This is a genomic window from Pseudomonas sp. MSSRFD41 (assembly GCF_014230245.1).
Classification (GTDB): Bacteria; Pseudomonadota; Gammaproteobacteria; order Pseudomonadales; family Pseudomonadaceae; genus Aquipseudomonas; species Aquipseudomonas piscis.
Genome location: NZ_JACKZK010000012.1, coordinates 115,343 through 170,373 on the forward strand (window position 1 = coordinate 115,343; position 55,031 = coordinate 170,373).

At 63.0% G+C, this 55,031-nt stretch carries 55 protein-coding genes and 2 pseudogenes (1 of these 57 cut by a window edge); 36 read left to right on the plus strand and 21 right to left on the minus strand.

Going from position 1 to position 55,031, the window contains the following annotated elements; all coding sequences use genetic code 11:
* Positions 1 to 386 precede the first annotated feature (386 nt).
* The 4 genes from H7A76_RS32400 to H7A76_RS18830 all read left to right on the plus strand — a co-directional run bounded on the left by H7A76_RS32400 (position 387) and on the right by H7A76_RS18830 (position 3,213).
* Positions 387 to 509 (plus strand): hypothetical protein, encoded by a 123-nt coding sequence (locus tag H7A76_RS32400; protein ID WP_260498016.1) that lies wholly within the window; start codon positions 387 to 389, stop codon positions 507 to 509.
* A 127-nt stretch (positions 510 to 636) separates the two neighbouring features.
* A complete protein-coding gene (locus tag H7A76_RS18820; protein ID WP_260498017.1) occupies positions 637 to 1,680 on the plus strand; it encodes a GNAT family N-acetyltransferase in 1,044 nt (347 codons plus the stop codon).
* Between the two features lie 117 nt (positions 1,681 to 1,797).
* The gene (locus tag H7A76_RS18825) at positions 1,798 to 2,712 is read left to right on the plus strand and encodes a fatty acid desaturase (protein ID WP_260498023.1); all 915 of its coding nucleotides are present in this window, start codon (positions 1,798 to 1,800) and stop codon (positions 2,710 to 2,712) included.
* Positions 2,713 to 2,766: 54 nt separating this feature from the next.
* Entirely contained in the window at positions 2,767 to 3,213 is a 447-nt protein-coding gene (locus H7A76_RS18830; RefSeq protein ID WP_185699878.1) for a GNAT family N-acetyltransferase, read from the plus strand.
* A gap of 43 nt (positions 3,214 to 3,256) precedes the next feature.
* Here the strand turns inward: H7A76_RS18830 and H7A76_RS18835 are convergent, their stop codons facing one another.
* From H7A76_RS18835 to H7A76_RS18865, 7 genes are all read right to left on the minus strand, one after another.
* A complete protein-coding gene (locus H7A76_RS18835; RefSeq protein WP_185699879.1) occupies positions 3,257 to 3,715 on the minus strand; it encodes a MaoC/PaaZ C-terminal domain-containing protein in 459 nt (152 codons plus the stop codon).
* An 8-nt stretch (positions 3,716 to 3,723) separates the two neighbouring features.
* A complete protein-coding gene (locus tag H7A76_RS18840) occupies positions 3,724 to 4,554 on the minus strand; it encodes a class I SAM-dependent methyltransferase (RefSeq protein WP_185699880.1) in 831 nt (276 codons plus the stop codon).
* A gap of 95 nt (positions 4,555 to 4,649) precedes the next feature.
* Positions 4,650 to 6,362 (minus strand): chloramphenicol-biosynthetic FADH2-dependent halogenase CmlS, encoded by a 1,713-nt coding sequence (gene cmlS / locus H7A76_RS18845; protein WP_185699881.1) that lies wholly within the window; start codon positions 6,360 to 6,362, stop codon positions 4,650 to 4,652.
* A 22-nt stretch (positions 6,363 to 6,384) separates the two neighbouring features.
* Entirely contained in the window at positions 6,385 to 7,740 is a 1,356-nt protein-coding gene (locus tag H7A76_RS18850; protein WP_185699882.1) for a fatty acid--CoA ligase family protein, read from the minus strand.
* Complete coding sequence (locus H7A76_RS18855; protein WP_185699883.1) at positions 7,737 to 8,432, minus strand: SDR family NAD(P)-dependent oxidoreductase; 696 nt, start codon at positions 8,430 to 8,432, stop codon at positions 7,737 to 7,739. The genes H7A76_RS18850 and H7A76_RS18855 overlap by 4 nt, the downstream gene beginning before the upstream one ends.
* Before the next feature lie 9 nt (positions 8,433 to 8,441).
* Positions 8,442 to 8,720 carry a hypothetical protein gene (locus H7A76_RS18860; RefSeq protein ID WP_185699884.1) on the minus strand — a complete coding sequence of 93 codons (279 nt, stop codon included), beginning with the start codon at positions 8,718 to 8,720 and terminating at the stop codon, positions 8,442 to 8,444.
* 140 nt (positions 8,721 to 8,860) lie between these two features.
* On the minus strand, positions 8,861 to 9,346 hold the full coding sequence (locus tag H7A76_RS18865) for a MaoC family dehydratase (protein ID WP_185699885.1): 486 nt from the start codon (positions 9,344 to 9,346) through the stop codon (positions 8,861 to 8,863).
* Positions 9,347 to 10,025: 679 nt separating this feature from the next.
* On the opposite strand from H7A76_RS18865, the gene H7A76_RS18870 reads away from it, so the two are divergent.
* Positions 10,026 to 10,496, plus strand: coding sequence for a GNAT family N-acetyltransferase (locus tag H7A76_RS18870; protein ID WP_312026263.1), 471 nt, complete (start codon positions 10,026 to 10,028; stop codon positions 10,494 to 10,496).
* On the opposite strand, the gene H7A76_RS18875 is transcribed toward H7A76_RS18870, so the two are convergent.
* Together H7A76_RS18875 and H7A76_RS18880 are read right to left on the minus strand one after the other, a co-directional pair.
* Complete coding sequence (locus H7A76_RS18875) at positions 10,488 to 11,324, minus strand: alpha/beta fold hydrolase (RefSeq protein WP_185699887.1); 837 nt, start codon at positions 11,322 to 11,324, stop codon at positions 10,488 to 10,490. The two genes, H7A76_RS18870 and H7A76_RS18875, sit on opposite strands and share 9 nt — an antisense overlap.
* Positions 11,321 to 11,545 (minus strand): DUF1272 domain-containing protein, encoded by a 225-nt coding sequence (locus tag H7A76_RS18880; RefSeq protein WP_185699888.1) that lies wholly within the window; start codon positions 11,543 to 11,545, stop codon positions 11,321 to 11,323. Before H7A76_RS18880 ends, H7A76_RS18875 begins: the two co-directional genes overlap by 4 nt.
* Positions 11,546 to 11,643: 98 nt before the next feature.
* On the opposite strand from H7A76_RS18880, the gene H7A76_RS18885 reads away from it, so the two are divergent.
* The 7 genes from H7A76_RS18885 to H7A76_RS18915 all read left to right on the plus strand — a co-directional run bounded on the left by H7A76_RS18885 (position 11,644) and on the right by H7A76_RS18915 (position 16,647).
* On the plus strand, positions 11,644 to 12,249 hold the full coding sequence (locus H7A76_RS18885; protein WP_185699889.1) for a TetR/AcrR family transcriptional regulator: 606 nt from the start codon (positions 11,644 to 11,646) through the stop codon (positions 12,247 to 12,249).
* Between the two features lie 93 nt (positions 12,250 to 12,342).
* On the plus strand, positions 12,343 to 13,152 hold the full coding sequence (locus H7A76_RS18890) for an AraC family transcriptional regulator (protein WP_185699968.1): 810 nt from the start codon (positions 12,343 to 12,345) through the stop codon (positions 13,150 to 13,152).
* An 80-nt stretch (positions 13,153 to 13,232) separates the two neighbouring features.
* The gene (locus H7A76_RS18895) at positions 13,233 to 13,889 is read left to right on the plus strand and encodes a LysE family translocator (RefSeq protein WP_185699890.1); all 657 of its coding nucleotides are present in this window, start codon (positions 13,233 to 13,235) and stop codon (positions 13,887 to 13,889) included.
* A gap of 130 nt (positions 13,890 to 14,019) precedes the next feature.
* Positions 14,020 to 14,436 carry an NUDIX domain-containing protein gene (locus tag H7A76_RS18900; RefSeq protein WP_185699891.1) on the plus strand — a complete coding sequence of 139 codons (417 nt, stop codon included), beginning with the start codon at positions 14,020 to 14,022 and terminating at the stop codon, positions 14,434 to 14,436.
* Positions 14,433 to 15,386, plus strand: coding sequence for an alpha/beta hydrolase (locus H7A76_RS18905; protein WP_185699892.1), 954 nt, complete (start codon positions 14,433 to 14,435; stop codon positions 15,384 to 15,386). Before H7A76_RS18900 ends, H7A76_RS18905 begins: the two co-directional genes overlap by 4 nt.
* A gap of 131 nt (positions 15,387 to 15,517) precedes the next feature.
* Positions 15,518 to 16,123 (plus strand): SCO family protein, encoded by a 606-nt coding sequence (locus H7A76_RS18910; protein WP_185699893.1) that lies wholly within the window; start codon positions 15,518 to 15,520, stop codon positions 16,121 to 16,123.
* Positions 16,123 to 16,647, plus strand: coding sequence for a copper chaperone PCu(A)C (locus H7A76_RS18915; RefSeq protein WP_185699894.1), 525 nt, complete (start codon positions 16,123 to 16,125; stop codon positions 16,645 to 16,647). The genes H7A76_RS18910 and H7A76_RS18915 overlap by 1 nt, the downstream gene beginning before the upstream one ends.
* A 304-nt stretch (positions 16,648 to 16,951) precedes the next feature.
* On the opposite strand, the gene H7A76_RS18920 is transcribed toward H7A76_RS18915, so the two are convergent.
* Positions 16,952 to 17,572 carry a trans-aconitate 2-methyltransferase gene (locus H7A76_RS18920; RefSeq protein WP_185699895.1) on the minus strand — a complete coding sequence of 207 codons (621 nt, stop codon included), beginning with the start codon at positions 17,570 to 17,572 and terminating at the stop codon, positions 16,952 to 16,954.
* A gap of 78 nt (positions 17,573 to 17,650) precedes the next feature.
* On the minus strand, positions 17,651 to 19,060 hold the full coding sequence (locus tag H7A76_RS18925) for an MFS transporter (protein WP_185699896.1): 1,410 nt from the start codon (positions 19,058 to 19,060) through the stop codon (positions 17,651 to 17,653).
* 217 nt (positions 19,061 to 19,277) lie between these two features.
* On the opposite strand from H7A76_RS18925, the gene H7A76_RS18930 reads away from it, so the two are divergent.
* Together H7A76_RS18930 and H7A76_RS18935 are read left to right on the plus strand one after the other, a co-directional pair.
* A complete protein-coding gene (locus H7A76_RS18930; RefSeq protein WP_409302397.1) occupies positions 19,278 to 19,949 on the plus strand; it encodes a helix-turn-helix transcriptional regulator in 672 nt (223 codons plus the stop codon).
* Positions 19,946 to 21,391, plus strand: a complete 1,446-nt coding sequence (locus H7A76_RS18935) for an alpha/beta hydrolase (RefSeq protein ID WP_185699897.1) — start codon at positions 19,946 to 19,948, stop codon at positions 21,389 to 21,391. The genes H7A76_RS18930 and H7A76_RS18935 overlap by 4 nt, the downstream gene beginning before the upstream one ends.
* A gap of 67 nt (positions 21,392 to 21,458) precedes the next feature.
* On the opposite strand, the gene H7A76_RS18940 is transcribed toward H7A76_RS18935, so the two are convergent.
* Both H7A76_RS18940 and H7A76_RS18945 read right to left on the minus strand, forming a co-directional pair.
* Positions 21,459 to 21,929, minus strand: coding sequence for a hypothetical protein (locus H7A76_RS18940; protein WP_185699898.1), 471 nt, complete (start codon positions 21,927 to 21,929; stop codon positions 21,459 to 21,461).
* Positions 21,923 to 22,378, minus strand: coding sequence for a glucosaminidase domain-containing protein (locus tag H7A76_RS18945; protein WP_185699899.1), 456 nt, complete (start codon positions 22,376 to 22,378; stop codon positions 21,923 to 21,925). Before H7A76_RS18945 ends, H7A76_RS18940 begins: the two co-directional genes overlap by 7 nt.
* 312 nt (positions 22,379 to 22,690) lie before the next feature.
* Between H7A76_RS18945 and H7A76_RS18950 the strand changes: the two genes are divergently transcribed.
* From H7A76_RS18950 to H7A76_RS18965, 4 genes are all read left to right on the plus strand, one after another.
* Positions 22,691 to 23,704, plus strand: a complete 1,014-nt coding sequence (locus tag H7A76_RS18950; protein WP_185699900.1) for an iron ABC transporter substrate-binding protein — start codon at positions 22,691 to 22,693, stop codon at positions 23,702 to 23,704.
* Between the two features lie 3 nt (positions 23,705 to 23,707).
* Positions 23,708 to 25,318: an ABC transporter permease gene (locus tag H7A76_RS18955; RefSeq protein WP_185699901.1), complete on the plus strand. Its 1,611-nt coding sequence runs from the start codon at positions 23,708 to 23,710 to the stop codon at positions 25,316 to 25,318.
* Positions 25,315 to 26,385 (plus strand): ABC transporter ATP-binding protein, encoded by a 1,071-nt coding sequence (locus H7A76_RS18960; RefSeq protein WP_185699902.1) that lies wholly within the window; start codon positions 25,315 to 25,317, stop codon positions 26,383 to 26,385. Before H7A76_RS18955 ends, H7A76_RS18960 begins: the two co-directional genes overlap by 4 nt.
* Before the next feature lie 96 nt (positions 26,386 to 26,481).
* On the plus strand, positions 26,482 to 26,694 hold the full coding sequence (locus H7A76_RS18965; protein ID WP_185699903.1) for a DUF4880 domain-containing protein: 213 nt from the start codon (positions 26,482 to 26,484) through the stop codon (positions 26,692 to 26,694).
* A gap of 10 nt (positions 26,695 to 26,704) precedes the next feature.
* Here the strand turns inward: H7A76_RS18965 and xerC are convergent.
* Positions 26,705 to 27,421: pseudogene (gene xerC / locus H7A76_RS18970) on the minus strand (tyrosine recombinase XerC).
* A gap of 455 nt (positions 27,422 to 27,876) precedes the next feature.
* On the opposite strand from xerC, the gene arnB reads away from it, so the two are divergent.
* The 11 genes and pseudogenes from arnB (at position 27,877) to H7A76_RS19025 (ending at position 39,808) form a co-directional block, all read left to right on the plus strand.
* Positions 27,877 to 29,016, plus strand: a complete 1,140-nt coding sequence (gene arnB / locus H7A76_RS18975) for a UDP-4-amino-4-deoxy-L-arabinose aminotransferase (RefSeq protein WP_185699904.1) — start codon at positions 27,877 to 27,879, stop codon at positions 29,014 to 29,016.
* 5 nt (positions 29,017 to 29,021) lie between these two features.
* Complete coding sequence (gene arnC, locus H7A76_RS18980) at positions 29,022 to 30,041, plus strand: undecaprenyl-phosphate 4-deoxy-4-formamido-L-arabinose transferase (protein WP_185699905.1); 1,020 nt, start codon at positions 29,022 to 29,024, stop codon at positions 30,039 to 30,041.
* Positions 30,038 to 32,044, plus strand: a complete 2,007-nt coding sequence (arnA, locus tag H7A76_RS18985) for a bifunctional UDP-4-amino-4-deoxy-L-arabinose formyltransferase/UDP-glucuronic acid oxidase ArnA (protein ID WP_185699906.1) — start codon at positions 30,038 to 30,040, stop codon at positions 32,042 to 32,044. Before arnC ends, arnA begins: the two co-directional genes overlap by 4 nt.
* On the plus strand, positions 32,044 to 32,928 hold the full coding sequence (gene arnD / locus H7A76_RS18990; RefSeq protein WP_185699907.1) for a 4-deoxy-4-formamido-L-arabinose-phosphoundecaprenol deformylase: 885 nt from the start codon (positions 32,044 to 32,046) through the stop codon (positions 32,926 to 32,928). The genes arnA and arnD overlap by 1 nt, the downstream gene beginning before the upstream one ends.
* A complete protein-coding gene (gene arnT, locus H7A76_RS18995) occupies positions 32,925 to 34,574 on the plus strand; it encodes a lipid IV(A) 4-amino-4-deoxy-L-arabinosyltransferase (RefSeq protein ID WP_185699908.1) in 1,650 nt (549 codons plus the stop codon). Before arnD ends, arnT begins: the two co-directional genes overlap by 4 nt.
* Entirely contained in the window at positions 34,571 to 34,915 is a 345-nt protein-coding gene (arnE, locus tag H7A76_RS19000) for a 4-amino-4-deoxy-L-arabinose-phosphoundecaprenol flippase subunit ArnE (protein ID WP_185699909.1), read from the plus strand. The genes arnT and arnE overlap by 4 nt, the downstream gene beginning before the upstream one ends.
* A complete protein-coding gene (arnF, locus tag H7A76_RS19005; protein ID WP_185699910.1) occupies positions 34,912 to 35,325 on the plus strand; it encodes a 4-amino-4-deoxy-L-arabinose-phosphoundecaprenol flippase subunit ArnF in 414 nt (137 codons plus the stop codon). The genes arnE and arnF overlap by 4 nt, the downstream gene beginning before the upstream one ends.
* On the plus strand, positions 35,322 to 36,686 hold the full coding sequence (locus H7A76_RS19010; protein WP_185699911.1) for a UDP-glucose/GDP-mannose dehydrogenase family protein: 1,365 nt from the start codon (positions 35,322 to 35,324) through the stop codon (positions 36,684 to 36,686). The genes arnF and H7A76_RS19010 overlap by 4 nt, the downstream gene beginning before the upstream one ends.
* Entirely contained in the window at positions 36,687 to 38,315 is a 1,629-nt protein-coding gene (locus H7A76_RS19015) for a glycosyltransferase family 39 protein (protein ID WP_185699912.1), read from the plus strand. It begins immediately after the preceding gene.
* 33 nt (positions 38,316 to 38,348) lie between these two features.
* Positions 38,349 to 38,873, plus strand: a pseudogene (locus H7A76_RS19020) (GNAT family N-acetyltransferase); the annotation flags it as partial.
* 218 nt (positions 38,874 to 39,091) lie between these two features.
* The gene (locus H7A76_RS19025; RefSeq protein ID WP_185699914.1) at positions 39,092 to 39,808 is read left to right on the plus strand and encodes an HPP family protein; all 717 of its coding nucleotides are present in this window, start codon (positions 39,092 to 39,094) and stop codon (positions 39,806 to 39,808) included.
* Positions 39,809 to 39,844: 36 nt separating this feature from the next.
* Here the strand turns inward: H7A76_RS19025 and H7A76_RS19030 are convergent, their stop codons facing one another.
* Entirely contained in the window at positions 39,845 to 40,708 is an 864-nt protein-coding gene (locus tag H7A76_RS19030) for a LysR family transcriptional regulator (RefSeq protein WP_185699915.1), read from the minus strand.
* A 389-nt stretch (positions 40,709 to 41,097) separates the two neighbouring features.
* Here H7A76_RS19030 and H7A76_RS19035 point away from each other — a divergent pair, with 389 nt between their 5' ends.
* The 6 genes from H7A76_RS19035 (at position 41,098) to H7A76_RS19060 (ending at position 47,343) form a co-directional block, all read left to right on the plus strand.
* A complete protein-coding gene (locus H7A76_RS19035; protein WP_185699916.1) occupies positions 41,098 to 41,448 on the plus strand; it encodes a GtrA family protein in 351 nt (116 codons plus the stop codon).
* The gene (locus H7A76_RS19040) at positions 41,435 to 42,427 is read left to right on the plus strand and encodes a glycosyltransferase family 2 protein (RefSeq protein WP_185699917.1); all 993 of its coding nucleotides are present in this window, start codon (positions 41,435 to 41,437) and stop codon (positions 42,425 to 42,427) included. Before H7A76_RS19035 ends, H7A76_RS19040 begins: the two co-directional genes overlap by 14 nt.
* Positions 42,424 to 43,875 (plus strand): ArnT family glycosyltransferase, encoded by a 1,452-nt coding sequence (locus H7A76_RS19045; RefSeq protein WP_185699918.1) that lies wholly within the window; start codon positions 42,424 to 42,426, stop codon positions 43,873 to 43,875. Before H7A76_RS19040 ends, H7A76_RS19045 begins: the two co-directional genes overlap by 4 nt.
* A 211-nt stretch (positions 43,876 to 44,086) precedes the next feature.
* On the plus strand, positions 44,087 to 45,193 hold the full coding sequence (locus tag H7A76_RS19050) for an enoyl-CoA hydratase/isomerase family protein (protein ID WP_185699919.1): 1,107 nt from the start codon (positions 44,087 to 44,089) through the stop codon (positions 45,191 to 45,193).
* Between the two features lie 4 nt (positions 45,194 to 45,197).
* Positions 45,198 to 46,349, plus strand: a complete 1,152-nt coding sequence (locus H7A76_RS19055) for an acyl-CoA dehydrogenase family protein (RefSeq protein WP_185699920.1) — start codon at positions 45,198 to 45,200, stop codon at positions 46,347 to 46,349.
* 229 nt (positions 46,350 to 46,578) lie between these two features.
* Complete coding sequence (locus H7A76_RS19060) at positions 46,579 to 47,343, plus strand: SDR family oxidoreductase (protein WP_185699921.1); 765 nt, start codon at positions 46,579 to 46,581, stop codon at positions 47,341 to 47,343.
* Positions 47,344 to 47,404: 61 nt separating this feature from the next.
* Here H7A76_RS19060 and H7A76_RS19065 read toward each other — a convergent pair whose 3' ends face one another.
* The 6 genes from H7A76_RS19065 to H7A76_RS19090 all read right to left on the minus strand — a co-directional run bounded on the left by H7A76_RS19065 (position 47,405) and on the right by H7A76_RS19090 (position 54,262).
* Entirely contained in the window at positions 47,405 to 48,178 is a 774-nt protein-coding gene (locus H7A76_RS19065; protein WP_185699922.1) for an enoyl-CoA hydratase, read from the minus strand.
* 20 nt (positions 48,179 to 48,198) lie between these two features.
* Complete coding sequence (locus tag H7A76_RS19070) at positions 48,199 to 49,326, minus strand: acyl-CoA dehydrogenase (RefSeq protein ID WP_185699923.1); 1,128 nt, start codon at positions 49,324 to 49,326, stop codon at positions 48,199 to 48,201.
* A gap of 12 nt (positions 49,327 to 49,338) precedes the next feature.
* Positions 49,339 to 50,529, minus strand: a complete 1,191-nt coding sequence (locus H7A76_RS19075; protein ID WP_185699924.1) for an acetyl-CoA C-acyltransferase — start codon at positions 50,527 to 50,529, stop codon at positions 49,339 to 49,341.
* A gap of 12 nt (positions 50,530 to 50,541) precedes the next feature.
* Positions 50,542 to 51,303 (minus strand): SDR family NAD(P)-dependent oxidoreductase, encoded by a 762-nt coding sequence (locus tag H7A76_RS19080; RefSeq protein ID WP_185699925.1) that lies wholly within the window; start codon positions 51,301 to 51,303, stop codon positions 50,542 to 50,544.
* 14 nt (positions 51,304 to 51,317) lie between these two features.
* A complete protein-coding gene (locus H7A76_RS19085; RefSeq protein WP_185699926.1) occupies positions 51,318 to 52,982 on the minus strand; it encodes an AMP-binding protein in 1,665 nt (554 codons plus the stop codon).
* 266 nt (positions 52,983 to 53,248) lie between these two features.
* Positions 53,249 to 54,262: an AraC family transcriptional regulator gene (locus tag H7A76_RS19090; RefSeq protein WP_185699927.1), complete on the minus strand. Its 1,014-nt coding sequence runs from the start codon at positions 54,260 to 54,262 to the stop codon at positions 53,249 to 53,251.
* A 250-nt stretch (positions 54,263 to 54,512) separates the two neighbouring features.
* Here H7A76_RS19090 and H7A76_RS19095 point away from each other — a divergent pair, with 250 nt between their 5' ends.
* A protein-coding gene (locus H7A76_RS19095; RefSeq protein ID WP_185699970.1) for a carbohydrate kinase family protein crosses the window boundary here: on the plus strand, positions 54,513 to 55,031 show its 5' portion. It continues 420 nt past the right edge of the window; 519 of the gene's 939 nt are visible here — the first part of the coding sequence; the start codon lies at positions 54,513 to 54,515; its stop codon lies off the right edge, out of view.

The window sequence follows — 55,031 nt, forward strand, 5'->3', positions numbered from 1 at the left end:
ATCAATCTAACCATTCCTGAACTTTCTTCTCTCATCCTTCTTGTATTTCACGGCTCAGCCAACTGACCAGGCGTGCCCTACCCGCGCCAACTGCCTTTAGTCCATTGCTGTCCCAGTAATGCGCGCCGCAGGTTCCTAGCCTGGCAATGTCCCTTACCAAGGGGCATTTTCCTACCCTTCCCTAAGCTCCAACACCTTGATTCACCTACGGTTTCTCTCATGCTGCCGCGAAGCGGCTAAAAATGACCAAAAAGACGGGGATTATCGGGACAACGACCGACCGGTCACATATGCCGATGCCTGTCGGCAACCTATAGTGCAGCCGCGGCAAATTGGAAGGAGTCCAGTTGCCGGCACAGCTATCGAATCATGGACAGGAGCTCCAGATGTACCCGATCAAGGATGACGCCCATTGCCAGTACAGCGGGGTTGATACGCAACCCAGCCAGCTGTCGCTGACCGCCCTCACCTCTTGCCTGCGTCTTTCACGACGCGATGGCGGCCGTTAGCCCAACACTTCAAGCGTCTATCCACGAGCCGTGACATGCCCGAGGCAGTCACCGCCTTCACGTGCCTCGAACAAAGCCAACCTGGTGTGCAATGACCACGACAAGCTATCTGGAAACGCCTGTTTCCATGCCCTTGAACATCGACTCCAAAGCCGATGCATTTGAATTTCGCCCCGGCACCCTCGCAGACATCGACGACCTTGCCGAGCTGTTCCAGTCCATCTATGGGCACACGACCCATCCGTGCCAGAGCCCGGTGTATATCCGCAACGCGATGAGCTCCGATCAGCAACGTTGGTTCGTCGTTCAGAACCAGTCCGCGCTGCTGGGCTGCGTCTGTATCACCCGGCGCCCCTGGAACCAGTCCTGGGAGGTTGGCCATGGCGTGATCCATCCGGATGCGCGCCGCGGCGGTGCGATCTCGAACCTGATCAGGCTCTGCCTGGAAGATCATCGACCCGACGCCATGGAGCTGGGCTACTACACCCCTCGCAATGTCGCCATCCATTCAGTGATGGGCAAGATCAAGCCGGCAGTGCTGGTTGGCCATGACGGTGGCCCGAACAAGGTCGACGGCATCCGCGAATATCACCTGACCGCCATCCACCCGCCGGCCCGGGACGGTTTCGTCCATATTGCCCCGTGGTATGCCAGATCCTCGGGTAACGATTTCATCAGCCAATACCTGTATGGCCAGTTGCAACTGGATCCGCTGCTGGGCGCCTATCCGAACACCTACCTCAGTGGCGCGCCGGGGACCGAGCGCCACGGCCAACTGCTCTACACCCAGGATCATGAGGCCAATGCGCTGATGGTGTCCGGGCAATTGGGCGGTTATCCCTCCGAGCGCGAGGTGCTGCAGCAGCTCGAGACACTTGTGCAAGCACACAAGGATGTCGAGTACGTGAGCGTTCATGTGCTGGCCGACAAGCTGGAGCTGCTCGGCGGCCTGATGCGGCTGGGTTATGCGATGACCGCCTACTTGCCGGCCTGGCACCTGCAAGGGGGGGCCCGCTACGACTGCATCCACCTGGTATGGCACAAGTTCGAACAGGCTCCGCGCAGCCACGGCTTCGATGAAGAGGTCGCCTTCTTCGACCAGGCCTACGCCAGGCTGGGCGACAACCTGTGCAGCATCCGCCCCGGCCACGCTCCGCGTATCGACAGCTAATCCATCGAGACCCGCATCCCATCGGATGATTATTGGAGAGTCAAGCAAGTGACAAAAGAACAATGGCTTAACGTCCGTAAACAGATTCCCGACGGGGCCAAGGAGCCCTGGACCGTGATGCTGTGGGTTGCCGACATGCTGGTCCTGGTACTGGCCTGGAACCTCTGGCTCAGTTCATCCACCGGGCTGCAGTTGCTCGGCCTGGTGCTGGCCGGCGTCGCCACCCTGCAGATCTACTTGATCCTGCATGAGGCCCTGCATGGCGCAATTTCGGAAAACCGCCGAGTCAACAACTTCATCGGGCACTGCAACGGCTGGCTGATCGCCTTGCCCTTCCTGGTCCGCCGCCGCTTCCACACGGCCCACCACACCTGGACTTCCCACCCGCTCAACGACCCGGAAAACCGCGGCATGATCGAGAAGTTCTCGGTCATGACCAAGAAACAGGAACGAACCCTGGAGTTCATGTGGAAGCACTGGATCCCGATGATCGCGGCCAACCATTTCCTGCTGAACTGGCGGGCACCGTTCATCGCCCGCGCCAAGGGCGACAACTCGCCGCGGATTCTCAAGGAAATCCGCTTCGCCCGCCTGTACCTGGTGGCTTACCTGGCCATGGCCGGGGTCGCACTGTACTTCGGGCACCTGGCTGACCTGGTGATGTTCTACCTCATCATCTGGCTGTTCCTGTTCTTCATGGTGGAGTTGTTGAACCTGCCGCACCACGCCGAGGCACCCTTGCAAACCAAGGACGCCGACCGCCTGCAGTACTGGGAACAGGATGTCGTGTCCCACGACTGCAAGAGCCTGCCGCTCTGGTCGCGATTCATCATCCTCAACTTCAACCTGCACATCGTGCACCACGCCTTCCCCTCGGTGCCCTGGTACCGGCTGGCCGAAGCCCACAAACTGCTGCACGAACATGAGCATCATCCAGGGGATTCGCAGGTCAGCGAGTGGGATTTCGCCTGGACCAACCGACGCCGGCCGCTGTTGAAGCTGATGGGGCACTTCTTCGACCACCGCACTTGACCGCACCGGCGAAAGATCCCGAATATCCGGGATCTTTCGCCGAGCATGAACGCCATGACCTTCCTACGTCCCTTCGCCAGCCATGACCTGGACGCCTGCCTGCAACTATTCGACAGCAATACCCCGGCCTTCTTCGATCCCCTGGAGCGCCCGGACTTCCTGCATTTCCTCGAACGCTCGACAGCCAACCTGCTGGTCATCGAACGCGATGGGCGGATCGTCGCCTGTGGTGGCCATGCCCTGCACCCCGAAACCGGCATCGCCAGCCTGTGCTGGGGCATGGTCGACCAGGCGCTGCACGGCCAGGGCATAGGACGCTTGCTGACCGAGGCGCGGCTACGAGCCATTCGCGAGCAGGGCCAGGCCCGCGCGGTGCGCATCAGCACCAGCCAGCACAGCCAGGGTTTCTATGCCAGCCTGGGTTTCGTGCTGCTGGAAGTGACGCCAGACGGGCATGGGCCAGGCCTGGATTGCTGGGATATGGAGCTGGCCCTGATGTAAACCAGCCCCCTCGCCTGCCCTGTTACCTGGCTCGACCCAACCGCTAGGACTCTCGTCCCTTCAATACAATCGTGGCCAGGTAAGACAAGACACGCTCCTGTGCCTGATTGATGATCTCGAACGAAAACTGCGCCAGGCCCCGATTACCGGGCAAGGGGATATTGCGCACGTCACGAACCGTTACCGCCCCGCTGATGAGATCGTCCGGACGCACCGCTTTTAGCCAGCGCACATCATTCAAGCTCGCGCCGCCCACGCTACAGGCCCTGAGCAACCCCAAGTCGATGAAGAGCCGAAAACTCAGGGCAAGCGTATGAAAACCGCTGGCGACCAGCCCTCCCATCGGTGAGTCGAGCGCCGCGACAGGGTCGACATGGAATGCCTGTGGATCGAATTCACGACCAAAATCGATGATGCCTGTTTGCGTCACCTGCGCACTGCCCAGCGTGAAGACCTGCCCTTTGACGAAGTCTTCGAAATACAAGTCTCCATGATCAGTCATGGCCGGCCTCATTCGCCAAGTTTGCAGACAAGTTCAACGGGGCTGAGCACCCGGCTCTTGATCAGCGTTGAAATATTGACCATCTGCCGCATGGCAGTGGCGCCAAATGAAATATGCAGTCCAAGTGGCGATACCCCCTGCTTCAGGTTCCGGCTTCTCAAATCATCGAAATACGCCACGCCGAACTCCCAGCGATCCGTTTCACTGACCACCGTGAACCCCGCCTGCTTCAGATGCGTGAGGTATTCAGCCAGAGGCGCGACAAAGTCCGTACTGGGATTCGATGCCCAGGGAACCGGATAGAGAACCTGGCCCTCCCCGACCCGCATCACGTCGTAAATCCCGAGCTTGCCGCCAGGTTTCAGTACTCGGCGGACTTCCTCGAACAACCGCGGCTTGTCAGCGATGTTCATCCCCACGTGCAGCATGGTCACCACATCGCAGAAATCATCGGGAAAGGGCAGCGCCAGGGCGCTGGCTTGCTGATAACTGACCTTCAGCCCTCCATCTATACGGGCAGCCAATGTAGAGGCCGCATTGATGTAGTCGGGCGCCAGGTCTATGCCATGGACTTCACAACCGAAGGTGCTGGCAAAGTAGCGGGTCGCCCCACCCAGCCCGCAGCCGACATCAAGGACCTTCATATCCTCGTGCAGCCCCAGCTTGTCGGCCAGGTCGGCAGTGGCTTGACGCCCGCCGATGTGGATTTCATCCACCGGCGCCAGGTCTTCGAAATCCAGCCTTTGCGGATCTTTCCCGCTGGCGCGCAATGCAGAGAAGATCTTCTGTTCCAGGTCGGGCCTGGAATAGTGTTTCTCAAACTCTTGATCGATTTTCATCTGGATCTCCGGGATATTGAAAATGTCCGAAACAGATCACTCGTGATCGCCCATGGGCACTGCGCTCGGGAAAGCATGACGAGCGGCCGCTTGATTCAAACTTCGTACTCGATACCTACACCATCGAATCGCAGGCGGTCTTGTATATGCACTTTTTCCCCCCTCAGGTTCTTGCCCGACAACAGGCCCGCCTCGAAAAGGCGTATGACCATCTGCAAGGCATGTTCGGAGTAACCAGCAGCATTCAATCGACCGATCAAGGTCTTGTAGTCGAATTTCTCCTTGATCAAGTCGGAGAATATTTCCCTGACCTTGGAGTTGGCGGCATATTTGGTCATGCGTTTTTCGCCGTTTGATAGCACTTCCTTGGGTTCAAGCTTGAAATCCAGAGGATTGACCTTGTAGTAGTCCTGCAAGGTGACCGCCCCGCCGTTCCAGCTGAACTCGGATATGCTGGACAATTGCTTCAGCAACTTGCCAATCCAGCCGACCCTCATTGGCGTCAGCTCCGCATCGGAAAACTCGTCGGAGAGTTCACTACGCTGATGTCGACCAAGGGCAATCATCGTGGATGCCCGGTCCTTGAAGTCCGAGATCGCCCACTCCGCCCCGCCTGCCTTGTCGCAGAGTTGATCGAACCATTGACGGCGATTGAAACGATCATCCTCGCTCTCCACTATCCTGCGCTTGCTCCAGAACTCGGAATCGGGCTCGGTGAAAGAGGCGTAGGTGTAAAAAGAGGCGAGGAATTCGTGGTACTGCTCATAGGTTTCGCCATAAGTGCTCTTGTACCACTCATGGACTTGGGGACTTTCGCTTGGATGCCGGGACAGGTAATCGATCGCCGAAGCCGCGCAAACTGCGGATTGTGAGGCGAGATGCACGCCCTGCGAAAACAGCGGATCGGTGAAGCAGGCCGCGTCGCCGCAAAGGAAGAAACGCCCGCTGGAAAAGGTGCTGGTGTCGTATGACCAGTCGCGAACGACCCTGACCTGATCGATCTGCTGCGAATCGCCCAGTAACTCTTTGGCACGAACGCACTTGGCCAGCGTGCGCTTATAGAACTCATCCGGCCCGACTTCCTTTATCTCGCCCACCTTGCTGATATCGACGATCACACCGACGCTGTAGATATCGCCCTCAAGCGGAATCATCCACACCCAGCCATCTTCGAAAGTTATCGAGAAGGTCGTGCCGCGCAAGTCTCCTTGAAACGGATCGGGGCAAGAGAAATAAGACCACACAGCAAGATTGCGATAGAACTCGTCATAACGACGAATTTTCAGTTGCCGGGCGAGAACGCTGTTGGCACCTGACGCATCGATCAGGTAGTCGCCAGATACCGTCGAGGATGAATCGCCCTGGCGCACTTCCAGAGTGACCCTCTCAGGATCGCTTAAATCGACATGGGTTACCGCCGCCCCCTCATGGACCGTCCCGCCTCGGGCCATGACCTCCTTCAAGAGCAAATGGTCGAACACTTCTCGCTTGACCTGGATGGCATGATCGAAAACCCATTCAGCCGTGCTCTTCGGGGTTGAAAAGGAAAAGGTCCATGGCGGCTGGTTTTGTCCCCAGAGAAAGGTCGCGGAAGGCTTCTTGACGAACTGGGCTTCGTCGATGAGTGGCTGCAAGCCCAACCTGTTGAATATCGACATGGTCCCAGGAAGAAACGACTCGCCAATCCTGTACCGGGGAAAAGTCTCTTTTTCATAGATCGTGACCGTGTGTCCCAACTTAAGCAGAGTCAGCGCCGCCACCGACCCGGCCGGCCCACCACCAATGATGACTACATTGCCTGGTAACATTCCTGTTCTCCTTCAAGTCCAATTAACGCTCGACGTTGCGTTTCTTCTTCGCTCTCTCCGAAACAGCAATTTCATCAACCATCCTGACTCTCACGGGCATCTTGAATCGCTCCAGCTTGCCTGCGAGAAAATCCAGGGTTGCCTTTCTCAAACCCTCGGCACTGATCGGGTACGCCGGTTTTACATTCACCCCTACCGCCTGGCCGGTAATAGCGTTGTTGATCCCGTATACGAGGCAGTCCTGGACCAATGGGCATCCAAGAAGCAAGGACTCGACCTCAATCGGCAGGACCTTCTCTCCACCGACGTTGATCACCTCGTTCATCCGCCCCAGGATCTGTATTTCTCCGTCACTGCCCGACTCGGCCAGGTCCCCGGTGCGGAACCAACCATCTTCTGTCAGCGAAGTGTTTTCGACATTGAGATAGCCGAGGAACTGGCTCGGTGACTTCAACTGGAGTTCGCCATCGACAATGCGATATTCAAAACTCTCGTCGACGATCTTGAAGCGCGTGCTTTGCGAAGAAGCGCTCTGTGTCCCGGCTATTCCTGTTTCAGAAGTGCCGAAAGTCTGGAGCAGCCGCACCCGGGGAAATATTTCTCGCAAATAGACCAGAAGCTGCGCTGGCATGGCTTCCGTGCCGTAAGTAATGAGCCTTAATGCCGACAAGTCGTAGCGGTGGTGGAAATCCCCAAGGCGCAACAGGTTCAAGAATGTCGGGTTGGCAGGCAAGACCTGCACCTGGTGCATCTCCAGCTCCCGGCACACGGCATCCGGCGTTCTCTCCCTCACGACGACCGCACAATTACCGGAAAACAATATGTTGATTAATGTATTCACGCCGCCGATGTGGTCGAACATCAGAAACAGGATGACCACAAGTTGCCGCCCCCTGGATTCTTTGTCTTTTTCAGCGATCAGTTTGTCCAGGTCATGCAGAATCGCCTTCGGTCTTCCGGTACTGCCGCTGGAAAGCAGGATCAATCCAGCGGCCCCACGGGTCTTGAGAGAGCAATACAAAGGGTGCCGGGACTGGCCGGGACAAGGCTCGACGGCTACATCATCCAAGGCCCTGACCATGAAACTTGCATCGCAGGACACCTTCAGAGTTTCCTCGACCGAGGACGTCAGGTTCGTGACCGGCGCAACGATGGCCTTGATGGCAGCCAAGGCCAGCAAGGCCAGGACCCCATTGGCCGAATAATTCCCATGCAGCACCACCACGTGCCCCGGCGCGATGCCGGACTGCATGAAATGCGTGGCCAGATCCCTGACCTTCTGCGCTACCTGCATGTACGAAAGCACGATGTCCCCATCCACCAGTGCTCGACGAACGCCCCTAGCTTCCAGGCCGCGCAGCCAACCTGAATTGATCATCTGACCCCTCCTAGATAGAGCGTCTCACCGGATACGAAACCCGACGCCTCGGAAATAAGGAACTCCACCGGCCCGACCACATCCTGGAACTCACAGGGCCGCTTGATGGCCTGGCGGGCAATGAGTGCGTCGATCTTGTCCTTGCCCAGGGTCCTGGTAAGCGCTGTTCGCAGCGGGGGCAATCCCAGGGTATTCACGCGGATATTCAAGGGGGCGATTTCCCGGCTTAGAGAACGAGTGAACTGCTCTATGGCCGCCTTGCTGGTTGCATAGGCAAGTTGCCCCTCCAGGGAGAACAAAGCCGCCACCGAAGAGATATTCAATATTGCCCCCGAACCACTGCTGTTCTTGAGCAACTTCACCGCCTCACGGCAGCACTGCATGACTGAGAATACATTCAGGTCGTAGAGCTTTTTGGTGTTGTCCAAGTCGCTCAGCAGAAATGGCTCCATGACGGATGCACCCGCGTTATTGATCAACGCATCGATAAATCCATAGCGTTTCCTTATTGCATGGAACATTGCTGAAACAGATCTGGAGTCAGTCAGGTCAACATTGAAATGCATGTAGCCGGGAGGCATCTTGGCTGCATCCCTGCGACTACAACCAATGACCGTATGCCCTTTCCCGATCAGATGCTTGACCAACATTCGACCTAGTCCGGTACGCGTTCCCGTAACAAGGATCAGCATAAAAGCTGCCTAGCTGGCTTCTAGAGCGGGTATCTCTTCCATGATGAATTCGACCAGCGTCGATGGGTTTTGAAATGGACTTACTTTCCGCGAAATAGCACGATCGGACGTCAGTGATACAGACAAGTCGTACTTGTCGGCGATCAACTCTTCAATTCGCATCATCAATGTCACCAACTGCAGGGAGTCGAACAGGCCATCCACTCCATATATGGTTATCTTGCTCATGTCTTCAACCGACAGGCCATTGCTCTGGCTGGCAATGCTCTCGGCCAGTGACTGGTTCACGACACTATCGATATCTGCTCTGGTTGGCATGTTCTCACCTCGCCATAGTGCGTTAGTTGAAATGCTCAGGTTAGTAATGTCGAGTCAGCGACAAGAAATCACGCCGCTTGCGCCCAATAACAGGATCTGAAATAGAAGTTCTATTGAGCGACAGGGTCGCGCAGTGCCAGGAAGTTCATCGGCTTCACGCTCGCCACGACTTCATCGTCTTGATTGATGCCTTCGAGCAGGGAGACGACCATGCCCCGATCGGGCTTGGAACGAGAGCGCCTGGTTTCCAGGATCGAAACCCGCAACCGCAGTCGATCACCAGGACGAACAGGCTTGAACCACCGTATCTCATCGACCCCAGGTGAGGCACGACTTGCCACGGAAGACAGATAGTTATCAACGAACAGGCGCATCATCAGGCCCAGCGTATGCCATCCGCTGGCAATCAATCCTTGAAAAGGACCACTTGCCGCAGCCTGCGGATCGAGGTGCATCATTTGCGGGTCGAATTGCTTGGCGAACGCTATGATCTCGGATTCACCGACCCTCAATGGACCATACTCGAATACCGAGCCTTCGATATAATCTTCGAAATAACGCTCATTAATAGAAGTGGAAAACGTCGACAGCTTCATCTTGATATTTCCTTTATCCATTAATAACCAACCCTTCGGGCAGGTTGCATGCAGTCCCTTGGTGAAACTTTAACTATATGGTTAATTGCCCTCTACGTACTCAGCGAAGCTAAAGCTTGAGATTTACAAAAAGAGTCGGGACCAGACCTCTTGCTGATACCTTCCGCTTGGAATTGCAGGCATGTCAAGAAAAAATTTCACCAAATAAGATGTATCGTTTCAGTACTAATCACGGGTGTTGAATGCCCATCTTTGTTTAGATCAAACCAATGGGCAATGACTGTTTTTTTCTTATGGACGCATGATTATTCGATGAACGGTATGCTGGCTCAAGCATGGCAAACTCAGGGGAAAGACTTGCCGATCGCGGAAGAATAGTTATGTCAAAGGATACTAATCATCCGTATTGTCAGCTCGACTGTTGACGCTCTAGCCCGCACTTCTCATCGCCACTCGTTGCATTGCGTCGATTCAAGGCGAGGAATGATTCGGATACTGGTTTCCAGGCTTGCCCACTCATTATGGGAGAATGTTGATAATCACGATGGGCGAGCGTAGGCGAGATCGAGCAGAAATCATCAAGCTGGAAAAATACCCTGGAAGACCCGTCAGGTCGTGGATGCGGCAGAACTCACCCTTTGTTATGTTGCGCCCCCTGCCAGCCCAAGAGAAATTCAAGGTGTCCAAGGTAAAGCTCACTGCTGTCGATCAAACCAACTACGAACGAATCTGCGACCTGGAAGTGTTCGAGGAACAGGAAGCCTACGTCGCCTCCAACCTCTGGTCGCTGGTGCAGGCCAGCTACAACCCGACTTGCACTGCCCGCGCCATCTACTACCAGGACGCCCCCGTCGGCCTGTTCCTGTGGAGCGCCGAGAGTCCGGGAAAAGTCTCCATATGGCGCTTCATGGTGGACAAACAGCATCAGCATCGCGGCATCGGCCGCCAGGCCCTGGGCTTGTTGCTCGAGGAGCTGCGACACATCCAGGGCCTGGCGCAGATAGAGATCTGCTACCACCCCGAGAACCCGGTAGCCGGTAACTTCTACTCCAGTTTCGGTTTCGTCGAGACCGGCATGGACAAGGACGGTGACGACATGCTGGCGGTGATCGATGTGCCGCAACCCGCCAACCGGCCATGCCTAACCTGAGAAACTCCGCAGTTGTTGCAGCAGTTCGCCCTGCAGGGCCGTACTGCGGAAGAAACCGAAGTGCCCCACCGGGCCGGCACTGCGTGGCGTGCGCTTGACCTGCAATGCGGCCGCAGAATAGGCGTCATGCATCCGCTGCGCGGCGACCCAGGGCACATAGTGGTCGTCGTCGAACACCCAGCTGACCAGCGGAATCGCCAGGTTGGCGTAACCGCCCCGCCGGGCCAGGCCAAAGCGTTCGGCCAGCAGGTAGTCGGGCTCCCGTACCCAGCGTGACCACTCCAGCATCAGCCGGCTCGGCAGGTTCTGGTTGCCCAGGCCCAGCAGCCGCGCCGGAAACGTCGCGCCGAACCTGGCAACCAGCGGAATCAGCAGGCCGAACAGCAAGCCCATGCGCAGCCGTTCGAGCCCTGTCCAACGCTTCCAATAGGGAAATGATCCGCAGATAAAGGCCGCTGCCCGCAACTGCCCCGCTGCGTGGGATAACCCGAGCAACTGGGCGCCGATACTGTGACCGACGAAGTACAGCGGCATGGCCGGACGCTCGGCGCGACAGAATTCGATGGCGGCGCTGATATCCTGCACTCCCCAGTCGGCCAGCGAACATCGGGCTTCCGAGGGCGGTTCATCCTGTGTTCCGCGATAGCTGTACAGCAGCACATCGAAACCCTCCTCGGCGGCCAGGGTCGCAAAAGCCCGGTAGAAGCCGCGCCGCACGCCCAACGCGCCGGACACCAGGATCACTCCCTGCGCCGGCCCCTGGGCATCATGGTAATCACCCGGCAGCACGACGCCGTCGGCGCATTGAATCTCCACCTCGCGGCTCATGTTCGCCCTCCCCGCTTGAACAGGCGATCGACCAGCACCCGGGCGGGTTGGCGAGTGCGCCAGGGCCGTTGCACCAGGTTGCCGGCGCAGTTCGGGCAGCGATAGGCCAACCGTACGGCACAAGGCTCACAGAACGTGCATTCATAAGAGCAGATGTACGCCCCGCCACTATCGCTCAAGGCGCTGGCGCAGGCCTGACAACGGGTTTTCATCTTCAGCATGGATACCTCTGCATTCCTGGACGAACCTGAATGAAGCAGCGTCCTGTACTTGCGAGCGCCGCGTGCTAGCATTACATACCGACAGTATGTAAAAAGGCATGAGTATGAATGTCAAGAGCCGGCAACAGGAAAACTCCGAACTGACCCGCGATGCCCTGCTGGACAGCGCCCGCGAGCAGTTCATCGCCCATGGTTACAACGCAGTCTCCATCGACAGCATCGCCAGCCAGGCGCGGGTGACCAAGGGGGCGTTCTACCACCACTTCGCCAACAAGAAGGAGTTGCTCGCCCAGTGCTATGAACGACAGATGCAGATGATCGCCCAGGCCCTGGACCAGGTGCCGGTGACGGAGGACCCCTGGCTACGTGCCCAGCTACTGGCCACGGCGTTCATCGATACAGTGATGCGTCACCGCAAGCAGCTGTTGTCGTTGCAGGAAGTGATCAGTGTGCTGGGCTGGGAGGACTGGAAAGCCATCGACTCCCGCTACACCCTGCACCACATCGCCAAGCTGATGCATGAGCTGCACGCCGCCGGGCGGGTCAAGCCCTACGACCCGAACAACCTGACCAACCTGGTCTACGGCTTCCTCACCCAGGCGGCCATCAGCATCAAGGATGCCCAGGACAAGCTCCAGGCCGCGGGCGAAATGAAACTGATCGTCCACGACTTCTTCGCTAGCCTGAAGCCCAATGGCCACTGACCTCGGCCTCGGAAACCTCGACGAGCGAGCTTCTGCCGGGCACCGATCAGCGTTAGTCTTGATCGCCCAGCCCCTGCCCAGGCCCTGCCGATGATGTCTTGCACCGCCCAGTTCTGGCGCGATCCACAGTTGCCCTACGTCGAGAGTCGCCGGGCCTGTGACAGCCGCGCCAACTACAAGGCCCATAGCCACCCCACGCTCTCCATTGGCGCGGTGGACCGTGGCGAAAGCATCTTCACGGGAGCCCCAGCGGGGCCGACGCTGATCCGTGCCGGCAGTGTGGTGTGGGTTCCGGCCAATTGCGTGCACGCCTGCAATCCTCGCTCGGGCACGGCCTGGAGCTACCAGATGCTGCACCTGGATGCCGCCTGGGTGGAGGCCCTGCGCCAGGAGCAGCTCGACGACCCAGCCATATCCAGGCGCCAGATCCTGCTCAGCGACACCCCGCGGCTCTATCAAGGCTTCTGTCGGCTCAACGATCTGTTGTTTTCCGCCGCCAACTGGCAGGACAAGGAAGCAGCGCTGATCGAGTTCATCGGTGATTTTTCGACCCGGGAGCAACCGACGCTCGCCCTGGCCGCGGACCTTGCCCAGGCCAGCGCCGGAGTCCGCCGGGTCGTGGCCTTCCTGCGCCAGGCCCCGCAAGCGGCAAGCCCGTTGGCAGAATTGGCGCAACTGGCCGGCATCAGCCGCTACCAGTTGATCCGGGCCTTTCGCAGCGCCACCGGAATGACACCCCACGCCTTCCAGCTGAACCAGCGGATCATCCAGGCTCGATCCTCACTGCAGGCCGGCGAGGCCCCGGCGGCCCTGGCGCAACGCCTGGGTTTCGCCGACCAGGCGCACTTCCAGCGGGTGTTCAAGGCCCATGTCGGCGTCACCCCAGGGCTGTACAAGGCCTGAGGCCGCGCAATTTTCTTCAATACCCGGCCCGTGGCCCCAAGCAGACTTCCTGCCCCTCTTGCTCTGTGGAAGTCTTGTCCATGTTCGAACAGTTCCTGCTGGTGGCCGCCGCGCACTTTCTCGCATTGCTCTCCCCCGGCCCCGATTTCTTCCTGGTGGCGCGCATGTCCATGGCCGCCGGTTGGCGATCGGCCACCGGGGCCTGCCTGGGAATCGCCCTGGCCAACGGCGTATTCATCGTCCTGGCATTTGCCGGCGTCTCGGTATTGCGCCCGGACGGCCTGCTGTTCCTGGTAATCCAAGTGGCCGGCTGTGCCTATTTGCTGTACGTGGGTGGGCTGTTCATCCGCCATGCCGGCGGTCGTTCGCTGACCACGGTGACGTCCCATGGCCAGGACCGGGCCGGCTGGTGGCGCGGACTGGGCATGGGGTTCCTCTCAGGCATCCTCAACCCCAAGAACGCACTGTTCTACGCCAGCCTGGCATCGCTGGTCGGTGCCGGGATCGGCAATGGCTGGAAGCTGGCCTACGGTCTGTGGATGTTCAGCGCGGTACTGGCTTGGGATGTACTGGTGGCCGTGGCCATCGGCAATGCCCGGGTCCGCCAACGCTTTTCCCGGGCCCTGCCGTGGTTCGAGCGCTGCACCGGGGCGCTGCTCATCCTCCTGGCCCTGGGGGTACTGGGCGCGATGCTGGTACGCACTTGCTGGTTGTGGGGAATCGGGCTGCGCTGCTGACTCGTCGTGGAATGGCCGCGCCCGATTACAAATGAACAACAAAGCCCAGCAGGGTTGTCATACCCCTAACCGATATTGTCGTCCTGGGCCGTCGGTGCCCGCCCCGTCCAACCCTCCGAGGAGAACCGCCATGCCACAAGAACCCCGCCTGGGATGCGGCGCCGCCATCGTGCGCGACGGTCGACTGCTGCTGGTCAAGCGCCTGCGAGAGCCCGAGGCCGGACACTGGGGCCTGCCGGGAGGCAAGGTCGACTGGCTCGAGCCGGTGGAACAGGCCATGCGCCGAGAGATTCTCGAAGAACTGGGGCTGACGCTGCAGGGTGTCAGCTTGCTATGCGTGGTCGACCAGATCGACCCGCAGCGCGGCGAACACTGGGTGGCGCCGGTGTACCTGGCTTCGGCGCCCGCCATGGCGCCTTGCAACCTCGAACCGCACAAGCACAGCGAGATCGCCTGGTTCGAACTCGATCGCCTGCCGCAACCGCTGACCCAGGCCACCCGCACCGCGGTACGGGCGCTGGTGCAGATCGCGGCGGTGGAGTCTTGATCGGCACAGGTCGCTGGATCCTCGTCGTGCTGCTGGGCCTTGGCGGGCTGGCCAGGGCCGGGGAACCAGCGCCACAGCACCTGCTTCGGCCCGATGGCTCGTCAATCAGCTATTACCTGCAGCAACGCCAGCCATCCGGGCCGTCAAGCTCGCTGCTGGTGATCCTCCAGGGTTCGGATTGCAACAGCGTGAGCCACATAACGAGCATCCCCCTCCTGGCCCAGGCGATGCCCGAGGCCGATGTACTGACCGTGGAAAAGTACGGGCTCGAGGCGACCCTGCCCTACAGCCAGGACGCCGAACGCGCGAATTGCCCGCAGGCCTACCTGGAGCACGACAGTCCGACGCAGCGCACGGACGACCTGCAAGCGGTGATCCAGCACCTGCGCCAACAACGCCATTACGCCTCGGTAATTGCCCTCGGCGGCAGCGAAGGCGCGGTGATCGCCCATGCCCTGGCCGCACGCCCAGGTGTCGTCGATGCCACCGTGGCCTTCAATGGCGGTGGCCAGTGGTTTGCCGACGACCTGTTGCACAGCGTCGATAGCAGCGATCTGCCGGTGGCGGAAAAAGCCGAAGCGCGCCAGGGTTTGCAGGCTTTCATCCAACAGGTGCAAGGGCAGCCACCGGCCGACCTGCGAGCCAGTGGCCACGGTGCCCGCTGGTGGCAAGAGGTACTGCGACTTGATCAACTGGCCCTGCTGCAAGATAGCCATAGCCCCGCGCTGGTCATCCAGGCCATGGCCGACCAGTCGGTATCGGTGCCGGCGGTCATGGCGATGATCGAGCAACTGCGCAGGGACGCCCGCCCGGGAGTGGATTTTCGGTCTTATCCCGGGCTGGGCCATCGCTTCGACGATCACCACGGACAAAGCCACATGCCCACCGTGGTAGAGGACATCGCCCTCTGGCTGCGCCAGTTGCCATCCCCTGGCGACAAGTGCGGGTGAGTGCCCGGCACGGGCCATGGACTGCGACCGATGGCCGCAGGCCTTGGTCTAATTAGCCCGCCGTGTTCGCCGTCCGTTTGTTACCATGCGCGGGTTTTTTGCCTGTCTGGCTGTTCAAAGGGCGTTATTTCATGAGTGTTCTACTGACTCGCCGCACGCTGCTCACCAGCGCCGGAGTACTCGGCCTGGGCCTGCTGGCCGGTTGTGACAACAGTCCCCGGCTGTCTTTCAAATACGGCAAGGACCTGAGCAATCAGATTCTCGGTCGTACCTTCAAGCTCACCGATTCCCAGGGCGAAACCAAATCGCTGTCCAGCTACCGTGGCCTGATGCCGATGATCTTCTTCGGTTTCACCCAGTGCCCGGCCGTCTGCCCCACGACACTGGCCCGCGCGGCGCAGGCCAAGAAGCTGATGGGTCGTGACGGCGATCGCCTCAAGGTGGTGTTCATCACCCTGGATCCCGAGCGCGACACTCCCGCAGTGCTGGATGCCTACGTCAAGGCCTTCGATCCGAGCTTCGAGGCGCTGTACGGCAGCCTGGAAGAAACCGCGGCCACGGCCAAGGAATTCGGGGTGTTCTATGAAAAGATCCCCAGCGGCGACACCTATACCCTTTCGCACACCGCTACCAGTTTCGTCTACGACTCCCGCGGCACCTTGCGCCTGGGCCTGTCCCAGTCCCTGAACGCCCAGGAGTGCGCGGAAGATCTGCTCACCGTCATGGAGGTCTGTTAATGACTCTGCAACCCCGTTCATTGCGTTTCAAATCCGCCCTGCTGCTGGCTTCCCTGCTGGGCCTGGCCAACGCCGCCAGCGCTGCGACCCAGGTCGACAACGCCTGGGTCCGCGCCACCGTCGCCGGCCAGCATGCCAGCGGTGCCTTCATGGACATCACGGCCAGCAGCGATAGCAAGCTGGTGCAAGTGCAGTCGCCGGTGGCCAAGAACGTGCAGATCCATCAATCGAGAATGCACAACGACGTGATGAGCATGCAGCAGGTGCAGGCTATCGACTTGCCGGCCGGCCAGAAGGTCAGCCTGGACACCCAGGGCTACCACGTGATGCTCATGGAGCTGGTAGGCCAGATCAAGGCCGGCGACAAGGTACCGCTGACCCTGACCGTGGAAAACGCCAAGGGCGAGAAGGAAAGCATCAAGGTCGACGCCGAGGCTCGTGCTCTCAACGCACCGGACCACGGCGCCATGGGCCATGGCTCGATGGATCATGGCTCGATGGACCACGGCAAGATGCAGCACTGAGCCTGCACGGTTTGAAACAAGCCGCTGTCCCGCCACGGCCAGCGGCTTTTTTGTGTCTACTCACAGCGGCAAGACCGCCCTGCCGCAGGTGGAGTTGATGACGCTTTATCGCAGTGAGCACGGGACCGGAAAACCACTGGACCCGGTGCTGAAGCAAACCCGGAGGAGCTGGACCGCAGCGACAGGCTCTTTCGCGCCCTGATCCGAGCCATGGCTCCTCGGCTTCAATCCGGACGACTGTGAAAGGCGCGCCCTGGGCCTCTGCCTGCACAGCATCGCCCGGCAACAAGGGATTATCTGAGCCTTAATAATCCAGGCCCCGCGCCAGCCATACGGTGAACCCGCAGCAGTCGGGGTCTTCACTGACATGCCGGACCACCTCGAAGCCATGGGTGTCGAGCAGCGTGCAGTACTCCCCGGGATCGAGGCTGGCGTGGTACAGCGCCTCCCCCTCGAACTCACCAATGGCCTCGCCCGCGGCCGGGCCACTGGTGAACATCAGCGCGCAACCCGGACGGGCATGGCGTTCGAACACTGCGAACATCGCTCGCTGATCGTCCGGCGCCAGGTGGAACAGGCTGTTCCAGGCCAGGATGCCGTCGAAATCTTCACCCAGGGCCAGGTCGCGCATATCGGCATGGATCCAGCGCTGATCGCCATGTCGTTGCCGGCACAGATCCAGCAATGCGTTGGAGCTGTCGACCCCGGTCAGCTCGCAGCCATGCTCGATCAGGTCACTCGCCAACGGCTCGGCGCCGCCACAGCCCAGGTCCAGCACCTGCCGCCCAGCGCCCATGAGCTGGCGAAAGCGCTGCAACCAGGCCAGCTCGGACTGAAAGCCACGGGTATTGGCGCGGCGAACCTGGTCCCAGGCCGTGGCATGGCGCTGGTACAAGTCGACGATATGGCGGGCGGAGTCATCCATGGCGAACCTGCAATCACAAGAAAAGGCGTCGATTAAACCCCGATGACGCTCCCGCCACAATCTGCAACAGCCTCGCCACTAGAGCTGCACGACCACAGGCGGGGCGCGGCGTACCTGGCGCACCGAAACGAACAACAGCAACGACAGCCCGGCGTACGAGCCGAACAACCAGCCGGCCGCCCGGGCTGTCCCGGCCAGGTCAGTACCGCTACCCAGCCCCGCCAGGTTGACGATCATCCCCGCCAGCGCCGCTCCCAGCGCTGTAGCCACCAGTTGCACGGTGGTGATCGAAGCCCCGGCCAGCTCCTTCTGGTCGGCCGGGGCGTTCTCCAGCACCCGCGCCAGCAGGTGCGGCCAGGCCAGGCCAATACCGACCCCCACCAACACCATGGCCAGGCATATTGCCCCCAGGCTCGCCAGGCTGCTGGCGGCGGGCATGGCCAGGTAGGCCAGGAGCAGCCCGGTCACCACCAGCAACGGCGCGCTGGCCACGGCCCGGGCCGCAGCGCCCGCCCCCAGCCCGGAGCTGGCCAGCGCTCCCAGGGTCCAGCCCGCAGCCATCAAGGCGGCGATGTAACCGGCCAGCAACGGCGTCTGGCCATGCAGCACCTGGAGGAACAATGGCACGAAGACCTCGCTGGTCATGCCCACCACCAGCAACGCCATGGACAGGTACAGCGACAGCAACAGGTTGCCGGACCTCAAGCTGCCACGGGGCAACAGGCGTTTAGACGAACGGTTCTCCATGGCCCCCACCACCAGCAACAGGCCCAGGCCCACGGCCAACCCCAGGACGTTGTACAGCGCCGAGGCGCTGATGCTGCCAACGGAAATCGCCAGGACCATGACCGTCAGCAGCATCAACTGCAGTCCGGGGAGTGGCGTACGTGGTGCCGGTTCGCCGTTCTTTCCCGGTAACAGGGCGACGGCCAGCAGCATGAACAGCAAGGTACAAGGCAACAGTACCCAGAATGCCGCACGCCAGCTGCCGTGCTCGGCGAATACCCCACCCACCGCCGGCCCGATCAGCGTAGCCATGCCCCACATGGCCGAGATCAGCGCCATCGCCCGGGGCCACAGCGGTTCATCGAACACCAGGCGGATCATCGCGTAGGGCAAGGCGAACAACAGGCCTCCGCCCAGCCCCTGGACACTGCGCCCGACAATCAGCCAGGCCATGTCCGACGCCAGCGCACACAAACCGCAGCCCAGCATGAACACCAGGCCCGCCAGGGCATACGCCAGCTTCGGGCCCAGCACTGCCAGGGCCCGGGTCGAGAGTACGGAGCCGATGATCGAGGCGACCACGAACAGCGTGGTGTTCCAGGCGTAGTAGCCCAGGCCGCCGATGTCTTGCACCACCGACGGCAGCAAAGTGGTGACCAGGTAGATGTTGATTGCATGCAGCGCGACGCCCCCGGCCAGGGCTGCGGAGCGCAGCCCATTCTTGCCCAGTAGCAGTGCCGACCAGCCCGTTGTCGATGCCATGGCTTGTTCCTGTCTGGTTGTTCGAGAAGGCCGCACTGTATTACACAAGCAATTGCTTTGATAATTGGTTTTTTCAACATCGACCACGCCCCGCTCTTAGCGAACCCACAAAGGACAATCTCCAGGCCAGGCCGGCGGAGCCTGTTATGCTTGCCCGGCTATCTGCGTTGCGCAGGCACTCGAATGTTCCCGATCGCCCCTTGGTCAATGGTCCAGCATGTCTACGATGTCTTCCCCGGCCGACAAGAAAAACCCCGGCGCCACCGCCGAGCGGATCCTGTTTTTGCTGAAAACCCGCGGCCCGTTGAAAACCGCCGACCTGGCGCCACTGCTGGAGGTGTCGCTGGAGGCCACCCGTCAACAGTTGCAGAAGCTGGTGGATAGCCAGCTTATCGCCGGCCAACTGATGCCGGCCCAGGGCGCCGGACGTCCGTCGCAGAAATGGGTACTGACCGAACAGGCCCAGGCGCGTTTCCCCGATACCCACGCCAACCTGACCTTGCAGTTGATCGACTCGATCCGCGCAGTGTTCGGCGCCGAGGGTGTCGAGCGCATCGTCAGCGACATGGAACGGATCAACAACGCCGAGTACCTGGCCACCTGCGCCCCGCTGTCGACCCTGGAAGAACGGGTCCGCGCCCTGGCACGGATTCGTGACCTGGCCGGCTACATGGCCCATGTGGAAAGCGCAGGCGATGACTGGTTGCTGATCGAAAGCCACTGCCCGATCTGTGTCGCCGCGCGGCAATGCCAGGGTTTCTGCCGCTCCGAACTGCAAGTGTTCCAGGCGGCCATCGGCGAATTGGGCGAAGTACGGCGCATGGAACACCTGATCACCGGCGACCGGCGCTGCGTATACCGCATCAGCGCCCCGGGCGCCGACTCATGAGCAAGCTCGCCTGGCTGCTCAAGCAGGGCGCGCTGGTGTTCACGGTCGCGGCCCTGACCCTCTCGGCCTGGCGGATCTATGACAGTGAACGCGGCCCGGCGCTGCAACCCTGGCACCTGTATGTTCCCCACGAACTGGACGCCGGGGAGCTCGACCGCAGCGATTGGACCGGCTGGCTCAAGGCCGAGGACCGGGTATTCGCCGAGGTCGAACAAGCCGTCAGCGCCTCGCTGGATCCGACCCGGGTGCCACCGTTCAATCGCTATCGCCAGGACAGCCGGGTCTATCCCCCGGGGTTCGCCACCGACTGGAACCGCTCTTACCTGCTGCGCCCGCAGGGGCACCCCCGGGGCGTGGTGGTGTTGGTGCATGGTCTTACCGACTCGCCCTACAGCCTGCGGCACATCGCCCAGCGCTATGTCGAGCACGGCTACCTGGCCATCGGCCTGCGCCTGCCCGGCCACGGCACGGTGCCCGCAGGCCTGACCGATGCCCGCTGGCAAGACTGGCTGGCCGCCACGCGCCTGGCCCTGCGCACCGCCCGGGCCGAAGTTCCGGCACCGGCGCCACTGCATCTGGTGGGTTACTCCAACGGTGGCGCCCTGGCGGTCAAGTATTCCCTGGATGCCCTGCTCGATCCGCAGTTGCCCCAGGCCCAGCGCCTGGTGCTGGTCTCGCCGATGATCGGGGTCGCGGCCTCCGCGCGCTTCGCCGGGTTGGCTGCCTGGCCGGCAGTGTTCCCGGCCTTCAGCAAGACGGCGTGGCTGAACCTGCGGCCGGAATACAACCCGTTCAAGTACAACTCGTTCCCGGTCAACGCTGCCCGCCAGTCCTGGCTGCTCACCGACGCCTTGCAAAGCCAGCTGCAAGCCTTGGCGAACGACTCACGCCTGGTCGGGTTGCCGCCGATCCTGGCGTTCCAGTCCCTGGTGGACTCCACCGTCAGCACACCGGCCCTGGTCGAGGGGCTGTATCGGCAACTGCCGGCCAATGGCAGCGAACTGGTGCTCTTGGACCTCAACCGTGCCCGGGATTTCGAGGGGTTGCTGGATCCGGCCAATGCCACCTCCGCGGCCAGCCTGCTACCACCGCCGCCACGCAACTACAGCACGCGGATCCTGAGCAACCAGGACACCGGCAACAACACGGTACAGCTGTTGAGCACCGCTGCCGGCAGCCGGCAGGAAAGCCGGCAGTCCCTGGACCTGGCCTACCCGCCGCAAGTGTTCTCGTTATCCCATGTGGCGCTGCCCTTCCCCGTGGACGATGCGCTGTATGGCACCCAGCCCACCAGCACCGAGAATTTCGGCGTGCACCTGGGGACCCTGGCCGCCCGTGGCGAACGGGGGGTGCTGGTCCTGCCCATGGATGAGTTGATGCGCCTGACCTCCAATCCCTTCTATCCCTACCTGATCCAGCGTATCGAAGCGGATATGGACTAGCCCGCCGGGTACACCGGACGGGGGCGAAACCAAGCGAGCACGCCGTCCAGCCTACTCGCCTGCCGTACTACTTCTCGTCCTCGCAGCCCAAGCCCCGGCGTTGTGGCTCCTCGTCCACCAGGGTCTTGCCGGTACGGCCCATGATCTGGCCCTGCAAGGCCCGCAGTTCACTGCCATCCAGGCGCTTGCAGCTGTTGATTTCCCAGACATCGCCGGTGGCCGTGCTGACCGAGAACAGCCCCCAGTACTCGGTGGCGCCGGCCTTGGGATCCTCGTAGCCGAGGCTGAAGTCGAAGTAGCCCGGATGCGGTGGCTTGCCGTTTTCGTCCTGCAGGTTGCCATCGACGAACACCCCGGGCTTGTCCATCTGGTAATCCTGGTGCTTGAGGGCCACCAGCAACACCTGCTGGGCCTGTTCGCGGGTCAGCCCCGAATGCTCGATCTGGGTCGGTTGCAAGCCACCAGCGGCGCAGGCGCTAAAGGCCGCGCAGGCCAGAAGCACGCCGAGCCCCCGGAAAACCAGGCGGTTGTTCAGCATGCCAGGCGCCCTCTGACCGCAACGATGATGTCCGCCAGGTACTTGGCGAAGCCGTTGCGCCCGCCGGTGGCCGCATCGCCGCTGTTATAGCCGCTGCGTACCAGGGCCTGGGCGAATTCCATGGGCTCGCGCTTGCCACGTACCGAAGCGCCGAAGCTTTGCGCGAAGGATTGGGCCGACTGCTGGAAGGAGGCGAACTTGGCCACCTTGATGGCCGCATTGCCCAGGGGCGCCTCGGCGCCGATCTGCAGCGGGGCCGGGGCGTGCATGGAAAAGAAATTGTTCAATTCACGGGCGATGCGCCCGGTGCCGTACTGGCTCTCCTGGGCCGCCAGGCCAAGGATATTCTCCACCGGCAGGTCCAGTTGATCAGCGATCGGCTGGCACACGGCCTTGTACTTGCTGACAAAGGTCACGGCACTGATGTTGTTGCACAGTCTGGCGCTCATCGGTCTTCCCTCATTTGATCTGTCAATTCCATTTCCAGCGATTTTCCGGCGCTGAGTATAAATCAGCGCCAGAGCCTTGCCTGCGCCTTTCTTAGCCTGCTCCACCCAAGCTGTGGCCCACATCACAAGCCATTCGGCATGAGCTCGGACATGACAGGAATTACGCATAAATTTGACGATTTTTTCTTGTTTGCCGCTCTACATTGCGCCCAGCTTTCACCTGCAAATGATTCCTATTGGTCAACGTGAAACGGCGACTTCCCAAGCCAAGGTCCGGACCGATGCATCCAAAAAACCAGGAGCTGCTTCACCATGGCCATTCGTACCCCCTCTATCTTCAAGTCCGCCCTGCTCGCCGGCGCCGTGATGGCTGCCGGGCATGCCTGGGCGGCGGATGCCGACGGCATCCTGGTCTACAACGCCCAGCATGAGGGCCTGACCAAGGCCTGGGTCGAAGGTTTTACCCGCGACACCGGGATCAAGGTCACCCTGCGCAATGGCGATGACAGCGAGATGGGCAACCAGTTGGTGCAGGAAGGCAACGCTTCCCCGGCAGACGTGTTCCTGACCGAGAACTCCCCGGCCATGGCCCTGGTGGATAACGCCGGGCTGCTGGCCAAGGTCGCGCCGACCACCCTGGAGCAGGTCGGTGCCGCTTACCGGCCGAGCCATGGCAACTGGGTGGGAATCGCAGCCCGCTCCACCGTGTTTGTCTACAACCCGGCCAAGCTCGGCTCCGACCAGTTGCCCAAATCGCTAATGGACCTGGCAACACCGGCCTGGAAAGGCCGATGGGCCGCCTCGCCCGCCGGAGCTGACTTCCAGGCCATCGTCAGTGCCGTCCTGGAGCTCAAGGGCGAAGCCGCCACCCTGGAATGGCTCAAGGGCATCAAGGCCAATGCCAGCCTGTATCGCGGCAACAGCGCGGTGCTCAAGGCCGTCAATGCCGGCCAGGTGGACAGTGGCGTGATCTATCACTACTACAGCTTCGTCGACCAGTCCAAGACCGGGGAAAACAGCAAGAACACCGCCCTGTACTACTTCAAGCACCAGGACCCGGGGGCTTTCGTCAGCCTTTCCGGGGGTGGCGTACTGGCCTCCAGCAAACACCAGGAACAGGCCCAGGCCTTCCTCGAGTGGATTACCAGCAAGCAGGGCCAAGAGGTACTCAAGAGCGGTCGCTCATTCGAATATGCCGTGGGCCAGGGCGCGCCTTCCAATTCGCAACTGGTGCCCCTGGCCGAACTGGATGCCCCCAAGGTCGACGCCGCCAGGCTCAACAGCAAGAAAGCCGTGGACCTGATGGGCCAGGCCGGTCTCCTGTAAGCCATGGCCGACGACCTGTCGCTGTCCAACGCCGCCGATATCGGCAAGGCCCGGGACACCACGCTGGCCGGCTATCGCCGTCGTGGCCTGGGCCCGGGGGCCGTGCCCTGGCTGTCGGCAACGGCCTTGCTGGTGTCGTTGCTGGCCTTGCTGCCCCTGGGGTTCGTCGTCGGTATCTCGATCCAGACCGGCTGGGCGACCATTGCCCAACTGCTGTTGCGCCCACGGGTCTTGGAGCTGCTGTACAACACCCTGTTGCTGCTGGCCCTGACGCTGCCGTTGTGCGTGCTGCTGGGCGTGGCCCTGGCCTGGCTCACAGAGCGCACCGACCTGCCGGGGCGCCGGGCCTGGTCCTTGCTGGCGGTGGCCCCCCTGGCCGTGCCGGCGTTCGTTCACAGCTATGCCTGGGTCAGCCTGCTGCCGGCCCTGCATGGATTGCCGGCCGCCGTGCTGGTGTCGGTGATTGCCTATTTCCCCTTCATTTACCTACCGGTCGCTGCCTCCTTGCGTCGGCTCGACCCGGCTATCGAAGACGTTGCCGAGTCCCTGGGGCTGCGGCCCTGGCCACTGTTCCTGCGGGTGGTGCTGCCACAACTGCGCCTGGCCATCGGCGGCGGTGCGTTGCTGGTGGGCCTGCACCTGCTGGCCGAGTATGGCCTCTACGCGATGATTCGCTTCGATACCTTCACCACCGCCATCTATGACCAGTTCCAGTCCACCTATAACGGACCTGCGGCCAATATGCTGGCCGGGGTGCTGGTTCTGTGCTGCTTGCTGTTGCTGACGATCGAGTCTGCCAGTCGAGGCCACGCCCGCTACGCCCGGGTCGGCTCCGGCAGCCCCAGGGCACAACGTGCCATGCGCTTGCAGGCGATTTCGCGCTGCGCCGGCCTGGGGCTGACGACACTCACCAGCCTCCTGGCCCTGGGCGTTCCCCTATGGACCCTGGGCAAGTGGCTGCTGGCTGGCGGGATAGCCGTCTGGCAAAGCGCGGACTTGCTGCCCAGCCTGCAACAGACCCTGGTCCTGGCCAGCCTCGGCGCATTGCTGACCACCCTGGTCGCCCTGCCCCTGGCCTGGTTGTCGATCCGCGCCCCGGGCCCATTGCTGCGGTTGCTGGAAAGCTGCAACTACATCAGCAGCTCCCTGCCGGGCATCGTCGTCGCCCTGGCGCTGGTGACCATCAGCGTAAAATTCGCCCGGCCGCTTTACCAGACCAGCCTTTGCGTGCTCCTGGCATACGCCCTGATGTTCCTGCCCCGGGCGCTGGTCAGCTTGCGGGCCGGTATCGCCCAGGCCCCGGTGGAGCTGGAAAACATCGCTCGCAGCCTGGGCCGTGGACCGCTGCAGGCCCTGTGGTGGATCACCCTGCGCCTGGCGGCCCCGGGTGCGGCGGCCGGGGCGGCGCTGGTATTCCTGGCCATCAGCAACGAGCTGACGGCCACCCTGCTGCTGGCACCCAACGGCACCCGGACCCTGGCGACCGGGTTCTGGGCCATGACCAGCGAAATCGACTATGCCGCGGCAGCGCCCTATGCCTTGCTGATGATCGTGCTTTCACTGCCGTTGACCGGCCTTCTCTACCAACAGTCCAGGCGCAGCGCAGGCCGATGAATACCCTTGAACTCCATGCAGTGCATAAATCCTTCGGCCCAGTAGCGGCGCTGACCGATATCAACCTTTGCGTACCCTCTGGCAGTCGCACGGCAATCGTCGGCCCCTCGGGCTCCGGCAAGACCACCCTTTTGCGCATGATTGCCGGTTTCGAATTCCCCGACCGCGGGTGCATTACCCTCGACGGCCAGGTCATGGTCGACGACCAGGGCGCGGTACCTGCCCACCAGCGCCTGATCGGCTATGTCCCGCAGGATGGCGCGCTGTTCCCGCACTTGAGCGTGGCGGCCAATGTCGGTTTCGGCCTGCCAGGGAGCCAGGACAGCAAGCGCCAGCGCATCGCTGAACTGCTGGAAATGGTCGCCCTGGAGGCCAACATGGCAACACGCTGGCCCCATGAGCTGTCCGGCGGCCAGCAACAACGAGTGGCCCTGGCCCGCGCCCTGGCCCAACGCCCGCGGTTGATGTTGCTGGATGAACCTTTCTCCGCCCTGGATACGGGCTTGCGGGCCTCGATGCGCAAGACCGTCGCCCGCCTGCTGGCCGATGCCGGAGTGACCACGGTCATGGTTACCCACGATCAGGCCGAAGCCTTGTCCTTTGCCGACCAACTGGTAGTCATGCGCCAGGGCCGGCTGATCCAGGCCGGCCCTCCCCTGGAGCTGTACCAGCACCCGCAGGATGCGCAGACGGCGTTGTTCCTGGGCGATGCCGTGCTGCTACCGGCGCACCTGGACAACGGACTGGCCCACTGCGACCTCGGCGTGCTGCCTGTACGCGATTCGGCTGCCAGGGGCCAAGCCACGATCATGTTGCGCCCCGAGCAATTGCAACTGGCTCCAGAGGCCCCGGGAAGCGGGGTCGCAACCGGTTGCGTCGCCGTGGTCAAAGATTGCGACTTCGCCGGCAACACCTGCACCCTCAATGTCGCCCTGGCCACCGCTAGCGGTGGCGAGCAGCTGGTGCCGGTACGCAATCAGGGCCCCCACCTGCCGGCCCCGGGTACTCGGGTAAGGATTTGCACCCAGGGCCTGGCACATGTCCTGGGTGCGACAACAGCAACTTGAGCCACGCCTTGGCGGCGCACGCGATTCGGCCTGATACTGGCGCGATACCCGCCCATGGCGGGCGCAGTGAGCTCCACTCTGAACAAGGATTGAACAATGACCGAGCCTGCCGACGCAGCAGATGAGTACGTAATGATGCAGGCGGCCCACTGGTGCATCCGCCTGCGCGAGGACGACTGCAGCCTCGCGGAACGCCAGGCCTTCGAGGACTGGCTACTGAGCGACCCGAGCCATGCCTGTGAGTACTCCAGGATGCTGGAAGTCTGGGACCTGACCGGCCAGCTCGTCCCCGGCACGCCGGCGGCCTGAGTCCGGTGGACTACAGGTCGAAACGGTCCATGGCGCGACGACGTTCGTTGTCGTCGCGCAGGTCATAGCTGGCGGTGGTCTGGATATTGGTGTGATGGGCCAGTTTCTGGGCGATCGCCAGGTCATGCTCTTCGATCCCCCGAGTAATGAACGAACGACGAAAATCATGGGGCGTGATCCGCACGCCCACCTCGGCTCCTCGCTGCCGAGCGATGGAGTAGATGGCATGCTTGCTGATACGTTCACGGATGATATGGCCGCCGCGGCGAATGCGATTGAACAGGAATGGATCATCGGCCTGCCCCTTGGGCAGGCGTTCGCGGCGCAGGTCGAGCCAGGTTTGCAGCTTGTGGAAGGCCCAGGCCGGCGCGTACTTGATCAACTGCTTGTTGCCCTTGGCCAGCACCTCGAGGCTGCGCTGGTCGAAGTCCACCCGGGCCAGGTCAAGGTTCACCGATGTTCATGACTCCGCGCAGGGCATTGACGTACAGCGAAGAGGTATTGGGAGCGTAGCCATCGCGACGCAAGGTCGCGACCAGGGCGGTGACATGCTCCGGCTGCAGCTGGGGTCCTCGAGGTTCATGTCCTCATACTCCAGGCGGTCGGCCGTGTCCTGCAGCACATAGCGCAGGGTCGACTGGCTGGAGGGCGCCAATCGCGCCAGGTACAGGCCCAAGGGATTGGTCGCGCCGATGTTTTCGCTGGCTTGTTCGATGGGCGCAGTCATGGACATATGTAACAAACCGGTTGCACTTGATAGCGCCTTGGCCAGTTGCGAAAAATCCTTGGGTGGCACCCTTTTCTGCTCGCCTTAAACCCGCTAAAACTGGCGGCTACAGCCAATTGATGAACAAAATTAACAAAAAACTGAACCCTGGCTGTCTAGCTCGCAGAAAAACGGAGTTTTGGCTTCTTTTTCATATTCGTTTCACATTTTTGCGCTTAATCTCAGCCACCGACGGCCCAGGGGCCTAGTGCAGCTGTTTCACAGTTTGCACGGGTAACGCCTTGATCCACTTTACTTTTCACAATCATCGTCTTTACTCATTTGCTGCATGGAACGCCACGCTGGCCCAATCAACCGGATGTGCCCGATGACCACCGCCCCCCGCGCTCCATGAACGTTGTTCGCACGCTGCACCCTTACCCCCAGCTTTCGCATTGTGTAGACCCGAGGTAACCATGAACCAGGCTTTCCTTCCTTTCTCGCGCCCGAGCATTGGCGACGAAGAGGTGGCCGCTGTAGAGCAGGTTCTGCGCTCCGGCTGGATCACCACCGGCCCGAAAAACCAGGAACTCGAACAGCTCTTCGCCGAACGTGTCGGCGCCCGCCATGCCGTGGCCCTGTCCTCGGCCACCGGCGCCATGCACATCACCCTGCTGGCCCTGGGCATCGGCCCCGGCGATGAAGTCATCACCCCCTCCCAGACCTGGGTTTCCACCGCCAACATGATCTGCCTGCTGGGGGCGACCCCGGTGTTCGTCGATGTCGATCCCGACACCCTGATGAGCGACGCAGCGACCATCGAGGCCGCGATCACTCCCAGGACCAAGGCGATCATCCCGGTGCACTACGCGGGTGCCGCTTTCGACCTCGACCCGCTCTACGCCCTGGCGGACAAGCACGGTATCGCAGTGATCGAAGACGCCGCCCATGCCGCCGGCACCACCTACCGCGGTCGCGAGATCGGCGCCCGGGGCACGGCGATCTTCTCCTTCCATGCGATCAAGAACATGACCTGCGCCGAGGGCGCGATGTTCGTCAGCGATGACGAGGCCCTGGCCAACCGGGTGCGCATGCTCAAGTTCCATGGCCTGGGCGTGGACGCCTACGACCGCCTGACCCATGGCCGCAAGCCCCAGGCCCAGGTGATCGAGCCCGGCTTCAAGTACAACCTGGCGGACATGAACGCCGCCATTGCCCTGGTGCAACTGCAACGCCTGGACTCGATCAACGCCCGTCGCGAAGTCCTGGCCAAGGCCTACCTGGAGCGCCTGGCCGGCCTGCCGGTGCAACCGTTGCACCTGCCGCAGTATCCGCAGCAGCACAGCTGGCACCTGTTCATCCTGCGCATCGATGCCGAGCGTTGCGGGCTGGATCGCGAAGCCTTCATGAAGGGCCTGCAGGAGCAGAACATCGGCACCGGCATCCACTTCATCGCGACCCACATGCACACCTACTACCGCCAGCGTTTCCCCGACGTGCACCTGCCGCACACCGAGTGGAACTCCGCGCGGCTGTGCTCGATCCCACTGTTTCCGGACATGACCCTCGACGATGTCGAGCGGGTCGCCGGCGCCATTGAAAACCTCCTGGACTGACCCCCTTGAAACCTTATCCCATTCAGTTCGTGTCGATCGTCATCCCGGTCTACAACGAAGAACAGAGCCTTCCCGAGCTCTTGCGACGTACCGAAGCGGCCTGCCGCCTGCTCAAGCACGACTTTGAAATCGTCCTGGTGGACGATGGCAGCCGCGACGAGTCGGCCAACATCCTGCAAGCCGCCGCCGAACGCGAAGGCAGCCCGGTGGTGGCGGTGATCCTCAACCGCAACTACGGCCAGCACGCAGCGATCATGGCCGGTTTCGAGCAGTGCCGCGGCGATGTGGTGATCACCCTCGATGCCGACCTGCAGAACCCGCCGGAAGAGATTCCACGCCTGGTGGCCCAGGCCGAACTGGGCTACGACGTGGTCGGCACCGTGCGCAACAACCGCCAGGATTCGGCTTTCCGCCGCTGGCCGTCGAAGCTGATCAACCTCGCGGTGCAGCGCTCCACCGGGGTCGCCATGAGCGACTACGGGTGCATGCTGCGTGCCTATCGCCGGACCATCATCGACGCGATGCTGGCCTGCACCGAGCGCAGCACCTTCATCCCGATCCTGGCCAACAGCTTCGCCCGGCATACCACCGAGGTGCTGGTGGAGCACGCCGAGCGCGAGCACGGCGACTCCAAGTACAGCCCGATGCGCCTGGTCAACCTGATGTTCGACCTGATCACCTGCATGACCACCACGCCCCTGCGCTTGCTGAGCATCATCGGTTTCGGCATGGCCGGCCTGGGCGCGCTGTTCGCCTTGATGCTGATCGTCCTGCGGTTGATCTTCGGCGCGACCTGGGCTGGCGACGGCACCTTCGTCTTGTTCGCGGTGCTCTTCGTGTTCACCGGCGGCCAGTTCATCGGCATGGGCCTTTTGGGTGAATACCTGGGGCGCATGTACAGCGACGTGCGAGCCCGCCCACGCTTCTTCATCGAAAGAGTCTTGCGCAGCCACCCGGCGGTTCCGGCCCCGGTTGTGACTGTCGACGGTTTAACTTCCACCCATACTGATCAGGTCTCCCAATGAGCAATAAAGCTGTCGTCTTCGCCTACCACGATATTGGCTGTGCTGGCATCGAAGCCCTGCTCAACGCAGGTTATGAGATCGCCGCGGTGTTCACCCATGCCGATGACCCGAAGGAAAACACCTTCTATGGTTCCGTCGCGCAACTGTGCGCCCGCAAGGGTATCGCCGTGCATGCCCCGGAAGATGCCAACCATCCGCTGTGGATCGAGCGCATCGCCAAGCTCAATCCCGACTATCTGTTCTCCTTCTACTACCGCAACCTGCTGAGCGAGCAGCTGCTGGCCACCGCCAGCAAGGGCGCGTTCAACCTGCACGGCTCCCTGCTGCCCCGCTACCGTGGCCGCGCCCCAGCGAACTGGGTCCTGGTAAAAGGCGAGACCGAGACCGGCGTGACCCTGCACCGCATGGTCAAGCGCGCCGATGCCGGCGCGATCATCGCCCAGGAACGCGTGGCCATCGAGCGCAGCGACACCGCGCTGAGCCTGCACCACAAGCTGCGTGATGCCGCCGCCAGCCTGCTGCGCGACACCCTGCCGGCACTGGCCCAGGGCAAGATCAGCGAAACCGTCCAGGATGAATCCAAAGCCAGCTACTTTGGCCGGCGTACCGCCGCGGACGGCAAGCTGGACTGGAAACGCCCGGCCGAAGAACTGTTCAACCTGGTGCGTGCCGTGACCCAGCCCTACCCTGGCGCCTTCTGCGCCGTCGGTGAGCACAAGCTGATCGTCTGGAGCGCCGAGGTGGCCAAGGGCAACGAAGGCCAGGCTCCGGGCCGGGTCATCAGCGTCGATCCGCTGCGCATCGCCTGTGGCGAAGACTCCCTGGTCATCACCTCCGGCCAGCGCAACGCCAACGGCCTGTACCTGAGCGGCCCGCAACTGGCCAACGAACTGGGCCTGGTGGACGGCTCCCTGCTGCGCGGCGCCGAGTCCGGCCGCAAGCCACGTCGGACCCGGGTGCTGATCCTGGGGGTCAACGGCTTCATCGGCAACCACCTGTCCGAGCGCCTGCTGCGCGACGACAAGTACGAAGTCTACGGCCTGGACATCGGCTGCGACGCCATCGAGCGCCTGCGCAGCCACCCGAACTTCCACTTCGTCGAAGGCGACATCAGCATTCACTCCGAGTGGATCGAGTACCACATCAAGAAGTGCGACGTGGTGCTGCCGCTGGTGGCCATCGCCACCCCGATCGAATACACCCGTAACCCGCTGCGCGTATTCGAACTGGACTTCGAAGAGAACCTCAAGCTGGTCCGCTACTGCGTGAAGTACAACAAGCGGGTGATCTTCCCGTCGACGTCGGAAGTCTATGGCATGTGCCAGGACAAGAACTTCGACGAAGACAACTCCAACCTGATCGTCGGCCCGATCAACAAGCAGCGCTGGATCTACTCGGTCTCCAAGCAACTGCTGGACCGCGTGATCTGGGCCTACGGCGCCAAGGGCCTGAACTTCACCCTGTTCCGTCCATTCAACTGGATGGGGCCGCGCCTGGACCGCCTGGACTCGGCACGTATCGGCAGCTCCCGGGCCATCACCCAGTTGATCCTCAACCTGGTGGAAGGCACCCCGATCCGCCTGTTCGACGGTGGCGAGCAGAAGCGCTGCTTCACCGACATCGCCGACGGCATCGAGGCCCTGGCCCGCATCGTCGACAACGAGAACGACTGCTGCAACGGCCAGATCATCAACATCGGCAACCCGGACAACGAAGCCAGCATCCGCCAGTTGGGCGAAGAGCTGCTGCGTCAGTTCGAGGCCCACCCACTGCGTGGCAACTTCCCGCCATTCGCCGGTTTCCGCGAAGTGGAAAGCAAGGCTTTCTACGGCGCCGGCTACCAGGACGTGGAACACCGCAAGCCAAGCATCGAGAACGCCAAGCGCCTGCTGGACTGGGAACCGACCGTGGAGATGAGCCAGACCATCGGCAACACCCTGGACTTCTTCCTGCGCGAAGCCATGCTGGAAATCGCCGATCGCGCCAAAGAAGAAGCACGCTGATGCAGGCAGGTCTGCGCATTGATGTCGATACCTACCGCGGCACCCGGGAGGGGGTGCCACGGCTGCTCGAAACGCTGGATGAAGCCGGGGTCAAGGCCACGTTCTTCTTCAGCGTCGGGCCGGACAACATGGGGCGCCACCTGTGGCGCCTGATCCGTCCGCAGTTCCTCTGGAAAATGCTGCGGTCCAATGCTGCCGGCCTGTATGGCTGGGACATTCTCCTGGCCGGCACCGCCTGGCCAGGCAAGCCCATCGGCCGGGACCTGGGGCACTTGATGCGCCAGGCCCTGGCTGCCGGGCATGAAGTCGGCCTGCACGCCTGGGATCACCACGGTTGGCAGGCCAACACCGGGCGCTGGAGCCAGGCCCAGCTGATCGAACAGATCCGCCGTGGCGTCGACAGCCTCAACGATATTCTCGGGCAAGCGGTGAGCTGCTCGGCATCCGCCGGTTGGCGTGCCGATGAGCGGGTCATCGAAGCCAAACAACAATTCGGCTTTCGCTACAACAGCGATTGCCGCGGCCAGAGCCTGTTCCAGCCACGCTTGGCGGACGGCGGCCTGGGCGCGCCACAAATTCCGGTAGACCTGCCGACCTTCGATGAAGTCGTCGGCCCCGTGGTGTCGAGCGCTGATTTCAACGCCTTCATCCTCGACCGGTTCAAGCCAGGCAAGCTCAATGTCTACACCATCCACGCCGAAGTAGAAGGGATTCTGATGGCCAATGACTTCCGCCAGCTGCTGGCCAGTGCCAAGCAGCGCGACATTCATTTCCAACCCCTGGGAGACCTGCTCCCGGCGGATATCTCCAGCCTGCCGGCAGGCCAGGTGGTACGCGGCGCCCTGGAAGGCCGCGAAGGCTGGCTGGGAGTGCAAGGAGCATGAGCAGACGCTGGGCCCTGTCGCTGCTGCTGGTCGCTTTCGGCCTGTTCTACCTCCTGCCCATGGCCACCCATGGCCTGTGGATTCCCGATGAAACGCGCTATGCGCAGATCAGCCAGGAAATGCTCCATGGCGGTCAATGGGCATCGCCGCATTTCATGGGGATTCGCTACTTCGAAAAGCCGGTGGCCGGTTATTGGTTCATGGCCATCGGCCAAGCGTTGTTCGGTGACAACCTGTTCGGCGTGCGCCTGGCCTCGGCCCTGAGCACCGGCCTGAGCGTGGTCCTGGCCTACCTGTTGGCCATGCGCTTGTGGAACGACTCACGCAAGGCTGTGGCCAGTGCCTTGCTGTACATGAGTTTTACCGTCGTGGCGCTGCTGGCCGGCTACGCCAACCTCGATCCGCAGTTCACCTTCTGGGTCAACCTGAGCCTGGTGGCGTTGTGGTTCACGTTCGACTGCAAGACTTCCCGCGGACAGTTGCTGGCCTGGGTAGTCCTGGGCCTGGCCTGCGGCATGGGCTTCATGACCAAGGGCTTCCTGGCCTGGTTGCTGCCGGTGCTGGTGGCCCTGCCCTACGCCATCTGGCAGAAACGCCTGCGCTCGTTGCTGGTCTTGGGTGGCATCGGCGTACTCGTCGCGGTCCTCATCAGCCTGCCCTGGGCCTTGGCGGTACATGCCCAGGAGCCGGACTACTGGCGTTTCTTCTTCTGGCACGAGCATATTCGCCGTTTCGCCGGTGAAGATGCCCAGCACGCCTCGCCATGGTGGTACTACCTGCCATTGCTGGTGGCTTTCAGTGTGCCCTGGGTCATGCTGCTGCCAGCCACGTTCAAACAAGCCTGGCACCAGCGGCGCCTGGGCAGTAGCGGTTTCCTGCTGTTGTGGCTGGTGCTGCCACTGGCCTTCTTCAGCCTGAGCAAGGGCAAGTTGCCCGCCTATATCCTGCCGTGCCTGTTGCCTCTGGCGCTGCTGATGGGCAATACCCTGATAGATCGCCTGGGCAACAAGCAGACGCGCCTCATCAGTCTCAATGGCCTGCTCAATTTGCTGGCGGGCCTGCTGGGGCTCCTGGCGCTGGTGTACTTCCAGCTGAAAAAACCGGTGTACGTGGATGAACCGCAGCACCTGGTGCTGGTGTACGTCCTGCTGCTGGGCTGGATCCTCAGCAACCTGCTGGCGGCCATGCGTCCGTCGACCCTGTGGGCTGCCCCGGCCCTGGGCAGCTTCCTGCTGGTGGCGCTGGCCCCGGCGGCCCTGCCCAACTCGGTGGTCTACAACAAGATTCCCGACCAGTTCATCATCGATCACGTCGCTGAGCTGAGCGCATCCAAGAACCTGCTGAGCAACGATCTGGGCGCGGCATCGGCCCTGGCCTGGCGCCTGCGCCGCAGCGACGTGACCCTGTACAACACCGAGGGCGAGTTGAAGTACGGCCTGGCCTATGACGATTCGGCCCAGCGCAAGGTCGACCTGGACCAGGTCCAGCCGTGGATAGCCGAAGCTCGCAAGCAAGGCCCCGTGGGCGTGGTCATGCGGGTCAAGAGCAGCGATGAAGAGCATGAAGTCCAGCTCCTGCCACCGGATGCCAAGCGCTATGCCCAGGGCAATATCGTGATCTTCATCATTCCCCAGAGCCAGCCATGAGCCTGTTGCTGCTATTGCTGGCCTGCGGGCTCACCTGCCTGGGCCAGGTGGCACAGAAATTCGCCGTGGAAAGCTGGCGCGACCAGCCCTCGGACCTGCTGGCCAAGTTGCGTTCGGGCTGGTTGTGGCTGGCCCTGTTCAGCCTCGGCCTGGGCCTGTTGGTATGGCTGCTGGTATTGCAGCGCATGGAAGTGGGTGTGGCCTACCCGATGCTCAGCCTGAATTTCGTGCTGGTCACCCTGGTTGCCCGTTTCGTCTTCCACGAACCCATCGACCGCCGGCATTGGCTGGGGGTCGCCCTGGTGATCGGCGGCGTAGTGCTGCTGGGGCGTCACGCATGAGCCGGGCCAAGGGCTTCGCCTTCGCCCTGGGCAGCGTAGTGCTGGTCAGCGGGGCACAACTGGCCATGCGCTGGAGCATGACGCGCCTGCCCGCGCCCCAGCAGTGGCTGGAGGCCCTGGGTAACGGCAGCGTCGACCTGGCCGCCCTGGCGGTAGTCGTCGCGGCGATCTTCGCCTATGCCCTGTCGATGCTCTGCTGGCTGCTGGCCCTGCGCGACCTGCCACTGGGCCGGGCCTATTCGCTGTTGAGCATCAGCTATGCGCTGGTCTACCTGCTCGCCGCCGGCCTGCCGCTGTTCAACGAGCCGTTCACGCTTTCCAAAACCCTTGGGGTGGCCTTGGTCATCCTCGGGGTCATCACCATCAACTCTCGATCTGCACCCGCGACAAGTCCCAGGAATACCCCATGAAAATCAGTGTATTTGGAAGTGGTTATGTCGGCCTCGTACAGGCTGCCGTGTTGGCTGAAGTCGGCCACGATGTCATCTGCATGGACATCGATGAGCAAAAAGTCAAACAGCTGCAACAAGGACACGTGAGCATCTTCGAACCCGGGCTTGCGAGCCTGGTCAAGGAAAACCTCGAGGCCAAGCGCCTGCACTTCACCCACGACGAGAAACTCGCGGTGCAACACGGCCAGGTGCTGTTCATTGCCGTTGGCACGCCCTCGAGCGAAGACGGCTCGGCCGACCTGCGCTACGTGCTGTCGGTGGGCGATGCCGTGGCCCGCCACCGTGAGCAGCCGCTGATCCTGGTGGAGAAATCCACCGTACCGGTAGGCACCGGCGATACCCTCAAGGCCCACATCGAGAAAGCCCTGGACGGTCGTCCGCTGCAATTCGATATCGTTTCCAACCCGGAATTCCTCAAGGAAGGCTCGGCGGTTTCCGACTGCCGTCGCCCGGACCGGATCATCATCGGTTGCGCCCGCGAAGAAGTACGCGACGTGATGCGCGACCTGTATGCGCCGTTCAACCGCAACCACGACCGCATCATGTTCATGGACCTGCGCAGCGCCGAGCTGACCAAGTACGCCGCCAACTGCATGCTGGCGACCAAGATCAGCTTCATCAACCAGATCGCCGAACTGGCCGAGCACCTGGGGGCCGATATCGAGTCGGTACGCTTGGGGATCGGTGCCGACACTCGTATCGGCTACCACTTCATCTACCCTGGCTGCGGCTATGGCGGCTCGTGCTTCCCCAAGGACATGCGCGCCCTGATCCACAGCGCCGAGCAGGCCCATTGCTCCAGCGACCTGCTGCAAGCGGTGGAAGCCATCAACGAGCGGCAGAAGCACAAGCTGTTCGAGCGTATCAAGGCGTTCTACAAGGGCGACCTGAAAGGCAAGACCTTCGCCCTGTGGGGCCTGGCATTCAAGCCCAACACCGACGACATGCGCGATGCCCCGAGCCGGGTGCTGCTCGATGCACTGTTCGCCGCCGGCGCCGAGGTCCGGGCCTTCGACCCGGAAGCCATGCAGGAAACCCAGCGCCTGTACCCGGATGAGTCGCGCCTGATGCTCATGGGCACCCCGGAGTCGGTGCTCAACGGCGCCGACGCCCTGATCATCTGCACCGAGTGGCAGCAGTTCAAGGCCCCGGACTTCGAGCTGATCCAGCAGCGCCTCAAGGCGCCGGTGATCTTCGACGGCCGCAACCTGTACGACGCCGAACGCCTGGCCCGTAACGGCTTCACTTACTTCCCGATCGGTCGCGGCGAATCGCGCAACCTGCCGATCCCCCATCAGCAGTGGTCCGCCGAGGCCTGAATGAGCACGCACTCCAGCTCCCCTTCGAACACATTACTTTGGCAATCGTTGGGGCTGGGGCTGCTGACTTTGCTGCTGTTCTGCGCCGGCGCCGACCATCAGTCGGCGATCGGCTTCGATTCCCGGTTCGTCCTGTTCGCCAAGGAAATGCTGCGCCATGGCCCGGGGTTCTTCCCCACCACCTACGGCGAGCCCTATGCCGACTACACCAGCGCCTCGACCCTGCTGGTGTGGCTGTTCTCGCTTCCCGGCGGGCAGGTCACCAGCTTCACCGCCTGGTTGCCCACGGCCATCGCCTCGGCACTGATCGTCAGCCTGCTCTATCGCCTGCTGGCGCCCTACTCTCGCACCTGGGCGTTGTCGAGCATCGCCCTGTTGCTGCTGAGCAATACCTTCATCAGCGAAACCCGCGCGGTATCCCTTGACCAGATGCTCGCCGCCGTGTCCCTGGCGGTGTTCTACCTGGGTTACGCCCATGACCATTTCGCCGCGCCCCGGCGCCTGGGCTGGATCCTGCTGTTGCTGGTAGTGGGTTTCGCCATTCGTGGACCCATCGGCCTGGTGATCCCCACCGGCATGCTATGCAGCTATTACCTGTTGGCAGGCCAGTGGCGGCGCCTGTTCGGCTTCGGCTTCAGCGCCCTCGGATTACTGGCGGCGTGCGTTGCCCTGCTGCTGTGGCTGGCCAAGCTCAGCGGCGGCCAGGCATTCGTCGACGATGTGATCCGCATGCAGTTCATGGGGCGCATGGACGGCAGCGAAGGCTCCAGTGATGTCTTCTATTACTTCACCAGTTCCCTGGGCAACTACGCCCTGGCCTACCCGCTGGCGCTCCTGGCCTGGGTCGCCGTGCTGCTGGGCCGCTCGGGCGAACCGGCCAGCCCGGCCCTCAGGCTGCTGCGCTGGAGCACCGCGGCGGCGCTGGTGGTGATGATCGGCCTGTCGATTCCCCAGGCGAAGAAGGCGCGCTACCTGCTGCCGATGCTGCCCATGGCGGCCATCATCGCCAGCTATCCGTTCCAGGCCCATGGCGGCCGGTCGATGGCTTGGCTGCGCGGATTGATCCAGGGCCTGTGGCTGCTATTGCCGGCACTGCTGATGGTGGGCCTGGTGGTGTTGCGGCGCAAATTCCCCGACCAATTGACCAGCCTCACTCCCATGCTGGTGGTGCTGGGGCTGCTCCAACTGCTGTCCCTGGCGTTGCTGTTCAAGCGCCAGTGGCGCGCCGTGGGCTTGGCCTACAGCGCTGTGCTGGCGGTCTGGGCCTGTTACATCGGGGTGTTCGAACCCGTCCAGCACCGGCTCTACGACACCCGGGCCTTCAGCCAGGCGGCGCTGCGCCTGATCGAGGAGCAGCCGGCGCCGCTGGTCCTGCACCGCATGGGCAAGGACGCCAAGGCGATCAAGTTCATGGTCAACCTGGACCGCGACCTGCAGCCGCGCTTCACCGACCAGGCCGCGGCGCTGGAGCAGATTGCCGGGCCGGCCTGGATCATCCTCGACCAGGATGACCTCGCCGACCTGCAAGGCAGTCCCCTGGCCGGACTGAAACCGGCGCTCAGCGCACGCTTCGACAAGAACGACTTCGTCCTCCTGCACTTGCCCGGCCCCGCCTTGCCACAGCCCTGAAGCCGTTGCACAAGGCCCCGGCGGCTCCTTACACTCGCGCCCATGACCATTGAAATCCGCCGGGCGCGAGTGCCCGATGCCCGCTTCCTCCCCGCCATCGAAACTTCCGCTGCCACGCTGTTTCGCCGCGATCCGCAACTCGCCTGGCTGGCCGACGCGCCAGTGGCGGATAGCGCTTGCCACGAACAACGCATCCGCACCCAGGTGGTCTGGGTGGCCATCGCCGACAATGCTGGCCCGTGCGCTTTTCTCGCCGCCCAGGTCTTCGGCCCGCAGTTGCATGTATGGGAGGTCTCGGTAGCCAGCGACCACCAGGGCCGGGGTATCGGCAAGGCCCTGCTGCAGGCCGCGATCGAACATGCGCGCCAGCGAGGGCTCGAGGCCCTGACCCTGAGCACCTTCCGCGAGTTGCCGTGGAACGAACCCTTCTATCGGCGCCTGGGCTTCGTCACCCTGGAGACGGCCCGGCTGCCGGCGCGCCTGTGCCAGGTCCTGGCCGACGAGGCCGAGCACGGGCTGCCGGCGCAGCGGCGCTGCGCCATGCACCTGCTGCTCTAGCGAATGCAGCACCGGGTAGATTCATGCGCCTGGCAGATCAGGGCTTGAATGCAAAAAAACTGCACTTAAAGAGCATTATTATGAATTTGCCAGTCACCGTATCGATCGGCAAACTGCGCCCGTTCCTCCCCCAAATGTTGGAACGTTCAAGGGCTTTCTGGTGATCCAGGCAAAGCCCTTCTTTTTGCCCGCCGTCTGTAAATGGATCGTTGTCATCGATGTTCGCCCGCTGGAAACCCGCTGCCATCAATACCCGTCCCCTGGAATGGAGCCGCGCCGCCCTCGGCATGGCCCTGGGAACCCTGTTCAGTGTGTGGTTCTGCGCCCAGGTATTCGGCATGCCCGTGGCCGTGCACCTGATCGGCCCCCTCGGTGCCTCGGCGGTGCTGCTGTTCGCAGTGTCCTCCGGGGCCCTGGCGCAACCCTGGTCGATCCTCGGTGGCTACCTGTGCGCCGCGGTAATGGCGCTGTTGGTGGCCCAGGTGCTGGGGCGTAGCCTGGGCAGCGCCTGCCTGGCCGCAGGCATGGCAGTGGTGCTGATGTGCTGGCTACGTTGCTTGCATCCGCCGGCTGGTGCGGTGGCCCTGACCCTGGTGCTGGCCGACCCGGACAGCATCGCCCTGGGCTGGCTGGAGCTGGGGCCGGTGATGCTGGCCGCCGCCAGCTTGCTGGCCAGCGCCCTGGCCTATAACAACCTGACCCGCACTCGCTACCCCAAGGGGCCGAGCGAGCCGCCGGCGGTCCTGGTTCCAGCCTCCGCCACCGACAGCCTGGCGATCACCGCCGCCGACCTGAAGCTGGCCCTGGAGGAAATGGAAGAGTTCTTCGACGTCACGCCCGAGGATCTCGAGCAACTGGTCCACGCCAGCGAGGCCCACGCTCGGCGCCGCAGCATCGGCCAGGTGCTGGCCTCGGCCTCCGAACCGCGCCCCTGAGGCCGCGCTTGTCGCTGTCGCGGTTCGCCCCTGGAGTCAGTTGATCGGCGACCAGCGCTGGGACCAGTCGGTGTCCTGGCCAATCACTTCGCGCAAGACCTCGAAGGCTCGCTGCAAGGGAGCCGAATCGCGCTCCCGGGCATAGAGCAGGTAGGTGGGGAAACTGAACTCCGGGGCCTTCTCCACTCGCTCCAGTACGCCGCTGTCCAGATAGCTCTGGACCACCCGGGTACGGAAATAGCCGCTGCCGCCGGAATCGAGGATGAACTGCAGCGCCAGGGGCCCAAGGTTGAAACCCACCGCGGCCTTTGCCTGTTCAGGCAGTGCGGCGTCGTGCTGGCGCCGGAAATCCTCGCCCCAGTCGATATACACATAGGGCTCCGGGCGTCCGGCCAGGCGTACCAGGATCAGCTTCTCCTCCAGCAGTTGCTCAACCTGCAGGCCTGGCGAGTACAGCGGCTGGAATACCAGCGCCGCATCCAGCACGCCCAACTCCAGTTGACGCTGCAAGCTCGCGCCATCGCCGATCTGGGTCCGCACCGCATGGTTGGGCAAGGCCTGGCGCAGGCGCCGTACCCAATGCAGCATCAACGGATTGCACAGGCTCAATTCGCCCCCCACATGCAGCACATTGCGATAACCGGCCAAGAGCGGCAGGTCGCGCTGGGCCGCTTCCCAGGTCTGCACCAGTTGGTTGGCGTAGGTGATGAAGGCTTCGCCGTCGGCCGTGGGACGGGCCCCGGCCCGGTTGCGCACCAGCAGCTTGCAGTTGAGCTGGCCTTCCAGGTTCTGTACCCGGGCACTGATGGCGGTCTGGGTCAGGTGCAGGCGCTCGGCGGCGGCGATCAGGCTGCCGCTGCGAACGATTTCCAGGAAGGTGCGGGCCAGCTCGATATCCATACTGCCTCGAGAGCGTCAAAGTCGAGCGCCATTGTAGCGACCCGTTTGCCGGGAACCAGTGGCAGCGTCCGGAGATTCACCCACGGCTGCGGCACTGGCGATACTGACCGCAAACTAACAGCCAGGATATCTTCATCAAAGCCAAGTAACTTTTTATTCCCGCAAAGCCGCAGGATGATTGACCCGGCAATATAAATTACAACTTCGACATGTTACTTCGTGAAATATTCAGCGCATATTGGCAAACGAATTTTTCACAAGACACCCACTGATTATCGACATGGATTTCCCAAAGATTAATCCACTGCCAGCCTTGGAACTTGCCAATGTCGCGATCAATAAATTCATCTTCCAGACGTCCATCAAAACAACTTCCACGTTACTTGCTGGTGGGCGCGATCGCCACCGCGGCTCATTACGTGGTGTTCCTGCTGCTACTCGGTCCCCTGCCGGCGCTGTTGGCCAGTTTGCTGGGCGCCAGCCTGGGAACCTGGCTCAGCTACCAGGGCAACAAGCGCTGGACCTTTGCCCGGGGCGATTGCCAGGCTCGTAGCGACCAGGCCTGGCGCTTCTGCGTCACGGCCGCCGTCTACAACCTCGGCAATGCTTTGCTGATGCTGTGCCTGCTGGCCCTGGCACCGGACTGGCCGTTATCGATGCAACTAGTGAGTACCTTCTGCCTGACCTTGGGCAGCTACTGGATAAACCGGACCTGGACTTTTAAAAATGAAATTGCCTAGCCACGCGCAAGTAGACAATCACCCAGTCATCAGCGTCATTGTCTGCTGTTATAACGAAGCCCATGTATTGCCGGAGTTCCACCATCGCTTGACATTGGTATTGAGCGCCCTGCCGGTGGCCTATGAAATTCTCTATGTCAACGATGGCAGCCAGGATGGAAGTTATGAACTACTGGAACAGTTCTGCCGCGCGCCCCGGGTGCGCTGCTTGAACTTGAGCCGCAACTTTGGCAAGGAATCGGCAATGTCCGCCGGCATCGACCATGCGGCCGGGGATGCGGTGCTGTTCATCGATGCCGACCTGCAAGACCCGCCGGAACTGATCCCGGCCATGGTGCGCCATTGGCTGGCCGGCCACGACATCGTCAACATGCAGCGCAGCGACCGACGTAGCGATACCGCCGGCAAGCGCCTGAGCGCCCGGCTCTACTACAAGCTGATGAACCTGCTGGTGGACAAGTACCCGGTACCACCGGATGTCAGCGACTTCCGCCTGATCGGCCCCGCGCCATTGAACGCCCTGCGCCACATGCCCGAGCGGGCGACCTTGATGAAGGGCCTGGTCAACTGGCTGGGTTTCAAGACCGTGGAGATTCCCTATCGGAGGGCCCGGCGCAAGGCCGGCGAGTCGAAGTGGAGCCCCATGGCCCTGGTGGACCTGGCGATGGAGGGCGTCCTGGCCTTTTCCCGCAAGCCCCTGCGCTGGTTCAGCGTGCTCAGCCTGGCCACCCTGCTGTTGACCTGCTCCTACCTGTTGCACCAGTGGCTCGCCGACGCCTTCAGCATCGATCACCTGATCCTCGGTGCCATGGCCCTGGCACTGGTGGGCATCGCCATGGTCGGCGAATATATCGGCGCCGCATTGGTCGAGGTCAAGCGCCGACCGCTGTACTTCCTGCACAGCACCTTCGGCGGCTTCCCCCGACAATTGCCGGCACCTTCCACGACCCGGGCCGACGAACAAGAAGTGCTTCGATGAACAGACTTTCCACCCGCCACCTGTGGTGGCTGCTGTTGGGCATCCTCGGCCTGCGCCTGCTGACCCTGGGCCTGTATCCGTTGATGGACACCTCCGAAGCGCGCTATGCCGAGATGGCGCGCAAGATGCTGGAGCTCGATGATTGGGTGACCCCGATGTTCGACTACGGCGTGCCGTTCTGGGGCAAGCCGCCGTTAGCCTTCTGGAGCCAGGCCCTGGGCATGCAGTGGTTGGGCATCAACGAGCTGGCCGTGCGCCTGCCCGCCTGGCTGTTCCATATAGCCAGCTGTCTGTTGCTGATCCGCTTTGCCCGCGAAGAGTACGACGAGCGCATCGGTCTCTTGGCGGCCATCCTGTTCTCCAGCTCCGGCCTGGGGCTGCTGGCCGCTGGCGTGGTCTTGACCGACCCGGCCCTGAGCTTCTCGATCCTGCTGGCCAGCTACGGTTTCTGGCGCGGCGCGGTGCATGGCCGACGTGCCTGGGCCCTGGCCGGGTTCTTCGGCCTCGGCCTGGGACTGTTGGCCAAGGGACCGCTGGTGCTGGTGCTGGTGGGAGCCCAGGCCGGGCTCTGGACCCTGTTCAACCGGCAGTGGCGCGCCCTGCTGAACCTGCCCTGGTTCAGCGGCCTGGGGGTAATGCTGTTGGTGTCCGTTCCCTGGTACCTGTTGGCCGAATGGCGCACGCCCGGGTTTCTCGACTACTTCCTGGTGGGCGAGCACTGGAAACGCTATATGGTCAGCGACTGGCCTGGCGATCTGTACGGCAGCGCCCATGAACGCCCCTACGCCAGCATCTGGCTGGAACTGCTGATGGCACTGCTGCCCTGGAGCCTGTTGCTGCCGTTGCTGTACCGGGTCTATCGACCGTCCGCCTGCCTGGACCTGCGCCTGAGCTTCATCAGCTGGTGGGCCGTGGTCACCCCACTGTTCTTCACCTTCTCCAGCAATATCCTGTGGACCTACGTCCTGCCCGCCCTGCCCGCCTGGTGCCTGCTGCTGGCGCTGGCCCTGACCACGCCACGGCGGGCCGATGGCAAGACAGTCTCGCCAGGGTGGCTGGGATTGGCCTTGCTGCTGCCCCTGGGCCTGCTGTTCACCGTGACCCAGGGCGCGGCCCTGCAACGTGCGCAGAACCAGCAAGCCATGGCCCAGGCCTGGAACGGCCTGCAAGCCAACGAGCCGGCGCCGCTATTCTACTGGGGCCGACGCTCGTACTCGGCGCAGTTCTACACCGCCGGGCAAGCCCGGCGGATCGAGCGCCTGGAGGAATTGCCGATCGACCAGGCCTTCTACCTGGTACGACGGCAGAAAGACCTTGCGCCAGTCAGCGGGCAACTGGCGGCCCTGGGCTGCGAAGAACGCCTGCGGGCCAGCCAGAGCGTACTGTTCAAGTGCCCGGCGCGGGCCCCTGGGCCGCGTGGCGCTGGCGTGCCGGCACCGCCAGGCTGACCGCCCGCGCCGAAACCCCGGTGCTGCGGGCCAAGGCTGCACGGTCCTGCCCAGGGCCATTACCAGGTGTTCGCGGGGCTTGTCCGACCCTGCAAAAATGCATAGCCAACCTGCAGCTTTCCGGGTTGTACAAGGCAAATTTGCACTGATACGATCCGCCGATGCTCGTCCGCGAGCCTCATATAAAGACAATAAAAGCAGGGAGTTAGTGATGACTGCTCAGGTTTCATCCCATACGGCCCGGGAACTCGATGCACCTCAGGACGAGGTGCAGGTCGAGGTGCGCAACCACATCGGCCACCTGACCCTCAATCGCCCCGCCGGTCTCAACGCCATCACCCTGTCCATGGTGCGTACCTTGCAACGGCAACTGGACGCCTGGGCCCAGGATCCGCAAATCCATGCAGTGGTGCTGCGCGGCGCCGGTGACAAAGCCTTTTGCGCCGGCGGCGATATCCGCTCGCTGTACGACAGCTACAAAAGCGGCGGCACCCTGCACGAAGCGTTCTTCGTCGAGGAGTACGCCCTGGACCTGGCGATCCATCATTACCGCAAGCCGGTGCTGGCCCTGATGGACGGTTTCGTCCTCGGCGGCGGCATGGGCCTGGTGCAGGGTGCGGATCTGCGGGTGGTGACCGAACGCAGCCGCCTGGCGATGCCGGAAGTGGCCATCGGTTATTTCCCGGACGTCGGCGGCAGTTATTTCCTATCACGCATCCCCGGCGAGCTGGGCACCTACCTGGGGGTCAGCGGCGTACAGATCCGCGCGGCCGACGCCCTGTACTGCGGCCTGGCCGACTGGCACCTGGAAAGCGACAAGCTGGCACTGCTCGACCAGCGCCTGGACCGCCTGCAGTGGAGCCATGCACCGCTCAAGGACCTGCAGGGGCTGCTGGCCAAGCTCGGCGTCCAGACCCTGCCCGACGCGCCACTGGCCAGCCTGCGCCCGGCCATCGACCATTTCTTCGCCCTGCCCGACGTGCCTGCCATCGTCGAGCAACTGCGCAGCGTGAGCGTGGCCGATAGCCACGAGTGGGCACTGGCCACCGCCGACCTGCTCGAGACCCGCTCGCCACTGGCCATGGCCGTGACCCTGGAAATGCTGCGCCAGGGCCGGCACCTGGCCCTGGAACAATGCTTCGCCCTGGAGCTGCACCTGGACCGCCAGTGGTTCGAGCGTGGCGACCTGATGGAGGGCGTACGCGCCCTGATCATCGACAAAGACAAGACCCCCCGCTGGAATCCGCCGACCCTGGCGGCCCTCGAGGCCGACCGGGTAGCGAGCTTCTTCAGCGGTTTCGACGGCAGCGGGAGCTGAACTCATGCACGACATCGAATTGACCGAAGAACAAGTGATGATCCGCGACATGGCCCGGGATTTCGCTCGCGGCGAGATCGCGCCCCATGCCCAGGCCTGGGAAAAGGCCGGCTGGATCGACGACGCCCTGGTCCGCAAGATGGGCGAACTGGGCCTGCTGGGCATGGTGGTTCCCGAACAATGGGGCGGCAGCTACCTGGACTACGTGGCCTATGCCCTGGCCGTGGAAGAGATCGCCGCTGGCGACGGCGCCACCGGCGCGCTGATGAGCATCCACAACTCGGTGGGTTGCGGGCCGATCCTCAACTACGGCAGCGAAGAGCAGAAACAGGCTTGGCTGCCGCGCCTGGCCAGTGGCCAGGCCATCGGCTGCTTCTGCCTGACCGAACCCCAGGCCGGCTCCGAGGCCCACAACCTCAAGACCCGCGCCGAACTGCGCGACGGCCAGTGGGTGATCAACGGCGCCAAGCAATTCGTCAGCAACGGCAAGCGCGCGCAACTGGCCATCGTCTTCGCCGTCACCGATCCGGAGCTGGGCAAGAAAGGCCTGTCGGCATTCTTGGTCCCCACCGACACCCCGGGTTTCATCGTCGACCGCACCGAGCACAAGATGGGCATCCGCGCCTCCGACACCTGCGCCGTGACGCTCAACCAATGCCGCGTGCCGGCCGCCAACCTGCTGGGCGAACGCGGCAAGGGCCTGGCCATCGCCCTGTCCAACCTCGAAGGCGGGCGCATCGGTATCGCCGCCCAGGCCCTGGGGATCGCCCGGGCCGCCTTCGAAGCGTCCCTGGCCTATGCCCGCGACCGGGTGCAGTTCGGCAAGCCGATCATCGAGCACCAGAGCATCGCCAACCTGCTGGCGGACATGCACACCCGGATCAACGCCGCCCGCCTGCTGATCCTGCATGCCGCCCGCCTGCGCAGCGCCGGCCAGCCCTGCCTGTCCGAAGCCTCCCAGGCCAAGCTGTTCGCCTCGGAGATGGCCGAGAAGGTCTGCTCCTCGGCCATGCAGATCCACGGCGGCTATGGTTACCTGGAGGACTACCCGGTGGAGCGCTACTACCGCGACGCACGGATCACCCAGATCTACGAAGGCTCCAGCGAGATCCAGCGCCTGCTGATCGCCCGCGAGCTGAAGCATTACCAGCTGTAGGCAGGAGCGCCGCAAAGCAGAAATCGCAGCCTTGGCTGCGATTTTTTTTGCTCGCCTGGCCGCCCTCCTCGCCAGCCGCGATCCGCAGCGCGAGGCCCCATAAGCCCTGTCGTGCCCTGTCAGGCAGCCGGCCCTGGCGCGGTCACAAACATTCAACGCAAGATCCGGAGTTCAGCGCCGTTCGGAGCGGCCTATGGTTGGCTCAACGCTCACGCACAGGAGGTCAATCATGAAACAACTGCAAGACAAAGTCGCGATTGTCACGGGAGCCACCTCGGGCATCGGCCAGGCCGCCGCCCGGCTGTTCGCCCAAGAGGGCGCGCGCCTGATAGTGACCGGCCGTCGGGGTGAAGCACTGGATGCGCTGGTCGCCCAGATCCAGCAGGACGGTGGCGAGGTACTCGGGGTTGCAGGTGATATTCGCAGCGAGGCATTGGCCGAGCGTCTGGTGACGCTGGCGGTGGAGCATTTCGGGGGCTTGGATATCGCATTCAATAACGCCGGGATCACCGGTGAAACCCGGCCCGTCTCCGAGCTGAGCCTGGGCCAGTGGCAGGCCGTGCTCGACTCCAACCTGACCAGTGCCTTTCTGGGGGCCAAGTACCAGTTGCCTGCTCTGCGCAGCCGGGGCGCAGGGTCCATCATTTTCACGTCCAGCTTTGTCGGGCACCGCGTCGGTTTTCCCGGTATGGCGGCGTATGCCGCGAGCAAGGCCGCGCTGATCGGATTGACCCAGGTCATCGCGACTGAAGAGGGTCCCCATGGCATTCGCGCCAACGCGCTATTGCCCGGAGGCACCGACACGCCCATGGGCCGGGCAGCAACCGATACGCCTGAGCAACACGCCTTTGTCGAAAGCCTGCATGCCCTCAAGCGCCTGGCCCGTCCCGAGGAAATTGCCCGTGCGGCGCTGTTCCTCGCATCGGACGCCGCCAGTTTCGTCAGCGGGACGGCGATGCTGGTCGACGGCGGAGTCTCCATCAACCGCAGCTAACCGCTGCGGTTGATGGTGCGGGACGCGGGACAGACACCGCGTCCTGCCAGGGGCGGTGCGGTTATTGATCCTTGAACTGCGGCTCGCGCTTGGCGATGAAGGCCGCCATGCCTTCCTTCTGGTCCTGGGTGGCGAAGGCTGCATGGAACACCCGGCGCTCGAAGCGTACGCCTTCGGACAGGCTGACCTCGAAGGCACGGTTCACGCTTTCCTTGATCATCATGCTCACCGGTACCGACTTGCCGGCGATCAGCGCGGCGACTTTCAGCGCTTCGTCCACCAGTTCGTCGGCCGGCACGATGCGCGCGACGATGCCGCAACGCTCGGCTTCCACGGCATCGATGAAACGCCCGGTCAGGCACAATTCCATGGCCTTGGCCTTGCCCACCGCGCGGGTCAGGCGCTGGGTACCGCCCATGCCCGGCAGCACGCCGAGGTTGATTTCCGGCTGGCCGAACTTGGCGTTGTCGCCGGCCAGGATGAAGTCGCACATCAGCGCCAGTTCGCAACCGCCACCCAAGGCAAAGCCATTGACCGCGGCGATGATCGGCTTGCGCCGGTTGGCCACCCGATCGCTGTCGCTGAACAGGTCGTCGAGGTAGATCCGCGGATAGGTCAGTTCGGCCATTTCCTTGATGTCGGCGCCGGCGGCGAAGGCTTTCTTCGAGCCGGTGATGACGATGCAGCCGATTTGCGGGTCGGCTTCCAGGCGATCCAGGGCCTGGTTGATCTCGCCGACGATCTGCGCGTTGAGCGCGTTCAAGGCTTGCGGACGGTTGAGGGTGATCAGGCCGACCCGGTCCTTGATATCCAACAGAATGGTTTCGTAGCTCATGAATCAGCTCCTGCTAAAAGTCAGAGATTGCGCGAAATGACCATGCGCTGAATGTCGCTGGTGCCTTCATAGATCTGGCAGATCCGTACGTCACGGTAGATCCGCTCCAGCGGGAAGTCGCTCAAATAGCCATAGCCGCCCAGGGTTTGCAAGGCCGCGGAACAGACCTTCTCGGCCATCTCCGAGGCGAACAGCTTGGCCATCGAGGCCTCCACCAGGGCCGGCTTGCCGCTGTCGCGCAGCGCGGCGGCGTAATGCACCATCTGCCGCGCCACGGCAATCTGGGTGGCCATGTCCGCCAGGCGGAAAGCCACGGCCTGGTGCTCGATGATCGGCTGGCCGAAGGTCTCGCGCTCGCGGGCGTAGTCGCGCGCCGCCTCGAACGCGGCGCGGGCCATGCCCACCGACTGCGAAGCGATGCCGACCCGGCCGCCTTCGAGGTTGGCCAGGGCGATCTTGTAGCCCTCGCCCTCCGCCCCCAGGCGGTTGGCCACCGGCACCTTCACGTCCTCGAAGAGGATCTGGCAGGTGTCGGAAGCGTGCTGGCCGAGCTTGTCCTCGATCCGCGCGACCTTGTAGCCCGGCGCGTCGGTGGGCACGATGAACGCGCTGATACCACGCTTGCCCGCCGCCGGATCGGTGACCGCGAAGACGATCACCACCCCGGCGTTCTGCCCCGAGGTGATGAACTGCTTGCAGCCGTTGAGCACATAGTGGTCGCCGTCGCGGCGGGCCCGGGTCTTCAGGCTGCTGGCATCGGAGCCGGCCTGGGGTTCGGTCAGGGCGAAGGCCCCGAGCATGCTGCCGCTGGCCAGGGGCTTGAGGAAGCGCTCCTTCTGCTCATCATTGCCAAACTTGAGGATCGGCACGCAACCCACCGAGTTGTGCACGCTCATGATGGTGGAACAGGCGCCATCGCCGGCGGCGACTTCCTCCAGGGCCATGGCATAGGCCAGGTAACCGGTGTCGCAACCGCCCCACTGCTCGGGCACCAGCATGCCGAAGAAGCCCATTTCGGCCATCTCGGCGATGGCTTCCCTGGGAAAGCGATGTTCGCGGTCCCAGTCGGCGGCAAAAGGCTTGAGACGCTCCTGGGCGAATTGCCGGGCCGCATCGCTGATCTGTTGTTGTTCGTCATTGGGCAACATGGCGGGTCCTCGTTACAGGCATTCGATGGCCATGGCCGTGGCTTCGCCACCGCCGATGCAGATCGCGGCCACGCCACGCTTGAGGCCCTTCTGGCGCAGGGCCGAGAGCAGGGTCACCAGGATCCGCGCGCCGGAGGCGCCGATCGGATGGCCCAGGGCGCAAGCGCCGCCGTGCACGTTGACCTTGTCATGGGGGATTTCCAGCTTGCTCATGGTCACCAGGCTGACCACGGCGAAAGCCTCGTTGATCTCGAACAGGTCCACTTGGTCCAGGGACCAGCCGGTCTTCTTCATCAGGCGCTCGATGGCGCCGACCGGAGCCACCGGGAACAGGCCCGGGGTGTCGGCGAAAGCCGCGTGCCCATGGATCACCGCCAGTGGCTTGAGCCCGCGCTTGGCGGCTTCGGAGCGGCGCATCAGCAGCAGCGCCGCGGCACCGTCGGAAATCGAGCTGGAGTTGGCGGCCGTCACGCTGCCACCTTCGCGGAACGCCGGCTTGAGGCTGGCGATCTTGTCCAGCTTGGCCTTGGGCGGCTGCTCGTCATCGCTGATCAGCCGGGACTCCTTGCCGATGGTCACTTGCAGGGGAACGATCTCGTCCTTGAACAGGCCATCCTTGATCGCTTGTTGGGCACGGGTCAGCGACGCCACGGCGAACTCGTCCTGGGCCTGGCGGGTGAAGCCGTTGGCCTCGGCACAGTCCTCGGCGAAGGTGCCCATCAGCCGGCCCTTGTCATAGGCGTCTTCCAGGCCATCGAGGAACATGTGGTCCAGCACCTTGCCATGGCCCATGCGGTAGCCGGCGCGAGCGCGATCCAGCAGGTAAGGGGCGTTGGACATGCTCTCCATGCCACCGGCGATCACCACCTCGGCACTGCCGGCCAGCAGCATGTCGTGGGCCAGGATGGTGGCTTCCATGCCCGAACCGCACATCTTGTTCAAGGTGGTGCAACGGGTGCCTTTGTCCAGGCCGGCCCCCAGGGCCGCCTGGCGCGCCGGAGCCTGGCCGAGACCGGCGGACAGCACGCAGCCGAACAGCACTTCTTCCACGCTGTCGGCGGCGATCCCGGCCCGCTGCACGGCGGCGCGGATGGCCTCGGCACCCAGTTGCGGCGCGCTGAGGCCTTTCAATTCGCCCTGGAAGCCCCCCATGGGGGTGCGTACGGCGCTGACGATGACGATCGGATCTTGGGCAATGGACATGATGAATCCTCCTTACTTGGCGGCCATGCGCAAGGCGCCGTCGAGACGGATCACCTCGCCGTTGAGCATGCTGTTTTCAATGATATGCCGTACCAGCGCGGCGTACTCGGCGGGTTTGCCCAGGCGCGGCGGGAACGGCACGCCGGCGGCCAGGCCAGCGCGGACTTCGTCGCTCATGCCCGCCATCATCGGCGTCTCGAAGATACCTGGGGCAATGGTCATCACCCGGATGCCGAAACGCGCCAGCTCGCGGGCCGCCGGCAGGGTCAGGCTGGCCACGGCGCCCTTGGAAGCCGCATAGGCGGCCTGGCCGATCTGTCCGTCGAAGGCAGCGACGGAGGCGGTATTGATGATCACCCCGCGCTCGCCTTCGGCATCGGCCTGGCCTTCGGCGATGGCCGCGGCCGCCAGGCGCATGAGGTTGAAACTGCCGATCAGGTTGACGTTGATCACCTGGGCGAAGCTCGCCAGGGCATGGGGACCGTTCTTGCCGAGGATCTTCTCGCCGCGCACGATGCCGGCACAGCTGACCAGGCCATTGAGCCCGCCAAAGGCCTGGACCGTCGCCTGGACCGCCGCTTCGGCTGCTGCTTCCTGGCTGATGTCGGCGACCACGCTCTGGCATCCCAGCTGCTGCGCCTTGGCCGCCACGGCCTCGGCATTGAGGTCCACCAGCATCACCCTGGCGCCGGCGGCCACCAGCATTTCAGCGCTGGCCGCACCGAGGCCCGAGGCCCCACCGCTGACGAGAAAAACCTTGTTCTGAATCTGCATCGTTCACACCCTGTTCACGCGTTGACTGTTGCCGCCGCGGCCTCTTGAGCCTTGGCGATTTCCTGGTTGCGCAAGATAAAGCGCTGCAATTTGCCGCTGGGGGTCTTGGGCAATTCGCTGACGAACTCGATTTCCCTCGGATAGGAGTGGGCCGCCAGGCGCTTGCGCACATGCTGGCGCAGCTCCTCGGCCAACTCCGGGGTGGCGCGGTAACGCTCGCCCAGCACCACAAAGGCCTTGATCACCTCGGTACGCTCCCGGTCGGGCTTGCCCACCACTGCCGCCTCCACCAACGCCGGATGCTCCACCAGGACGCTTTCCACATCGAACGGACCGACCCGGTAGCCGGAGGTGGTAATGACATCGTCACTGCGCCCGACGAAGCTGATGCTGCCGTTCGGATTCAGCTCGACGGTATCGCCGCTCAGGTAGTAATCGCCGACAAAAGCCTTGGTCGGTGCCCCGGTGTAACCGGCGAACCAGCACATCGGCGACTGCCGGCGGTCAATGGCGAGGATCCCCGGCTGGCCGACCCCCAGCTCGCGGTATTCTTCGTCGAGCACCACGATGCGATGACCCGGCGAGGCGAAACCGGCCGACCCCACATGCACCGGATGCTCCAGGGCATGGTGGTTGCACAGCACCATGCCCAGTTCGGTCTGGCCGTAGTGATCGTGGATCACCACCTCAAGGTGCTCGGCGAACCAGCGGATCACTTCCGGGTTCAGCGGTTCGCCGGCACTGCTGACAATGCGCAAGCGGCCCTTGATCGAACGGGCGAACTGATCACCACCGGCGATCAGCAGTCGGTAGGCGGTGGGGGATCCGGTGAGGTTGGTGATGCCGTACTTGTTGATCACCCGGCAGGTACTTTCGAGGGTGAAGGGGCCGTCGTAGAAGGTGATCGGATGACCCAGGCCCAGCGGGCCGGTGATACCGAAGTAGATGCCATAGGCCCAGCCTGGGTCGGCGACGTTCCAGAACGCATCCTCGGGTCGCAGGTCCACCGCATCGCGGGTATAGCTCTGGAACGCGACCATGGCCTTGAGCGGCACTTGCAGCGCCTTGGACGGGCCGGTGGTGCCCGAGGTGAACATCAGCAGGAAGGGATCTTCGCCACTGAGCAGCACAGGCTCGCAACGGGCCGGATGCTGTTCCAGTTCGGCCCAGAAACTGAAGTCGCCACGCACGATCCCCTGCCCCTTGGCGCCAGCCACGGTGACTACGGTCGGGCAGCCGGCGATCTCGCTGAGCTTGGGCCGATTGACCGCGTCAGTCACCACCACCTTGGCCTCGGAGCTGCTGAGCCGATGCTCGATGGCCTTGGGGCCGAAGGCGGTGAACAGCGGCTGGTACACCGCGCCAATGCGCCAGGTGGCCAGGATCGTGATCAAGAGCTCGACATTGCGCGGCAAGAGGCCGGCGACCTTGTCGCCCTTGCCCACGCCCTGGGCCCGCAGGAAGTTGGCCAGGCGCCCGGCCTTGTCCTGCAGATCGGTGAAGGTATAGCTGGCACTGCTGCCGTCCTTGCCCTCCCAGAACAACGCGATGCGACCGGGCAATGCATGCCGGTCACAACACTCGACGCAGGCATTGAGCGCCTGCAGCGACCCGGCCAGGGTGGCATCGACGGTGTGCTGGTAGTTGAAGTTTGCGGTGGCGGACAGGTAATCGCGCATTGCCAGAAGCCCTCGTTGTTCTTGTAGCAGGCCGTTGAAAAACGTCGACGAGGCAGCCAGCGCCCAGCAAAAGCAGGCGAAAAAGCGCAGTTTACGCGTGGTAAATGAGCATTTTGAGCCTGTTTTTAACGCAGCGATGGCAACGCAGGCAGTTTTTCAACGGCCTGATAGGGGGAACCTCATCAGAATCAACGAAATACTGGCGCCAGGGTCCTGGCCGGACAATGGTCAAAGCTGTCAAGTTGCGTGACCGGTTTGGCCAAGGATCAGGCCGGCACGCTGAGGATCAGGCTGCGATAGTGCCCGGGATTGGAACCGGACCACTTGCGAAACGCCTTGTAGAACGAACTGGTATCGGCGAACCCCAGGCGCTCGGCGATCTCGGCGAAGCTGATCTGCGGCTCGGCCAGCCAGACGATGGCCAGCTCCTTGCGCACCCCATCCTTGAGGGCCTGGTAGCTCTGCCCCTCCTCGGCCAGGCGCCGGCGCAGGGTCGAAGCGGAAATGCACAGGCTCTGGGCCAGGCTCTCGGCTTCAGGCCACTGCTCACCCGGCAACTGCCGCAGCTGTTGCTTGATACGACTGGCCAGGCTCTGCGGATCGCGGTACTTGACCAGGATATTGGCCGGGGCATGGCCGAGGAAGCGCTTGAGCTCCTCGTCGCTGCGCTTGATCGGCAAGTCCAGGCAATCGGCGGCGATGATCATCCGCGTGCGCGGCCGATCGAAGCGCAGGTTGTCAGAGAACATCACCCGATAGTCGTCGCAGAAATCCGGCTGCGGGCAGCGCAGCTCGATGGCCAGGATCGGAATCCGCCGCCCGGCCAGCCAGCAGGCCACGCCATGGACGATCATCCAGTAGGTGAAATAGGTGAAGGCCCGGCGCGGGGGCTCCTCCTCCAGCAACACGATCTCCGCCAGGCTCTGTTGGCGCACCAGTTGCGCCGGCAGGTGTTCAAGCATCAGCGACAGGAACCCCAGCACCGAATCCAGGCCCTGGGCCAGGGTCGGCTGGGCCATGGCCGAACGACAGAGGAATGCCAGGCTGCCGGACTTGAGCTTGCGCGGGTCCATGCCGAAGAACTCATCGTCCAGCCTCCTGGCCAGCAAGCGCCAGAGCCGCGCATAGGCGCTGGCCGGCACCCGGCCGGTGCCCTGCTGCACGTCGGCCGGATCGATGCCGACCTTGTGCAGTATTTCATCGGTGGCGGCGCCCGGAGCGCAACTTTGCAACAGCGCTTCGCGCACCAGCTGCAGGGAGATGGTGTCTTTTTCCGACATCGTGAACAGAGATTTCCAACACAAGGGACCAGGACGGCCATCTTAGGCAGTGAAACGCAAAAAGCCAGTGGACCTTGGGCTATAAGCCCATGCTGGCTGCCAATGGTTAAGCCGCAGGTCATGAAGGATCGAAAACCCCAGGCTGCTCGCCCTATCATGCACCACCCGCCGCCTGGCGCCCGGGCGGCCCGCCAAACGCTGCGCAAGTCCATGGACAGCAATTGGCACTCCCCTTACAGAGCGAATGACTATGTATCTAGTGTGTGGTGAAGCGCTGTTCGACTTGTTCAGCGCAGACGAGGCCGGAGCTCCGGCCAACAAGGTCGCATTCCAGGCGATCGCCGGTGGCTCGCCATTCAACGTGGCGGTGGGCCTGCGCCGCCTGGGCATCGACGCGGCGCTGCTGGCCGGCCTCTCCCGGGACTACCTGGGCCAACGCCTGCGACAGGTGCTGGACAACGAAGGCGTGGACACTAGCTACCTGCAGGAGTTCGAGGCCCCCACTACCCTGGCCATGGTGGCCGTGGGCGCCGACGGCTCTCCCCACTACAGCTTTCGCGGTGAAGGGTGTGCCGATCGCCAGCTTCTGGTCGCACATTTGCCGGAGCTGGGCGAACAGGTGCGCGGGTTGCACATCGGCTCCTATTGCCTGGTGGTACAGCCGATTGCCGACACCTTATTGGCACTGGCAAGGCGCGAGCGGGGCCGGCGCCTGATCAGCCTCGACCCCAATGTGCGGCTCGGCCCGCAACCGGACATCCAGCTATGG

What these genes read in the sequence shown, in the direction of transcription:
- H7A76_RS32400 (WP_260498016.1), top strand. Translation starts at nt 387, where the DNA reads ATGTACCCGATCAAGGATGACGCCCATTGCCAGTACAGCGGGGTTGAT.
- H7A76_RS18820 (WP_260498017.1), top strand. Translation starts at nt 637, where the DNA reads ATGCCCTTGAACATCGACTCCAAAGCCGATGCATTTGAATTTCGCCCC.
- H7A76_RS18825 (WP_260498023.1), top strand. Translation starts at nt 1,798, where the DNA reads ATGCTGTGGGTTGCCGACATGCTGGTCCTGGTACTGGCCTGGAACCTC.
- H7A76_RS18830 (WP_185699878.1), top strand. Translation starts at nt 2,767, where the DNA reads ATGACCTTCCTACGTCCCTTCGCCAGCCATGACCTGGACGCCTGCCTG.
- H7A76_RS18835 (WP_185699879.1), bottom strand. Translation starts at nt 3,715, where the DNA reads ATGACTGATCATGGAGACTTGTATTTCGAAGACTTCGTCAAAGGGCAG.
- H7A76_RS18840 (WP_185699880.1), bottom strand. Translation starts at nt 4,554, where the DNA reads ATGAAAATCGATCAAGAGTTTGAGAAACACTATTCCAGGCCCGACCTG.
- cmlS (WP_185699881.1), bottom strand. Translation starts at nt 6,362, where the DNA reads ATGTTACCAGGCAATGTAGTCATCATTGGTGGTGGGCCGGCCGGGTCG.
- H7A76_RS18850 (WP_185699882.1), bottom strand. Translation starts at nt 7,740, where the DNA reads ATGATCAATTCAGGTTGGCTGCGCGGCCTGGAAGCTAGGGGCGTTCGT.
- H7A76_RS18855 (WP_185699883.1), bottom strand. Translation starts at nt 8,432, where the DNA reads ATGCTGATCCTTGTTACGGGAACGCGTACCGGACTAGGTCGAATGTTG.
- H7A76_RS18865 (WP_185699885.1), bottom strand. Translation starts at nt 9,346, where the DNA reads ATGAAGCTGTCGACGTTTTCCACTTCTATTAATGAGCGTTATTTCGAA.
- H7A76_RS18875 (WP_185699887.1), bottom strand. Translation starts at nt 11,324, where the DNA reads ATGAGCCGCGAGGTGGAGATTCAATGCGCCGACGGCGTCGTGCTGCCG.
- H7A76_RS18880 (WP_185699888.1), bottom strand. Translation starts at nt 11,545, where the DNA reads ATGCTGAAGATGAAAACCCGTTGTCAGGCCTGCGCCAGCGCCTTGAGC.
- H7A76_RS18885 (WP_185699889.1), top strand. Translation starts at nt 11,644, where the DNA reads ATGAGTATGAATGTCAAGAGCCGGCAACAGGAAAACTCCGAACTGACC.
- H7A76_RS18890 (WP_185699968.1), top strand. Translation starts at nt 12,343, where the DNA reads ATGTCTTGCACCGCCCAGTTCTGGCGCGATCCACAGTTGCCCTACGTC.
- H7A76_RS18895 (WP_185699890.1), top strand. Translation starts at nt 13,233, where the DNA reads ATGTTCGAACAGTTCCTGCTGGTGGCCGCCGCGCACTTTCTCGCATTG.
- H7A76_RS18900 (WP_185699891.1), top strand. Translation starts at nt 14,020, where the DNA reads ATGCCACAAGAACCCCGCCTGGGATGCGGCGCCGCCATCGTGCGCGAC.
- H7A76_RS18910 (WP_185699893.1), top strand. Translation starts at nt 15,518, where the DNA reads ATGAGTGTTCTACTGACTCGCCGCACGCTGCTCACCAGCGCCGGAGTA.
- H7A76_RS18915 (WP_185699894.1), top strand. Translation starts at nt 16,123, where the DNA reads ATGACTCTGCAACCCCGTTCATTGCGTTTCAAATCCGCCCTGCTGCTG.
- H7A76_RS18920 (WP_185699895.1), bottom strand. Translation starts at nt 17,572, where the DNA reads ATGGATGACTCCGCCCGCCATATCGTCGACTTGTACCAGCGCCATGCC.
- H7A76_RS18925 (WP_185699896.1), bottom strand. Translation starts at nt 19,060, where the DNA reads ATGGCATCGACAACGGGCTGGTCGGCACTGCTACTGGGCAAGAATGGG.
- H7A76_RS18930 (WP_409302397.1), top strand. Translation starts at nt 19,278, where the DNA reads ATGTCTACGATGTCTTCCCCGGCCGACAAGAAAAACCCCGGCGCCACC.
- H7A76_RS18935 (WP_185699897.1), top strand. Translation starts at nt 19,946, where the DNA reads ATGAGCAAGCTCGCCTGGCTGCTCAAGCAGGGCGCGCTGGTGTTCACG.
- H7A76_RS18940 (WP_185699898.1), bottom strand. Translation starts at nt 21,929, where the DNA reads ATGCTGAACAACCGCCTGGTTTTCCGGGGGCTCGGCGTGCTTCTGGCC.
- H7A76_RS18945 (WP_185699899.1), bottom strand. Translation starts at nt 22,378, where the DNA reads ATGAGCGCCAGACTGTGCAACAACATCAGTGCCGTGACCTTTGTCAGC.
- H7A76_RS18950 (WP_185699900.1), top strand. Translation starts at nt 22,691, where the DNA reads ATGGCCATTCGTACCCCCTCTATCTTCAAGTCCGCCCTGCTCGCCGGC.
- H7A76_RS18955 (WP_185699901.1), top strand. Translation starts at nt 23,708, where the DNA reads ATGGCCGACGACCTGTCGCTGTCCAACGCCGCCGATATCGGCAAGGCC.
- H7A76_RS18960 (WP_185699902.1), top strand. Translation starts at nt 25,315, where the DNA reads ATGAATACCCTTGAACTCCATGCAGTGCATAAATCCTTCGGCCCAGTA.
- H7A76_RS18965 (WP_185699903.1), top strand. Translation starts at nt 26,482, where the DNA reads ATGACCGAGCCTGCCGACGCAGCAGATGAGTACGTAATGATGCAGGCG.
- arnB (WP_185699904.1), top strand. Translation starts at nt 27,877, where the DNA reads ATGAACCAGGCTTTCCTTCCTTTCTCGCGCCCGAGCATTGGCGACGAA.
- arnA (WP_185699906.1), top strand. Translation starts at nt 30,038, where the DNA reads ATGAGCAATAAAGCTGTCGTCTTCGCCTACCACGATATTGGCTGTGCT.
- arnD (WP_185699907.1), top strand. Translation starts at nt 32,044, where the DNA reads ATGCAGGCAGGTCTGCGCATTGATGTCGATACCTACCGCGGCACCCGG.
- arnT (WP_185699908.1), top strand. Translation starts at nt 32,925, where the DNA reads ATGAGCAGACGCTGGGCCCTGTCGCTGCTGCTGGTCGCTTTCGGCCTG.
- arnE (WP_185699909.1), top strand. Translation starts at nt 34,571, where the DNA reads ATGAGCCTGTTGCTGCTATTGCTGGCCTGCGGGCTCACCTGCCTGGGC.
- arnF (WP_185699910.1), top strand. Translation starts at nt 34,912, where the DNA reads ATGAGCCGGGCCAAGGGCTTCGCCTTCGCCCTGGGCAGCGTAGTGCTG.
- H7A76_RS19010 (WP_185699911.1), top strand. Translation starts at nt 35,322, where the DNA reads ATGAAAATCAGTGTATTTGGAAGTGGTTATGTCGGCCTCGTACAGGCT.
- H7A76_RS19015 (WP_185699912.1), top strand. Translation starts at nt 36,687, where the DNA reads ATGAGCACGCACTCCAGCTCCCCTTCGAACACATTACTTTGGCAATCG.
- H7A76_RS19025 (WP_185699914.1), top strand. Translation starts at nt 39,092, where the DNA reads ATGTTCGCCCGCTGGAAACCCGCTGCCATCAATACCCGTCCCCTGGAA.
- H7A76_RS19030 (WP_185699915.1), bottom strand. Translation starts at nt 40,708, where the DNA reads ATGGATATCGAGCTGGCCCGCACCTTCCTGGAAATCGTTCGCAGCGGC.
- H7A76_RS19040 (WP_185699917.1), top strand. Translation starts at nt 41,435, where the DNA reads ATGAAATTGCCTAGCCACGCGCAAGTAGACAATCACCCAGTCATCAGC.
- H7A76_RS19045 (WP_185699918.1), top strand. Translation starts at nt 42,424, where the DNA reads ATGAACAGACTTTCCACCCGCCACCTGTGGTGGCTGCTGTTGGGCATC.
- H7A76_RS19050 (WP_185699919.1), top strand. Translation starts at nt 44,087, where the DNA reads ATGACTGCTCAGGTTTCATCCCATACGGCCCGGGAACTCGATGCACCT.
- H7A76_RS19055 (WP_185699920.1), top strand. Translation starts at nt 45,198, where the DNA reads ATGCACGACATCGAATTGACCGAAGAACAAGTGATGATCCGCGACATG.
- H7A76_RS19060 (WP_185699921.1), top strand. Translation starts at nt 46,579, where the DNA reads ATGAAACAACTGCAAGACAAAGTCGCGATTGTCACGGGAGCCACCTCG.
- H7A76_RS19065 (WP_185699922.1), bottom strand. Translation starts at nt 48,178, where the DNA reads ATGAGCTACGAAACCATTCTGTTGGATATCAAGGACCGGGTCGGCCTG.
- H7A76_RS19070 (WP_185699923.1), bottom strand. Translation starts at nt 49,326, where the DNA reads ATGTTGCCCAATGACGAACAACAACAGATCAGCGATGCGGCCCGGCAA.
- H7A76_RS19075 (WP_185699924.1), bottom strand. Translation starts at nt 50,529, where the DNA reads ATGTCCATTGCCCAAGATCCGATCGTCATCGTCAGCGCCGTACGCACC.
- H7A76_RS19080 (WP_185699925.1), bottom strand. Translation starts at nt 51,303, where the DNA reads ATGCAGATTCAGAACAAGGTTTTTCTCGTCAGCGGTGGGGCCTCGGGC.
- H7A76_RS19085 (WP_185699926.1), bottom strand. Translation starts at nt 52,982, where the DNA reads ATGCGCGATTACCTGTCCGCCACCGCAAACTTCAACTACCAGCACACC.
- H7A76_RS19090 (WP_185699927.1), bottom strand. Translation starts at nt 54,262, where the DNA reads ATGTCGGAAAAAGACACCATCTCCCTGCAGCTGGTGCGCGAAGCGCTG.